This window comes from Streptomyces sp. CB02366 (genome assembly GCF_001905905.1).
Classification (GTDB): Bacteria; Actinomycetota; Actinomycetes; order Streptomycetales; family Streptomycetaceae; genus Streptomyces.
On record NZ_LIVT01000011.1, the window covers coordinates 114,446 to 170,876 of the forward strand.

The 56,431-nt window shown below is 73.3% G+C and carries 50 protein-coding genes, 1 tRNA gene and 1 pseudogene (1 of these 52 only partly in view); 28 read left to right on the forward strand and 24 right to left on the reverse strand.

The window, feature by feature from the left end:
- Positions 1–463: 463 nt before the first annotated feature.
- On the forward strand, positions 464–1,144 hold the full coding sequence (locus tag AMK24_RS25730; protein ID WP_384579502.1) for a DNA-binding response regulator: 681 nt from the start codon (positions 464–466) through the stop codon (positions 1,142–1,144).
- Positions 1,145–1,317: 173 nt separating this feature from the next.
- Here AMK24_RS25730 and AMK24_RS25735 read toward each other — a convergent pair whose 3' ends face one another.
- Together AMK24_RS25735 and AMK24_RS25740 are read right to left on the reverse strand one after the other, a co-directional pair.
- The gene (locus tag AMK24_RS25735) at positions 1,318–3,903 is read right to left on the reverse strand and encodes an ABC transporter permease (protein WP_073771259.1); all 2,586 of its coding nucleotides are present in this window, start codon (positions 3,901–3,903) and stop codon (positions 1,318–1,320) included.
- A complete protein-coding gene (locus AMK24_RS25740; protein WP_030115480.1) occupies positions 3,900–4,688 on the reverse strand; it encodes an ABC transporter ATP-binding protein in 789 nt (262 codons plus the stop codon). Before AMK24_RS25740 ends, AMK24_RS25735 begins: the two co-directional genes overlap by 4 nt.
- Positions 4,689–5,362: 674 nt before the next feature.
- On the opposite strand from AMK24_RS25740, the gene AMK24_RS25745 reads away from it, so the two are divergent.
- The 3 genes from AMK24_RS25745 (at position 5,363) to AMK24_RS25755 (ending at position 7,684) form a co-directional block, all read left to right on the forward strand.
- Positions 5,363–6,886, forward strand: coding sequence for an MFS transporter (locus AMK24_RS25745; protein WP_242435255.1), 1,524 nt, complete (start codon positions 5,363–5,365; stop codon positions 6,884–6,886).
- Positions 6,887–7,001: 115 nt separating this feature from the next.
- The gene (locus AMK24_RS25750; protein WP_073771260.1) at positions 7,002–7,295 is read left to right on the forward strand and encodes an ArsR/SmtB family transcription factor; all 294 of its coding nucleotides are present in this window, start codon (positions 7,002–7,004) and stop codon (positions 7,293–7,295) included.
- Positions 7,292–7,684 carry a VOC family protein gene (locus tag AMK24_RS25755; RefSeq protein ID WP_073771261.1) on the forward strand — a complete coding sequence of 131 codons (393 nt, stop codon included), beginning with the start codon at positions 7,292–7,294 and terminating at the stop codon, positions 7,682–7,684. The genes AMK24_RS25750 and AMK24_RS25755 overlap by 4 nt, the downstream gene beginning before the upstream one ends.
- Here AMK24_RS25755 and AMK24_RS25760 read toward each other — a convergent pair.
- Positions 7,665–8,387 carry a 3-keto-5-aminohexanoate cleavage protein gene (locus AMK24_RS25760; protein WP_073771262.1) on the reverse strand — a complete coding sequence of 241 codons (723 nt, stop codon included), beginning with the start codon at positions 8,385–8,387 and terminating at the stop codon, positions 7,665–7,667. The genes AMK24_RS25755 and AMK24_RS25760 overlap by 20 nt on opposite strands.
- 637 nt (positions 8,388–9,024) lie before the next feature.
- Here AMK24_RS25760 and AMK24_RS25765 point away from each other — a divergent pair.
- The 5 genes from AMK24_RS25765 (at position 9,025) to AMK24_RS25785 (ending at position 14,063) form a co-directional block, all read left to right on the forward strand.
- A complete protein-coding gene (locus AMK24_RS25765) occupies positions 9,025–11,193 on the forward strand; it encodes an ATP-binding protein (RefSeq protein WP_079190639.1) in 2,169 nt (722 codons plus the stop codon).
- Positions 11,194–11,307: 114 nt separating this feature from the next.
- Positions 11,308–11,808, forward strand: a complete 501-nt coding sequence (locus AMK24_RS25770; protein WP_073771264.1) for a roadblock/LC7 domain-containing protein — start codon at positions 11,308–11,310, stop codon at positions 11,806–11,808.
- Entirely contained in the window at positions 11,805–12,161 is a 357-nt protein-coding gene (locus AMK24_RS25775) for a DUF742 domain-containing protein (protein WP_073771265.1), read from the forward strand. Before AMK24_RS25770 ends, AMK24_RS25775 begins: the two co-directional genes overlap by 4 nt.
- Entirely contained in the window at positions 12,142–12,756 is a 615-nt protein-coding gene (locus tag AMK24_RS25780; protein ID WP_073771266.1) for a GTP-binding protein, read from the forward strand. The genes AMK24_RS25775 and AMK24_RS25780 overlap by 20 nt, the downstream gene beginning before the upstream one ends.
- The gene (locus AMK24_RS25785; RefSeq protein WP_073771267.1) at positions 12,753–14,063 is read left to right on the forward strand and encodes a cytochrome P450; all 1,311 of its coding nucleotides are present in this window, start codon (positions 12,753–12,755) and stop codon (positions 14,061–14,063) included. Before AMK24_RS25780 ends, AMK24_RS25785 begins: the two co-directional genes overlap by 4 nt.
- A gap of 107 nt (positions 14,064–14,170) precedes the next feature.
- Here AMK24_RS25785 and AMK24_RS25790 read toward each other — a convergent pair whose 3' ends face one another.
- The 4 genes from AMK24_RS25790 to AMK24_RS35235 form a co-directional block, all read right to left on the reverse strand.
- Positions 14,171–15,322 (reverse strand): cytochrome P450, encoded by a 1,152-nt coding sequence (locus tag AMK24_RS25790; RefSeq protein ID WP_242435256.1) that lies wholly within the window; start codon positions 15,320–15,322, stop codon positions 14,171–14,173.
- Between the two features lie 249 nt (positions 15,323–15,571).
- Complete coding sequence (locus AMK24_RS25795) at positions 15,572–16,477, reverse strand: cellulose-binding protein (RefSeq protein ID WP_073771269.1); 906 nt, start codon at positions 16,475–16,477, stop codon at positions 15,572–15,574.
- 298 nt (positions 16,478–16,775) lie between these two features.
- On the reverse strand, positions 16,776–19,289 hold the full coding sequence (locus AMK24_RS25800) for an SUKH-4 family immunity protein (protein ID WP_384737911.1): 2,514 nt from the start codon (positions 19,287–19,289) through the stop codon (positions 16,776–16,778).
- A gap of 5 nt (positions 19,290–19,294) precedes the next feature.
- Entirely contained in the window at positions 19,295–20,272 is a 978-nt protein-coding gene (locus AMK24_RS35235; protein WP_073771271.1) for an SMI1/KNR4 family protein, read from the reverse strand.
- Between the two features lie 236 nt (positions 20,273–20,508).
- On the opposite strand from AMK24_RS35235, the gene AMK24_RS25810 reads away from it, so the two are divergent.
- Positions 20,509–21,033 (forward strand): YwqJ-related putative deaminase, encoded by a 525-nt coding sequence (locus AMK24_RS25810; RefSeq protein ID WP_073771272.1) that lies wholly within the window; start codon positions 20,509–20,511, stop codon positions 21,031–21,033.
- A gap of 10 nt (positions 21,034–21,043) precedes the next feature.
- Positions 21,044–21,544, forward strand: coding sequence for an SUKH-3 domain-containing protein (locus AMK24_RS25815; protein WP_073771273.1), 501 nt, complete (start codon positions 21,044–21,046; stop codon positions 21,542–21,544).
- Between the two features lie 90 nt (positions 21,545–21,634).
- Here the strand turns inward: AMK24_RS25815 and AMK24_RS25820 are convergent, their stop codons facing one another.
- Positions 21,635–22,957: a sensor histidine kinase gene (locus AMK24_RS25820; RefSeq protein WP_073771274.1), complete on the reverse strand. Its 1,323-nt coding sequence runs from the start codon at positions 22,955–22,957 to the stop codon at positions 21,635–21,637.
- Positions 22,958–23,202: 245 nt separating this feature from the next.
- Here AMK24_RS25820 and AMK24_RS34910 point away from each other — a divergent pair.
- The 7 genes and pseudogenes from AMK24_RS34910 to AMK24_RS25845 all read left to right on the forward strand — a co-directional run.
- A pseudogene (locus tag AMK24_RS34910) lies at positions 23,203–23,478 on the forward strand (hypothetical protein); the annotation flags it as partial.
- Positions 23,479–23,551: transfer RNA gene (locus tag AMK24_RS34000), tRNA-Gln, on the forward strand.
- A 109-nt stretch (positions 23,552–23,660) separates the two neighbouring features.
- Positions 23,661–25,109, forward strand: a complete 1,449-nt coding sequence (gene glmU, locus AMK24_RS25825) for a bifunctional UDP-N-acetylglucosamine diphosphorylase/glucosamine-1-phosphate N-acetyltransferase GlmU (protein WP_073771275.1) — start codon at positions 23,661–23,663, stop codon at positions 25,107–25,109.
- Positions 25,110–25,228: 119 nt separating this feature from the next.
- The gene (locus AMK24_RS25830; RefSeq protein ID WP_073771276.1) at positions 25,229–26,206 is read left to right on the forward strand and encodes a ribose-phosphate diphosphokinase; all 978 of its coding nucleotides are present in this window, start codon (positions 25,229–25,231) and stop codon (positions 26,204–26,206) included.
- Between the two features lie 206 nt (positions 26,207–26,412).
- A complete protein-coding gene (locus AMK24_RS25835) occupies positions 26,413–27,003 on the forward strand; it encodes a 50S ribosomal protein L25/general stress protein Ctc (protein WP_073771277.1) in 591 nt (196 codons plus the stop codon).
- Positions 27,004–27,146: 143 nt separating this feature from the next.
- A complete protein-coding gene (pth, locus tag AMK24_RS25840; RefSeq protein ID WP_073771278.1) occupies positions 27,147–27,740 on the forward strand; it encodes an aminoacyl-tRNA hydrolase in 594 nt (197 codons plus the stop codon).
- Positions 27,741–27,865: 125 nt separating this feature from the next.
- Positions 27,866–28,336 carry a hypothetical protein gene (locus AMK24_RS25845; protein WP_073771279.1) on the forward strand — a complete coding sequence of 157 codons (471 nt, stop codon included), beginning with the start codon at positions 27,866–27,868 and terminating at the stop codon, positions 28,334–28,336.
- Positions 28,337–28,366: 30 nt separating this feature from the next.
- On the opposite strand, the gene ppc is transcribed toward AMK24_RS25845, so the two are convergent.
- A complete protein-coding gene (gene ppc, locus AMK24_RS25850; protein WP_073771280.1) occupies positions 28,367–31,096 on the reverse strand; it encodes a phosphoenolpyruvate carboxylase in 2,730 nt (909 codons plus the stop codon).
- Between the two features lie 396 nt (positions 31,097–31,492).
- Between ppc and AMK24_RS25855 the strand changes: the two genes are divergently transcribed.
- From AMK24_RS25855 to AMK24_RS25865, 3 genes are all read left to right on the forward strand, one after another.
- Positions 31,493–32,479, forward strand: a complete 987-nt coding sequence (locus tag AMK24_RS25855; RefSeq protein ID WP_073771281.1) for an acyl-CoA desaturase — start codon at positions 31,493–31,495, stop codon at positions 32,477–32,479.
- Positions 32,476–33,162, forward strand: coding sequence for a TetR/AcrR family transcriptional regulator (locus tag AMK24_RS25860; protein ID WP_073771316.1), 687 nt, complete (start codon positions 32,476–32,478; stop codon positions 33,160–33,162). The genes AMK24_RS25855 and AMK24_RS25860 overlap by 4 nt, the downstream gene beginning before the upstream one ends.
- Positions 33,163–33,274: 112 nt before the next feature.
- On the forward strand, positions 33,275–33,877 hold the full coding sequence (locus tag AMK24_RS25865; RefSeq protein WP_073771282.1) for a Uma2 family endonuclease: 603 nt from the start codon (positions 33,275–33,277) through the stop codon (positions 33,875–33,877).
- Positions 33,878–33,887: 10 nt separating this feature from the next.
- On the opposite strand, the gene AMK24_RS25870 is transcribed toward AMK24_RS25865, so the two are convergent.
- The gene (locus AMK24_RS25870) at positions 33,888–34,265 is read right to left on the reverse strand and encodes a VOC family protein (protein WP_073771283.1); all 378 of its coding nucleotides are present in this window, start codon (positions 34,263–34,265) and stop codon (positions 33,888–33,890) included.
- Positions 34,262–35,074 carry a trans-aconitate 2-methyltransferase gene (locus AMK24_RS25875; protein ID WP_073771284.1) on the reverse strand — a complete coding sequence of 271 codons (813 nt, stop codon included), beginning with the start codon at positions 35,072–35,074 and terminating at the stop codon, positions 34,262–34,264. Before AMK24_RS25875 ends, AMK24_RS25870 begins: the two co-directional genes overlap by 4 nt.
- Positions 35,075–35,162: 88 nt before the next feature.
- Here AMK24_RS25875 and AMK24_RS25880 point away from each other — a divergent pair, with 88 nt between their 5' ends.
- Positions 35,163–35,660, forward strand: coding sequence for a MarR family winged helix-turn-helix transcriptional regulator (locus tag AMK24_RS25880; protein ID WP_073771285.1), 498 nt, complete (start codon positions 35,163–35,165; stop codon positions 35,658–35,660).
- Here the strand turns inward: AMK24_RS25880 and AMK24_RS25885 are convergent.
- Positions 35,616–36,404 carry a LuxR C-terminal-related transcriptional regulator gene (locus AMK24_RS25885; protein WP_073771286.1) on the reverse strand — a complete coding sequence of 263 codons (789 nt, stop codon included), beginning with the start codon at positions 36,402–36,404 and terminating at the stop codon, positions 35,616–35,618. The two genes, AMK24_RS25880 and AMK24_RS25885, sit on opposite strands and share 45 nt — an antisense overlap.
- 245 nt (positions 36,405–36,649) lie before the next feature.
- On the opposite strand from AMK24_RS25885, the gene AMK24_RS25890 reads away from it, so the two are divergent.
- Complete coding sequence (locus AMK24_RS25890; protein WP_073771317.1) at positions 36,650–37,090, forward strand: GNAT family N-acetyltransferase; 441 nt, start codon at positions 36,650–36,652, stop codon at positions 37,088–37,090.
- A gap of 163 nt (positions 37,091–37,253) precedes the next feature.
- On the opposite strand, the gene galK is transcribed toward AMK24_RS25890, so the two are convergent.
- From galK to AMK24_RS25950, 12 genes are all read right to left on the reverse strand, one after another.
- Positions 37,254–38,477 (reverse strand): galactokinase, encoded by a 1,224-nt coding sequence (gene galK, locus AMK24_RS25895; RefSeq protein WP_079190640.1) that lies wholly within the window; start codon positions 38,475–38,477, stop codon positions 37,254–37,256.
- The gene (gene galE, locus AMK24_RS25900) at positions 38,474–39,487 is read right to left on the reverse strand and encodes a UDP-glucose 4-epimerase GalE (RefSeq protein WP_073771287.1); all 1,014 of its coding nucleotides are present in this window, start codon (positions 39,485–39,487) and stop codon (positions 38,474–38,476) included. Before galE ends, galK begins: the two co-directional genes overlap by 4 nt.
- Complete coding sequence (galT, locus tag AMK24_RS25905; RefSeq protein WP_073771288.1) at positions 39,484–40,527, reverse strand: galactose-1-phosphate uridylyltransferase; 1,044 nt, start codon at positions 40,525–40,527, stop codon at positions 39,484–39,486. The genes galE and galT overlap by 4 nt, the downstream gene beginning before the upstream one ends.
- Positions 40,528–40,997: 470 nt before the next feature.
- On the reverse strand, positions 40,998–41,726 hold the full coding sequence (locus AMK24_RS25910; RefSeq protein WP_073771289.1) for a helix-turn-helix transcriptional regulator: 729 nt from the start codon (positions 41,724–41,726) through the stop codon (positions 40,998–41,000).
- A gap of 264 nt (positions 41,727–41,990) precedes the next feature.
- Positions 41,991–43,907 (reverse strand): outer membrane protein assembly factor BamB family protein, encoded by a 1,917-nt coding sequence (locus AMK24_RS25915; RefSeq protein WP_073771290.1) that lies wholly within the window; start codon positions 43,905–43,907, stop codon positions 41,991–41,993.
- A gap of 79 nt (positions 43,908–43,986) precedes the next feature.
- On the reverse strand, positions 43,987–45,813 hold the full coding sequence (locus tag AMK24_RS25920; RefSeq protein ID WP_073771291.1) for an outer membrane protein assembly factor BamB family protein: 1,827 nt from the start codon (positions 45,811–45,813) through the stop codon (positions 43,987–43,989).
- Between the two features lie 339 nt (positions 45,814–46,152).
- Positions 46,153–47,973 (reverse strand): ABC-F family ATP-binding cassette domain-containing protein, encoded by a 1,821-nt coding sequence (locus AMK24_RS25925; RefSeq protein WP_073771292.1) that lies wholly within the window; start codon positions 47,971–47,973, stop codon positions 46,153–46,155.
- Positions 47,974–48,272: 299 nt separating this feature from the next.
- Positions 48,273–49,661 carry an acyltransferase family protein gene (locus tag AMK24_RS25930; protein ID WP_073771293.1) on the reverse strand — a complete coding sequence of 463 codons (1,389 nt, stop codon included), beginning with the start codon at positions 49,659–49,661 and terminating at the stop codon, positions 48,273–48,275.
- 83 nt (positions 49,662–49,744) lie between these two features.
- Positions 49,745–50,644, reverse strand: coding sequence for a 4-(cytidine 5'-diphospho)-2-C-methyl-D-erythritol kinase (locus AMK24_RS25935; protein WP_073771294.1), 900 nt, complete (start codon positions 50,642–50,644; stop codon positions 49,745–49,747).
- Entirely contained in the window at positions 50,641–51,513 is an 873-nt protein-coding gene (gene rsmA, locus AMK24_RS25940; RefSeq protein ID WP_073771295.1) for a 16S rRNA (adenine(1518)-N(6)/adenine(1519)-N(6))-dimethyltransferase RsmA, read from the reverse strand. The genes AMK24_RS25935 and rsmA overlap by 4 nt, the downstream gene beginning before the upstream one ends.
- A gap of 60 nt (positions 51,514–51,573) precedes the next feature.
- Complete coding sequence (locus AMK24_RS25945; protein ID WP_073771296.1) at positions 51,574–52,440, reverse strand: TatD family hydrolase; 867 nt, start codon at positions 52,438–52,440, stop codon at positions 51,574–51,576.
- Between the two features lie 132 nt (positions 52,441–52,572).
- The gene (locus AMK24_RS25950; protein WP_073771297.1) at positions 52,573–52,950 is read right to left on the reverse strand and encodes a hypothetical protein; all 378 of its coding nucleotides are present in this window, start codon (positions 52,948–52,950) and stop codon (positions 52,573–52,575) included.
- Between the two features lie 474 nt (positions 52,951–53,424).
- Between AMK24_RS25950 and AMK24_RS34325 the strand changes: the two genes are divergently transcribed.
- The 5 genes in view from AMK24_RS34325 to AMK24_RS25970 are tightly spaced (at most 10 nt apart) and all read left to right on the forward strand, a layout consistent with a single transcriptional unit that may run on beyond the window.
- The gene (locus AMK24_RS34325; protein WP_098892314.1) at positions 53,425–53,601 is read left to right on the forward strand and encodes a hypothetical protein; all 177 of its coding nucleotides are present in this window, start codon (positions 53,425–53,427) and stop codon (positions 53,599–53,601) included.
- Positions 53,602–53,611: 10 nt separating this feature from the next.
- Positions 53,612–54,319 (forward strand): hypothetical protein, encoded by a 708-nt coding sequence (locus AMK24_RS25955; RefSeq protein ID WP_073771298.1) that lies wholly within the window; start codon positions 53,612–53,614, stop codon positions 54,317–54,319.
- Complete coding sequence (locus AMK24_RS25960) at positions 54,316–55,335, forward strand: DUF6895 family protein (protein ID WP_073771299.1); 1,020 nt, start codon at positions 54,316–54,318, stop codon at positions 55,333–55,335. Before AMK24_RS25955 ends, AMK24_RS25960 begins: the two co-directional genes overlap by 4 nt.
- Positions 55,332–56,261: a DUF6895 family protein gene (locus tag AMK24_RS25965; protein WP_073771300.1), complete on the forward strand. Its 930-nt coding sequence runs from the start codon at positions 55,332–55,334 to the stop codon at positions 56,259–56,261. Before AMK24_RS25960 ends, AMK24_RS25965 begins: the two co-directional genes overlap by 4 nt.
- A protein-coding gene (locus AMK24_RS25970) for a serine hydrolase domain-containing protein (protein WP_073771301.1) crosses the window boundary here: on the forward strand, positions 56,258–56,431 show its beginning. It continues 885 nt past the right edge of the window; 174 of the gene's 1,059 nt are visible here — the first part of the coding sequence; its start codon is at positions 56,258–56,260; its stop codon lies beyond the right edge, outside the window. The genes AMK24_RS25965 and AMK24_RS25970 overlap by 4 nt, the downstream gene beginning before the upstream one ends.

Sequence of the window (56,431 nt, forward strand, 5' to 3'; positions counted from 1 at the left end):
GCAGCAGGCTGCTGCCGGCGGGCGAGCAACGCGAAGGGCCCGACACGTGAGACGGGCCGGGTGGATTCCAGGGTACGGCCAGGGGCTGACAGCCGCGTCCGCAACGGGTGGGGCGGAGCCGCCGGGCGGGGCGGGCCGGGCCCGCCGTCCGTCGTCCGTCGTCCGTCGTGCGGACCGTGCCGCTCGGCGGCCGTCGCACACCGTTCATCTCCGTATCGCACACAGTTGCGTCCGGTCCCCTCACAGAAGGGGGCTCAGCCTCTGGTCTTTGCCCGACCATCGCACGGGCACGCGCACACGGACACCGTCCGGACCCCCGGACCGGTATGTCGGCCGACGCGTCCCACCAGCGGTACCGGCACGGGCGGAACGGGCAGCGGCCGGGACGGGCGGCGCGGGGTGGTCCCCCTCGGCGCACGGCCCACGGCAGCAGGCAGCGGGGGCGTACGTGGACGAGAACGAGATGTCTGTCTTCGGGGTTCCGGAGGCCGAGGAAGAGATCTACCGGCACTTCCTGCGCAACCCCGGTACGCGCGCCGACGGCCTCCGCCTCCTGCCGCGCTCCCCGCCCGGGGAGGCCCGCGACCGGATCGCCCGGCTCCAGGAGCTGGGGCTGCTGCACGCCGAGGACGCGGAGGGGCGGATCTTCCCGGCGGAACCCGAGGCGGCCCTCGCCCGGCTGGTGGACATCCGACTCCACGCGCTCCACCAGGAGCTGCGGCGCGTCACCCGATCGTGGCACGTCATTGATGGTCTACGCGCGGAGCAGGGGGCTCGTGCCACCCGGCCGCGGGACGTCGGGCCCCGTGCGGCGCCGGCCAGGACCCGTGAACGGGTCGACCTGTTCGCGGGGGCCGGGGAGTACGCGGGCGACCCGGCCGGGACGGGCGGCGCCGGTACGGGCCGCTTTCCTGCGGGCGGCGCCGGTACGGGCGGTGGAAAGGCAGCCGGTCCCCGCCCGTCCGGGATCGAGCGCCGGGTGCTCATGTCGATGTGCACGGTGGGCAAGGACGAAGCGGGCGCCCGGAGGCTGGGGGTGTCGGTACGGACCTACCGGCGGCATGTCGCCGACCTGATGCAGACCCTGGGCGCGGCCAGCCGGGCCCGGGCCGCCCTGCTGGCCCGCGAGCGCGGCTGGATCTGAGGGCCCCCGGGCCCACGGGCCGGTCCCGGGGCGGGAACGCACGGCGCCGGGACGGGGTCGGGCCGCGGTCCGGAACGGGTTCGGCTCCGGGACGTTTGGAGGAACGTCCCGGAGCCTGCCGTCATCCTACGGTGACGCCCGAAGGGTCACCCGTGCCGGGAGGGGGCCCCGGCTCACCCGTCCGTCGCGATGGCGTTCAGGACGTTCATCCGACCCGCCCGGAAGGCCGGGACGAGGGCGGCGAACAGTCCGACGAGCGCCGAACAGGCGAACACCGTGAGGATCGTGGGCCACGGGATCTCCAGGACCTCCAGCCCCTCCAGAGCCAGCAGCTTCTGGGCGGCGGTGCCCCAGCCCATTCCGAGTCCGAGGCCGAGCAGGGCCCCGAAGAGGGCGATGACCACGGACTCCAGCCGGATCATGCGGCGCAGTTGGCGGCGGGAGAGGCCGATGGCACGCATCAGGCCGATCTCCCGGGTCCGCTCCACCACGGAGAGGGCGAGGGTGTTCACCACACCGAGGACCGCGACGATGATCGCCAGGGCGAGCAGGCCGTACACGATGTTCAGCAGCTGGCCGACCTGGTCCTTGAGCGTCTCCTTGAAGTCGGCCTGGTTCTGCACGGAGTAGACCGGGTATTCCGCGAGGGCGCTCTTGAGGGCCGCGTACGCCTCCTTCTCCTTGCCCTCCTCTGCCTTGGCGAACATGACCGCGTTCTGCGGCATCCGGTCGGCCGCGACGTAGGAGGCCGCCGTGGTGAGGTTGACGTACATCGCCCCGCGGTCGATGTTGGTGTCGTCGGAGGTGATGGCCGCCACGGTGAGCTTCGCGGTCTTCCCCTCCTTGAAGGCGACGGTCATGGTGTCGCCGACCTTCACCCCGTGCTTCTCCGCGTAGTCCTCCCCGACGGACATCGCGTCCTTGGCGTACGCCTTCGCCAGGTCGCCGGAGAGCGCCGTGCGGCGGACGTCCTGCTGGTAGGTCGGGTCGGCGGCGGTGATCCCCTCGTCCACCGTCTTCCCGTTCGGGGCGGTGATCTTCGCCTTGAGGAAGGCGTAGTCCGTCACGTGCTCCAGACCGGGCACGGCGTGCACGGCGTCGGCGGCCTGGGGCACGATCGGGCGGCCGGTGCCGCCGTCCTGGACGATGAAGTCCGCGCCGACCGACTTGTCGAGCTCCTCGGTGGCCGAGGCCACCATGGACGAGCCGACGACGGACAGGCATGCCACCAGGGCGAGCCCGATCATCAGGGCCGCGCCGGTCGCTCCCGTACGGCGGGGGTTGCGCAGAGCGTTGCGCTCGGCCAGCCGGCCGACCGGGCCGAAGAGCCGCAGGACGACGACGCTCAGGGCGCGGACCACGACACCGGCCAGGAGCGGGCCGATCACGATGAAGCCGATCAGGGTCAGCAGCACGCCGAGGGCGAGGTACATCGAGCCTTCGGTGGCCTTGTCGGCCTGGGTGGTCACCCACAGGGCCGCACCACCGGCGGCCGTCAGGACGAGGCCGATGCCGGCCCTGATCCAGCCGGACCGGCTGTCGGCGGGGGTCCCGGCGTCGCGCAGGGCGGCCATCGGGGACACCTTGCCGGCCCGGCGCGCCGGTATGTACGCGGCGAGGACGGTGACGACGACGCCGAGCAGCAGGCCGACGACCGGGGTCGTCCAGGCAACGGTGAGGTCGCCGGTGGACAGCTCCATGCCGACGGCGCTCATCATCTTCATCAGCCCGACCGCGAGGCCGACGCCGGCGGCGACGCCGAGCAGGGAGCCGACGATGCCGAGGAGGACCGCCTCCAGCAGCACGGAGCGGTTGACCTGCTTGCGGCTGGAGCCGATGGCCCGCATCAGCCCGATCTCACGGGTGCGCTGGGCGACCAGCATCGAGAAGGTGTTGACGATGAGGAAGATGCCGACGAGGAAGGCGATCCCGGCGAAGCCGAGCATCGCGTACTTCATGACGTCCAGAAAGGCGCCCATGGAGTCCTTGTTGGCGTCGGCGGACTCCTTCTGGGTCTGCAGCTTGTACGCGGCCGAGCCGTCGAGGGCGGCGGCCACGTTCTCCTTGAGCTGGGTGTCGCTGACTCCGCTCTCCGCGGTCACGAGGACCTGGGTGAAGACGTCCGGGGCGCCCAGCAGGTGCTTCTGGGCGGTGGCGGTGTCGAGGTAGACGACGGCCGCGCCCGGGTTGGTGACGGTGAAGGCCGCGATGCCGCCGATCTTCGCCCTGAGGTCGCCGGTCGCGGCGATGATCCGCAGTTCGTCGCCGATCCCGAGCTTGTGCTTCTTCGCGGTGTCGGCGTCGACCATCACCTCGGTGGGGCCGCGGGGCGCGTGCCCGGAGGTGATCTCCATCGACCGCAGGTCGTTCTTCGTCCAGTTGCTCGCGATGGTGGGGGCGCCGGTCTGCGAACCCATGTTCTCGTTCTCGCTGTTGACGACCGTGACCGCCAGGGAGAACGCGGAACCCTCGGCGCGCTCCACCCCGTCGGCCTTCGCGACCCGCTGGACCAGGGAGGCGGGCAGGGAGGCGGGCTTCCCGTTGTCGGGCTGCTCCTCGGCGCCCTCGGCGTCCTTCGGGCTGACGGTGACGTCGGGTGAGGAGACGGTGAAGAGCTTGTCGAAGGTGGTGTTCATCGTGTCGGTGAACACGAGGGTGCCGCAGACGAACGCGACGGAGAGCAGCACCGCCACGGCGGAGAGGGCCATCCGTCCCTTGTGCGCGAGGAAATTGCGCACGGAGGTCTTCCAGACGGTCATGACGTCCGCCCGCGGGCGTCGAAGTTCTTCATGCGGTCGAGGACCTGCTCGGCGGTCGGGTGGTGCATCTCGTCGACGATGGAGCCGTCGGCGAGATACAGCACCCGGTCCGCGTAGGAGGCGGCGACGGGGTCGTGGGTGACCATGACGATGGTCTGGCCCAGCTCGTCGACCGACTTGCGGAGGAAGGAGAGGACTTCGGCCCCGGCGCGGGAGTCCAGGTTCCCGGTGGGCTCGTCGCCGAAGATGATCTCCGGCCGGGCGGCGAGCGCCCGGGCGACGGCGACGCGCTGCTGCTGGCCGCCGGAGAGCTGGGTGGGCCGGTGCTTGAGGCGCTCGGCGAGCCCGACCGTCTCCACGACCTGCTGGAGCCAGCCGGCGTCCGGCTTGCGGCCCGCGATGTCCATGGGCAGCGTGATGTTCTCGATGGCGTTGAGCGTCGGGAGCAGGTTGAACGCCTGGAAGATGAACCCGATCCGGTCACGCCGGAGTTGGGTGAGCTTCTTGTCCTTGAGCTTGGTGATCTCGGTCTCGTCGAGGAAGATCTCGCCCGACGTCACCGTGTCCAGCCCGGCCAGGCAGTGCATCAGGGTCGACTTGCCGGAGCCGGACGGGCCCATGATCGCCGTGAACTGGCCGCGGGCTATGTCCACATCGACGTGGTCGAGCGCGACGACCCGGGTCTCGCCGGTGCCGTATGCCTTCACGACCTGCCGCGCTCGTGCCGCGACGGCCGTACGCCCTCCAGTGCCCCCGTGCCTGGGAATGGTCACAGCCGTTGTCACGGTTTTACTCCTATGTCGGTCGATGATGTGACGTCCTTGGGTACGGTCCGATTCTGACGGCGTGACCGTGCCCGGCGCGATGGTGCTCAGCGCAGTCTTCGGGTGGGGTTTTCCCCACCCGCCCCCCTGCGACGAGCCATAGCGGCGACGTAAGAAGAGGCTAAGGAAACGGCCCCCGTCCCCACGTCCTCCGCCGGGAGGAACGGGCCCTGGCCGCTGTACGGGTGCGCCCCCTAGGGGAATCAGCCTTCGGGCGGACACGGGGTCAGGGGCACGCTTCGGCGACGCGCCCGGCGGCGTCACCGCCCGCCGCGGACATTCCCCGCCCTTCTCGGCCCCTCCCCTCCCGCGCGCGTGGGTGAGACAGTGCCTCCGAGAGATAGGTGCATAGGGAAGGAAACTTGGTGGACGGCACGGACGGCACGGACAGCAGGAGCGGGGCCGAGGCGGGCGGCACGGGGGCGGGCACGGACGCCGCCGGGGCCGCCCCGGACCTGAGCACGGGTCCGGACGCAGCCGTGGAGACGGCATCGGGCACGGAGACGGGCCCCGGTCCGCACACCGCCCCTCGCCCCGCCTCGGAGGCCGTCCCGGAGCGTGCCGCGTCCGCCGTTCCGCCCGCCGTCCGCGCCACCACCACGCCCCGGGGCCGCCGCCCCGTCGTGGCGGCGCTCATGCTCGGCATGGCGCTGGCGGCCATCGACGGCACCATCGTCTCCACCGCCGTCCCCCAGATCGTCGGCGACCTCGGCGGCTTCACCGTCTTCTCCTGGCTCTTCTCCGGCTACCTGCTCGCCGTCACCGTCACCCTCCCCCTGTACGGGAAGCTCTCCGACACCTTCGGCCGCAAACCGGTCCTGATCGCCGGGATCATCCTCTTCCTGGTCGGCTCCCTCCTCTGCGCCGCCGCCTGGAACATGGCCGCGCTCATCGCCTTCCGCATCGTCCAGGGCCTGGGCGGCGGCGCGCTCCAGGGCACGATCCAGACCATCGCGGCCGACCTCTATCCGCTCAAGGAACGGCCGCGCATCCAGGCGAAGTTGTCCACGGTGTGGGCGACGTCCTCGGTCGCGGGCCCGGTGGCCGGCGGGCTGCTCGCCGGATACGCCGACTGGCGGTGGATCTTCCTGATCAACCTCCCGGTCGGAGCGGTCGCCCTCTGGCTGGTCGTCCGCCACCTCCAGGAGCCCGCGCGCCCGCACCCCGCCACGCGGCCCCGGGTGGACTGGGCGGGCGCGCTCGCCGTCTTCGCGACCGGGGCCCTGCTGCTCACGGCGCTCGTCCAGGGCGGCGTCGCCTGGCCGTGGTTCTCGGCGCCCTCGCTCGGCCTGCTGGGGGCGAGCGCGGCGCTGGCCGTGCTCACGGTCGTCATCGAGCGGCGGGCGGCGGAGCCGATCATCCCGGGCTGGGTGTGGCGGCGGCGGACCATCGCCTCGGTCAACCTGGCGCTCGGCGCGATGGGGCTGCTGATGGTCGCGCCGACCGTCTTCCTGCCGACGTACGCCCAGTCGGTGCTCGGTCTCGGGCCGATAGCCGCCGGGTTCGTGCTCTCCGTGATGACGTTGAGCTGGCCCGTCTCGGCCGCCTTCTCCGACCGGGTCTACAACCGGATCGGCTTCCGCCGGACCGCGATCGTCGGCATGGGCGCGGCCCTGCTGATCCTGCTGGCCTTCCCGCTCCTCCCCTACCCCGGTGAGGCCTGGCACCCCGCGCTGCTGATGCTCCTGCTCGGCGCGGCCCTCGGCCTCTTCCAGCTCCCGCTGATCGTGGGCGTCCAGTCGACGGTCGGCTGGGCGGAACGCGGTACGACGACGGCGTCGGTCCTCTTCTGCCGCCAGGTCGGCCAGAGCATCGGCGCGGCGCTCTTCGGGGCCATCGCCAACGGCGTCCTGGCCGCCCGCCTCCTCGACGCCCCGGTGGACGGACTGCCGGGCGACCTGGACGCGGTGGCCCGCGCGCTGGAGGACCCGGACACCGTCTCGTCGTCGGCGGCGGCGGAGTACCTGCGCCGGGCGGTGGACGCGGCGGTGGACCACGTCTACGTCGGGGCCGCCGGAGCCGCGGCCCTGGCGCTGCTCGCTCTGATCACCCTCGCCCCGCGCCGCTTCCCGGTCATCACGGAGCCGGCCGAGGCGCCCGCGACGACGACCGCCCCCGAACCGTCGGGAGCGACCGGCCGACAGGACACCTCCTCCTGAGGGCTGTCCCGCCAGGGATCGCGGGACGGCCCTCAGCCGCCCCGCGGAAGCGGCATCACCCCCTCGGCGGCGCCCCGCCTTGATAGGCAAGTCACCACTTGCCTATGGTGGAGCCATGGCGGACGATGTCTTCAAGGCCCTGGCCGACCCCACGCGACGCCGCATCCTCGACGGTCTGGCGGAGCGGAACGGCCAGATCCTGTTCGAGATATGCACGCGACTGGCGTCCGGGCACGGCCCGGGCCTGTCCCGGCAGGCGGTGAGCCAGCACCTGGCCGTCCTGGAAGCGGCGGGCCTGGTCATCACGCGTCGCGAGGGCCGCTACAAGTTCCACGACCTGAACACCGAACCCCTTGAGCACATCGCCGGCCGATGGCTCGGGCCGAAGGCACCGGAGAGCACTCCATGAGAATCAACCTGACCAGCGTCTTCGTCGACGACCAGGAGAAGGCCCTGCGCTTCTACACGGACGTCCTCGGCTTCCGGAAGAAGCACGACGTCGCGATCGGCGGCGAGGACCGCTGGCTGACCGTGGTCTCGCCCGAGGACCCCGAGGGCGTCGAACTCCTCCTGGAACCGGACAAGCACCCCGCGGTGAAGCCGTACACGACGGCCCTGGTGGAGGACGGCATTCCGGCCACCGCCTTCGCCGTGGACGACGTACGGGCGGAGTTCGAACGGCTGAGCGAGCTCGGCGTGCGGTTCACCCAGGAGCCGCTGGAGGCGGGTCCCGTCACCGTCGCGGTCCTCGACGACACCTGCGGCAACCTGATCCAGATCATGCAGACCGCCCCCTGACGATCGCGCGGGCCGCGCCGACCAGAGCGGCGTTGTCCGGGGCGGGGGAGCCGTCGGGCAGGCGGAGGACGTCCTCCAGGCCGATCCGGGTGTCCAGCCCGCGGGAGGCCGCGAGGCGGAGTACGGGCCAGGCGGCGGCCTCCTCCCCGTGCAGGAGGACCGGCGCGGCGGCCGGCGCGAGGGCGTCCAGCAGGCGGGCGGCCGCGCGCACCGCTTCCCGCGGGTCGGCCTCCGTGGTCTCGGCCAGGACGCGCAGGACCCGGCCGGCCCCGGGCCAGTCCAGGAAGCGCCGCGCGGCGGGCGTACCGGAGTAGACGCCGGCCTCGACGCCGACCCCCCGGCCCAGGAGGGCCTCGGCCACCTCCGGGGCGCCGTCCTCGTGCCAGTTGACGGAGGCGTGGTCCGGGAGCACCGTCCAGGCCCGCACCCGCTGGGCGCGGTCCCGGGGGTCCGCCGCGGCCCACGCCCCAGTGGTGACCCCGACCGGGACGCCCGGCACCGCCGCCCGGACCGCCTCCACGGCGGCGGCGACGGCCTCGGGCTCCAGTGTGTCCCGGCCGTCGCGGTCCTTGGGGTGCAGATGGACGTCCTCGGCGCCGGCATCGACGGCATCACGGGCCGCCGACGCCAATTGACGGGGCGTCACCGGCAGGTGGGCGCACTCGGCACGGCTTCGGGCGCCGTTGAGACAGACCTGGAGCATGACACCATCCTCACAGGCCACCCCCGGGACCACGCCGCGGGCCCGGGGCCACGCCGCAGGGCCCGCCCCCGCACCGACCGCCACCCTCGTGGCCGCCCCCAGCCCGGGCGCCGTCGTCCGCCGACGCGTTTCCGGCGCTCCCCCCGCAGCGGGGGCCCGTTCCGTTTACCGGTGCCATCGTGCACGTACCGGTGCCATTGCGGAGGTACCGGGCCACGGTGCTGACCGATATGATCCGGCAAGGCTTTTCAGATTGGCCGAAAAATAATCCTTGGCGCGGGCCGTTCACGCGTCACCGCTTCCGCGCCGAGGCCGCTCGGCCGACTATCGCCCATGCCCCGGCCATTTCCCCGGGGCCTATTCCCGTCCGGGGCCCGCCACCGCCGCGCACCGTCTCGCGAATACCACAACAGCCGCACCCTGCTGACCACTTCCCGTCAAAATCACTCTGCCTACGGACTATGCCGTCGACCGGATCATCCGTCGCATGAGCATGTCTACGATGTGGTCAACCCCTGACAGGAAAGATTGCTTCCGCTTGCTCCGATTCCGCTGCACTCAGGCGATCTGCGCCTTTTCGGGGCGGCCGCACATCTTTCGCATACCTTCCGCTCGGTAGATCTGAGGGACCGCATCCATGCCGAAACCCGTACCAGCCAGTCAGCGGCGGCGGCCGATGAACGCGCCGAAGGCGACGCCGGCGCCCCTGGTGGCCACGCTGTCCGTGACCGCCGTCGCCGGAGCCGTGGCCGCGGTCCTGGCCCCGCCCGGGGCGCGCGGCTGGGTGGGAGCGGTGGCGCTCACCGCCTGGGTGGTCCTGGCGGTCGCGCTCACCACCGCCCACACCGGCGCCCGCCGCGCCCAGCGCGCCGCCTCCGCCCGCGCCGAGGAGGCCGAACAGCTCAAGGCCGCGCTGTCCGCGCTCGAAACGGACACCGCGCACACGGCCGACGTGGCGCTGCCCGCCCTGATCCAGCTGGTGCGCGGCGGGACGGAGGCCGCCGACGCGCTCGGCCAGATCCCGCTGCCGCGCAGCCCCCGCCAGCGCAAGCTGTTGCACCTCCTCGCGACCACCGTCGAGGGACAGGAGCGGCAGACGGCCGCGCTGCGCGCCGAGAGCACGCGGGTCCACGACGAGATGGGCGCGGAGAACGCGCGGCTCCGCGAGGAACTGCACGCCCTGACCTCCGAGGTGGAACGCTTCACCCGCGACACGCTGCCGAACGCCGTCGCCCGGCTCCGTGAGGGCGAGTCCGGCGCCACGGTGCAGGCCGAGGTGTACCTGCCCGAGCAGCGGATGCTGCGCGCCTGCGTCGAGGCCGTGCTCCGGGAACTCGCGCTCGGCGAACGCCGTGCTCTCGCCGCGCAGACCGCTTCGGCCAAGGCGCTCAGCCGCGTCCAGGCGAAGTCCGTCAGCATGCTCGCCGATCTGCGCACCATGCAGGAACGTCACGGCGAAGAGGTGTTCGGGGATCTGCTGAAGCTGGACCACAGCACCTCGCAGCTCGGTCTGATGACGGACCGGCTGGCACTGCTGATGGGCGGCCGCCCCAGTCGCGCCTGGAACCGGCCGATCGTGATGGAGAGCATCCTGCGCGGCGCGGTCGGCCGTATCGCCGCCTATCAGCGGGTGCGGCTGCACTGCTCGTCCAACGTCTCCATCGCCGGTTTCGCGGCCGAAGGCGTCATGCACCTGCTTGCCGAACTCATGGACAACGCCGCGAACTTCTCGCCGCCCATCGACGAGGTGCACGTCTACGTCGAGGAGCGCGGCACCGGAGTCGTCGTCACCATCGAGGACAGCGGCCTCAAGATGGCCGAAGCGGCGATGCGCCGCGCGGCGGACTCGGTCGCCGGACGGCTGACCGACCTGGCGACCCTCCAGGGCACGCGCCTCGGCCTCGCCGTGGTGGGCCGGCTCGCTCTCAAGCACCGCATCAGCGTCAACTACCGTCCGTCCTCGCGGGGCGGCACCGGTGTGGTCGTCCTGCTGCCGAGGCACCTGATCGCGCAGGAGGCGCGCGACGGCCACCCGGCCCCCGCAGCCGTCTCCGCGGGCGCGTCGCCCTCCCGCACGCCCCTGCCCGCGCCCGCCGCCCCCGCCGCGCCCTCGCCCGAACTCCCGCCGGCGTCCGAACCGTCGCCCGTGCCCGACGCGGCGCCCGCGGCGCCGTCCGCCGCCCCCGCGCCGCCGGAGGTCCACACCCTCCCGGCCCCCGCTCCCGCGGCGCCCGCGCCCCTGGACTCCCCCTCCGCGCCCCCGGCCTCCCCGTACGCCTCGCGAACGCCCGCCCACGGACTCGACCTGGGACCGGCCCGGGCGCCGGGCCGGGCGGTTCCCCAGCGACCGGCCCCGGAGCCGGCGCCCGCCCGGGGCCCGGCCCACGCCGCCCCGCCGCCCCCGGCGCCGGCCGACGACCGGCTCGTGTTCCGTCCGCGCGCGGCCGAGCCGCCGGCGGCCCCCCGCCCGGCGGCGGCCTCCACCCCCGGCGGACTGCCCGTCCGCACGCCCGGCCGCACCATGAGCGAGGCCGAGCGCGGACGCCACCGCGGCTCGCCCGAGCCCACCGCGTCCGCGGGCCCCCGGGGCGACACCCCGCGGGCCGTCCCTCCCCGCAGCGCGGGCCAGCAGTTCGGGGCCTTCCACCGGGGCAGGCAGCCCGGGCCCCGTGCCGCCGAGGAGCCGGGCGCCCGGACCGCCGGGACCGCCGGGTACACAGGGAACGCAGGGAACGCCGGAGACACCACGGCCGGCGGCGCCGACGGGCCGGAGGCCGGGACCGTACCGCCGCCGTCCGCGCCGTAGCCCGGAACGCCCATCCGCAGGGTGTCCGGTCCGCCGGACGCGCTCGCTCGATCATCCGAGATTGGAGGTACGGGCCGTCGGCCGCTCGCCGGCGTCGCGGTCCCGTCACTCATCATGCAGACCACAGACAACAGCCTCACCTGGCTCCTGCAGAGGCTGCTCGACCAGACCCCCGGTACGCGGCACGCCCTGGCCCTGTCCCGCGACGGGCTCAAGCTCTGCTGGAGCGAGCACCTGACGCTCGACCAGGCCGACCAACTGGCGGCCATCTGCTCGGGCATGCAGGCGCTGGCGCAGGGGGCCTCCATCGAGTTCGGCGACGGCTCCGGCGGCGTACGGCACTCGATGACCGAGTTCCACGGCGGCCTGCTCTTCATCGTCGAGGCCGGCGAGGGGGCGCATCTGGCGGTCGTCGCCACGGAAGAGGCCGACCCCAGCATCGTGGGGAACCAAATGACGCAGATGGTCGAGCAGATCGGCGAACACCTCCGCGCCGCGCCGCGCGCCGCCGCGCCCTACTCCCCCCGGCACCGCGGCACCGGCCCCGTGCCGAGGAGCGCCGTACCGGGAGGCACGTCGCCCGGGAGCGGTACGTCCCCGGGGAGGGAGTCGTGACCCGCCGGCCCGTCGACACCGGGTCTCCCGACCGGCTCTACACGGTCACCGGCGGACGCAGCCGCGCCGCGGACTCCTTCGACCTCGTGACCCTCGTGGTCAGCGAGTGCCGGCCCACCGCCGGCATGCAGTCCGAGCACGCGCGGATCCTCGACCTGTGCACGCACCCGACCGCCGTCGTCGAGATCGCCGCCGAACTCTCCCTGCCGGTCACCGTGGTGCGCATCCTCCTCGACGACCTCCACGTCATGGGCCGGATCACCGCCCGCCACCCCCGCGCGGCCACCTCGGCCGCCGCGCTGCCCGACTCCGAACTGCTGATGGAGGTGCTCCATGGTCTCCGGAAGCTGTGAACTGCCGGCCCAGCGCACACCGCTGGCCGACGCGGCCGAGACCGGTCTGAAGATAGTCGTCGTCGGAGGGTTCGGCGTCGGCAAGACCACGCTCGTCCGCTCGGTGAGCGAGATCCGGCCGCTGAACACCGAAGAGGTCATGACCCAGGCGGGCGTCGGCGTCGACGAGACGAGCGGAGTCGACGGCAAGACGACCACCACGGTCGCCTTCGACTTCGGCCGCATCAGCCTCAACGAGCGGATCGTGCTGTACCTGTTCGGCGCGCCGGGCCAGGAACGGTTCTGGTTCCTGTGGGACCGCCTGTTCTCCGGCACGCTCGGCGCGGTCGTCCTGGTGGACACCCGCCGGATGGACGACTCCTGGTACGCGATCGACCGGCTGGAGCACCACGGCACCCCGTTCGTGGTGGCGGTCAACCGCTTCGACGACGACGTCGCCCACTCCCTCGACGAGATCCGTCAGGCCCTGGCGCTGCCCGAGCACGTCCCGATGGTCGACTGCGACGCCCGGGTCCGGAAGTCCAGCAAGAACGTACTGATCACGCTCGTCGACCATCTGCGCACGATGGCCATCGCCCGGGAGACGACACCATGACCACCTCCGACCCCTCCTACGACTTCGCCCTCGGCTCGTCCTTCGACCCGGCCCCCGAACCCGCCCGCCCCCCCGCCTCCGCCTCCGGCTGCCCGGTCGGCTCCGGTGCGGTGCGCCTCGCCGGCGCCTCGTACCAGCAGACGCCCACCGAGCTCTACCGGTCGCTGCGGCGGGAGCACGGACCGGTGGCGCCGGTCCTGCTGGACGGGGACGTTCCGGCCTGGCTGGTGCTCGGCTACTCCGAGCTGTCCTACGTGACCACGCACGACGAGCTGTTCGCGCGGGACTCGCGCCGCTGGAACCAGTGGGACGTCATCCCGCCGGACTGGCCGCTGCTGCCGTTCGTCGGATACCAGCCGTCGGTCCTGTTCACCGAGGGCGACGAGCACCGGCGCAGGGCCGGGGTCATCACCGAAGCCCTGGAGGGCGTGGACCAGTTCGAGCTGGCGCGGGACTGCCGGCGGATCGCGGACCGGCTGATCGCCGGCTTCTCCGGCAGCGGCCGGACGGAGTTGATGCACAGCTACGTCCACGCCCTGCCGATGCGGGCGGTGGTGCAGATGTGCGGTATGCCGGTGTCGGGCGACGACACCCAGCGGCTGGTGGACGATCTGCGGATCTCGCTGGACGCCGGCGAGGGGGACGACCCGGTGGCCGCGTACGGGCGTGTCGGGGACCGGCTGCGCCAACTGGTCACGGACAAGCGGGCGGCCCCCGGGCCCGATGTCACCTCCCGCATGGTGACGCACGAGGCGGGCCTCACGGACGAGGAGATCGTCCAGGACCTCATCTCGGTGATCGCGGCCGCCCAGCAGCCCACGGCCAACTGGATCTGCAACACGCTGCGGCTCCTGCTGACCGACGAGCGCTTCGCGGTGAACGTGTCCGGCGGCCGGCTCAGCGTCGGCGAGGCGCTCAACGAGGTGCTGTGGCTGGACACCCCGACGCAGAACTTCATCGGCCGGTGGGCCGTGCGGGACACCCAGCTCGGCGGTCGGCACATCCGGGCCGGCGACTGCCTGGTCCTGGGCCTCGCGGCCGCCAACACCGACCCGGAGATCTGGCCGGAGTCGTACGTCGGGGCGGAGAACTCCGCGCACCTGTCGTTCAGCAGCGGCGAGCACCGCTGCCCCTACCCCGCCCCGCTGCTGGCCGACGTGATGGCCCGTACGGCGGTGGAGACGCTGCTGGAGCACCTGCCGGACCTGATGCTGGCGGTCGAACCCGAGGAGCTGGCCTGGCGGCCGTCGATCTGGATGCGCGGGCTCTCGGAACTGCCGGTGCAGTTCAGCCCGGTGGCGCAGTAGGGCGCGCACCCCTTCGCCGGGGGCGGCGGCGGACCGTGCCCCAGCGCCCGGGGGCGGCGGACCGTGCCCCTTCGCCCGCGGGCGAAGGGGCACGGTGAGGGGGCCGGTCAGCCGGAGACCGGCGTGAACCGGACCGGCAGGCTCTGCGGCCCCCGGGTGAAGACGCCGTGCTCGACCGGGACGAAGCCGTCCGCCGCCCGCAGGTCCGGCATGGCGTCCAGCAACTGGCCGACCCCGATCTCCACCTCGGACCTGGCCAGCAGGGCGCCCACGCAGAAGTGCCGGCCGAGGGCGAAGGCGAGGTGGTCGGCCGCCGCCGAGAAGGCGTTCGTGGCGGACAGGTCCTCGCGGAAGATGTCGAAGGTGTCGGGGTCGCGGTAGCGCTCCTCGTCCCGGTTGGCGGAACCGATCAGGCAGGTCACCGTGGAGCCCGCCGGTACGGTGCCGCCGCTCAGCTCCACGTCCGTCGCCGACTGCCGCATGATCATGTGCACCGGGGGCGTGTAGCGCAGGGTCTCGGCGAAGGCACGGGCTATCAGGCTCCGGTCGGCGCGGACCGCCTCCAGCTGCTCGGGGTGGGCCAGCAGGTTGGCGAAGATCCCGGCGATGGCCTTGTCGGTGGTCTCCCCGCCGGCCGCCAGCAGCAGGCTGCAGAACGCCTTGACGTCCTCGTCGCTCATCCGGACCCCGTCGACCTCCGCGGTGCACAGCGTCGACAGAAGGTCGTCCCCCGGCTCCTCGCGCCGCTTGCGGATGATCGGCAGCATGTAGGCGGCGAACTCGACGCGGGTGCGTTCGCCCGCCCGGGCCACTTCCTGATCGCCGGAGAGGTTTCCGAGAAAGGCGATGACGGCCGTATACCACCCGTGAAAACGTTCGTAGTCGGACTTGTCCAGTCCCAGCATGTCCGCAATGACGTTCACCGGAAAGCGGGTGGCGTAGTCGGCGACCAGATCCACGGAACCGGAGTGCCGGAACCCGTCGATCAATTCGCGCGAATTGCGCTCGATGACCGGCAAGAACTTGTCCCGCAGGTCGCTCCCCCGGAAGGCGGGCGCGACCAGGGCCCGGCGCACGGCGTGTTCGCGCCCGCTGAGCTGGAGAATCGTCCGCCCGTGCACGGGTTCGATCTGCCAGTCGTAGTTCTCGGTGGTGAATTCACCGGCTTTGTCCTTGAAGACGCGCTCGACGTCCTCGTAACGGGAGACGATGTAACTCCTGGTGGCCTCGTGCCACAGGAGCGGCGCATTCTGCCGCATGCTGCGATATGCCCGGTACGGGTCGCTCTCGAACTCGGGCGACAGAATGTCCGGCACGGTGACCGACATGAACCCTCCCTGCTGAACGGGGAAATGGATACGTGTGAACTGAACGCTTCCATCTGTTCCCCGGAACACGGGTTCGTCAAGGGTTGCCGCCCGTTGCGACCGGCCCGGCTCCGGCGTCGGAGCCCCCGGTGCGGAGGGGCGGCCGCCCCTCCGGGGGCGCGCCGCCGCGGCCCGAGCCGCTCAGTCCTCCGGCCCCTCGCCCGACGACGTCACCCGCCCCGTCAGCGCCGCCAGCGAGCTGCGCACATGCGCCATGTGGGCCTGGACCTCCTCGCGGCCCTCCTCGTGCTCCCGCAGGATCCGCTCCGTCTCCCGGACCACCCGCTCCTCCCGGACCCGGGCCTCGGCCAGCAGCTCCGCCGCCCGCGCCTCCGCGTCCTCCTGGCCGTGCCGGGCGGCCTCCTGCGCGGCGGCGAGCTTCCGGCCCGCCTCCGCCAGCAGCGCCTCCGCCCGCCCGGTCAGCTCCGCGTGCCGGGCCTCCAGCGCCGCCTCCTCGGCCGCCAGCTCCGCCTCGACCGCCTTGCGGCGCTCGGCGTGCTCCTGCTCCTGGTGGGCCAGCACGCTCGCCGTGCGCTCGCGGGTCTCCGCCATCGCCGCGGCCGCCGCCGACCGCACCTCCTCGGCGTCCTGGCGGGCCGACGCCAGCAGGTCCTCCGCCTCCCGGACCGCCGCCGCCACCCGCTCCTCGGCCGCCAGCTCGGCCGCCGCGCGCACCTCGGCCGCCGCCGCGCGCGCCGCCTCCCCGGCCGCCCGGCCCGCCGCCTCTGCCTCGTCCCGCAACGCCTGGCCGGCCTCCGCCGCCCCGGCCTCCAGTGCCCGCGCCTCCTCCTCGGCCAGGGCCAGAATCCGCCGCGCCCGCTCCCCCAGCTCCGCGTAGTCCTGCACGGGCAGCGTCGCGACGGCCTCCGCCAGCCGGGCCGCCTCCGCCCCCAGCTCCTCCACCCGGTCCGCCAGGCGGGCGACCTCGGCGAGCGCCCGGTCCCGTTCGGCCGTCAGCTCGGCCGTCGCCCGGTCCACCTGGTCCGGACGGTAACCACGCCCCCGCAACCCGACGACGTCGTACGCGGACACCGGTCCAGCACTCATCCCTGAAGCCTCTCTCCGAGCAACCGACTCACCGACCCGCACCTCCACGGACCCACGGACGCGTTCCGCCGGATCACGATCACGACACTCCGCGATACGTCAAGGATGCGGCAATTCGTGTCGGAAGTCGGAATCGATCAGCGCCATTCAGGCCGGAAGCGATCGGCATCACAGATCCGGGCGAACCGGCATCACCCGTGCACCGGGCCCGCCCACAGCGAGGCGCCCGCCCCCTCCCGGGACCGGGCGCCTCCCCCAGACCGACGGAATCGAGCCGCCGGAACAGACCGCCGGACCGTCAGATCAGGCCATCCCACATCTGCTCCAGCAGCACCGACCACCAGCTCTCCGGCGACGCCAGCGCCGCCGGGTCCAACGCCACCAGCTGTGCCTGGAAATCGACGGTCCAGCGCCCCGCCTGCTCCGGGTTCAACCCGAACCGCAGCCGCCACATCCGGCCCAGCAGCGCCATCGACCGCACGAACTCCGGCAGGCCGGTGTTCACGAACTGCGGCGGCGCCGACTGCCCGCCCGGCCCCGCCTCCACCGGCACGGCCACGATGTTCGCCGTCCCGTACTGCACGCAGATCGCCTTGCCGAAGTCCGTCCCCATCACCAGGTACGACCCCGCGTCCGGCGCGGCCTGCACCTGCCGCTGCGCCGCCAGCTCGGCCAGGGTGGGCACCACCGGCTGACCCGGCTGCGCCCAGAAGAACGGCCCGAAATCGGCGGGCAGCCCCGCCCACACCAGGGTCAGCGCGACGACCTCCGGCACCCCCTGGCGGGACACCGCCCGCTGGTCGAACCGCAGGACGCCCTGCGGCCCGAACGCCTGCGCCAGCTCCTCGGCCACCGCCTCCGGCGGCAGCGCGGGCGCGGGCGGCATCTGCGGCAGCGGCGCCCGTACCGGGGCGGGCCGGGCCGGGCCGTCCGCGACCTGGTGCAGCTCGCCCTGGTGCGTCAGCAGGTGCTGCATCCCCTGCTGCCGGCTGGCGTGGTCCGTGCCGTACGGGGCGACGCTGGTGATCCGCACCTGCGGCCAGGTCTCCCTGATCATCCGCGCGCAGTAACCCCCCGGCAGCTCACAGGACTCCAGCTCCGTGTGCAGCTCGATGACCTGCTGCGGCGGCACGTTCATCGCCCGCAGCTCGTGCAGCATCTGCCACTCGGGGTGCGGGGTCCCCGGCGCCGAGCGGCGGATGAGCTGCTGCTCGCTGCCGTCCGGCGCCCGGAACCGCAGCACGGCCTGGTAGCCGGGGCCCACGGTCGGCCGACCGGTGGGCTGCTGCGGATAGCCGTACGCCGGGGGCGGCGGGGTGTGCGCACCGGGCGGCGGCAGGGGCCCGCCCGGCGGCGGACCGGGCGGACCCGGCGGCTGCGGTACGGACCCGGGGGCCCCGCCCGGCGGACCGACCTGTCCCGGGGCCGCGAACATCGTCTCCGCCTGGTGCACCCCGCCGGCCGGAGGAGGCGTGGCGCCCGGCGGCGGACCGGGCGGGCCCGGCGGCCCGGGCGGCTGAGGCGCACCCGGAGCCCCGGGCGGGCCGGGCGGCTGCGGCGCCCCCGGGGCGCCCGGCGGCCGGGGCGGGCCCGGCACGCCCGCGCCGATGCTGCTCCCGTCCGCGAGCATCGTCGCGGCATGGTGCACCCCGCCGCCCGGAGGAGGCGTGGCGCCCGGCGGCGGACCGGGCGGAGCCGGCGGACCGGGAGGCGGCGTGGCGCCCGGCGGACCGGGCGGAGCCGGAGGGGCGGCCCCGGGCGGGCCGAGCCGGGAGACCAGCTGCGTCGGTACGTACCCGCCCGCCGGAGCGCCGGGCGCACCCGGGCCCGAGGGCGGCGGCGTCGCACCCGGCGGCATGCCGGGGACTCCCGGCGCACCGGGCGGCGGCGGGGTGGACGGGCCGCCCCCGCGCGCCCCGCGCGGCGGCACCGCGGCCTTGCTCGTGGCCGCGTCGGCGATGCCGTCCGCCGCCGGGGCCCCCTCCTCCGGCCGGAGCGCCGGAGCGACCTGCGTACGCGGCAGCCCGCTGCCCCCCGCCATCAGCGCGGTGGGCGCCTCCGCCGGGACCACCGGCGGCGGGGCCTCCTCGTCGTCCGTCCCCGACAGCGGCGGCGCGAACACCGTCGCGGGCAGCGGGACCGCCCCGTCGTCGGAGTCGGAATTGGTGTCCGTACCCGCCCAGGGGGTCGCCCCGGCGGGCACCCCGTCCGAGGCCGTGGGCTCGTGGCCCCCGGCCCCGCCGGCGGCGGGCCACGACGCCGCGGAGCCACCGGCGGAGGGGGCCGCGAAAGCGGGGGGAGGCGTTCCCCCCGCGGCGGGCGCCCCGCCCGGCGCCGCCGAGGACGAGGGCCCGGACGAAGCCGCGGGCGGGGACGGCTCCGCGGAGTCCGCGGACTCCGCGTCCGCCGCCCCGCGCCGCTCCGCCCGGTGATCCGGAATCCCCAGCTTGTCCGCCGCCTCCTGGAGCCACTCCGGCGGCGTCAACAAGAACGACGTCTGGTTCAGATCCACCCGCTGCGGCGGCTCCGGCGCAGCCTCCGGCGCACCGGCCGCGATCCCGTACTCCTCCTCGTACCGCCGGATCACCTCGCCCACCGGCAGCCCCGGCCACAACGTCGCCTCACCGCTGTCCCGGGCGATCACCAGCCGCTGACGGCCCCCGTCCGAGACGGGGCCCTCCGGCCGGTCCTCGGCCCACACCACGAAACCCAGTTCGAACTCGCGGACCCGCACCTCACGGTGCTGGTACGCGGGCACGTCCCCGTTGACCCACTCGTCCGCCCGCTCCTGCGCCTGCGCGAAAGTCACCACCGCGCTCACCCCTCCACCGGGACGACGCGCGCGAAGCCGCCGTCCACCATCAGGTTCGCCACGGTCTCCAGCTCCGGCGGATTGCCCGCCAGCCGCTGCAGGAACGCGTCGAAGTCCTCACCGCAGGGCAGCAGCAGCCGCTCCACACGCTCCTGGACACTCCAGCCGTCCCGGTCCCGGGCATCGTCGTACGGGCAGAACCACACCGAACCCGGACGCTGACCGCGCACCTTCACCGCCAGGATCCCGCCCTGGACGAACGCCACGCCCAGGTAGTCCTTGGTGAAGTGGTCCCGCAGGCACTTGTTCACGTACACCAGATCGTTCATCGCGGCCTCGTCACGCACCGTGAAGAACGGCTGGTCCACCAGCAGCCCCAGCTCGGCGTCCAACGCCGCGCCCACCGGCGCCGAACCGCCCGCCGCCTTCAGGAACGAGCGGTACGCGCCGGGCAGCCGGTACCCGAGGTCCTCCTCGACCCCCTGCACCTGCTGCTCGCTCACCGCGACCGCGCCCTTCGGCAGCCGGAAGTGCGCCGGACGGGTCTCCTGCAACGGGCGCGTACCGCGCCGGTCCTGGTCCACGTCCGTACCCGCCAGCCCGCCGTGATGACGCAGCAGCGCCTTCACCTCCACCGGCACCAGCTCCATCCGCCGGCCGCCCGGCACGTGGTGCCACGTCCAGCCGTGCGGGGTCGCCACCGCGGGAATCGTGTCCCACAACTCGTGCCCCGCCGCCGCCATCGCCGCGTTCGCCGACACGTAATCGGTCAGGCGCAGCTCATCGACACCGAAGCCCGGGGGCGGATCGGCGATCTCCGCCGCGGCGCGCGCGTACGGCGAGAACACCGGGCGGCCGCCCCCGTCCATCCGCACCCCTCCGGGGTGGCGGGAGGCCCGGACCGGGTCCGGGAAGTTCACGACCTGCCCGGCGTAGGCGGCGTTCGGTGGCGCGGCTTGCTGCCCGAGCCGACCTGTCGTCATGGCTGTTGCCCCCTGCTGCGTCCGGTGTTGCGCACAGCCTAAGCGGTGGGGCGTCAGGGCCCCCCGGGTCCGCCGGTACCGTCACCAACGGTCACATCCACGTGACGGTGAGGCGACGGCCGGGCCCCTTCGGACGACACGCGGGCACGTTTCCCCGCCCCCGCTTCCCCACCACCCGGCACATTTGGCAGGCTGTCCCCGCAACTCGGGGGATTGCAGGGAGGGACGTCAGCACGATGCAAACCGCACAAACCGTCACATCAGGGGATCCGCGCCTCAGCTGGAGCAGCACCGAGGCCAGCCGCACCCCCCGCCTGATCCACCGCCGCGACGGGATCCTCCCCGCCGTGGCCGCCGCGCTGTCCGTCCGCGGGGAGACGCTGACCTGCACCGCCGGCAAGGGCGACCAGCCACCGGTGCTGCACCCGCTCGTCCAGGACTTCCTCGACACCCTCACCAGCGGCCAGCGCGAACGCTTCACCGGCCGCTGCCCCGAAGCCATACTGCTCTCCCGCCGGCTCACCGCCGCCGAGAGCGGACGCTCCAAACGCGCCCAGCGCAAACCCCTCACCAACGGGGAGGCGCGGCGCGCCCTCAAACACTCACGGATCACCGCCCGCCGCATCCGCGAGGACGGCGACCCGCTCCACGGCAGCTACGCACCGCCCTGCCGGTCCTGCTCCGCGCTCCTGTCCCACTTCGGCGTACGCCCCGTCGACCTCACCACCACCGGCGCCGCGACCACCGCCGAGAAGGGCTGACCGCCCACCGATGCACGACCGCCAGCAGCACACCTCCACCACCCGCTTCTCCGTCGCCGTCGACGCCGCCCTGCGCGGCGCCGGCTGGCAGCCCGGCCGCTGGGACATCCGCCAGGCGGAGGAGTGGGCCGACACCCTGCGCTCCCACGCCTCCCCCGCCGGCCACCGGCACGCCGTCTTCCCGGCGGCGGTCGAGGCGTGGGCGGAGTTCGGCGGCCTCCACATCACCGCCTCCGCCGCCGGCCGCCACATCGCGCCCGCCACCGTCCACATCGACCCCCTGAACGGCCTCCACCTGGCCCGCACGCTCGGCGACCTCGGCCGCGCCCTGGAGACCGAGGTCAGTCCGCTCGGGTCGGAAGGCGGGGAACAGGCGGTGCTGGCGATCGACGCCGAAGGCCGGGTCTACAGCATCGACCACACCGGCGACTGGTTCCTGGGCCAGGACATCGACGAGGCCCTGGCCACCCTCGTCACCGGCGTCCAACCGTCCCGCCTGACCTCGGCGTAAGCGCGGCGGGCCCGCCCGGCGCCCGCGCGGGGGCCTGCCGCCCGGGCCCCCGCGCGGGTGCGGACGGGCCGACACCCACCGGTCCGGCCGTCAGGCGTCCGCACCGCAGGGGAGCACCGCCGACACCCGGAAGCCCCCCGCCTCGGTCGGGCCGGACACGAAGACGCCCCCCAGCCCGAGCACCCGCTCCCGCATCCCCACCAGTCCGTTGCCCCCGCTCGGCAGCCCCGCGTCCGCCACCGCGACGTCCGAGGGGCCGTTCTCCACCTGCATCGCGACCTCCGCACCCCGATGCGCGAGCCGCACCCACGTCTTCGCGCCCGCCGCGTGCTTGTGCACGTTCGTCAGCGCCTCCTGCACCACCCGGAACGCCGTCTGCTCGACCTCCGGCGGATACGGCCGCGCCTCCCCGTCCACCGACAGCTCGACCACCATTCCCGCCTGCCGCGACTGCGCCACCAGCTCCTCCAGCTCCCGCAGCCGGGGCCCCTCCTCCGACGCGACGCTCGCGGCAGCCGCGGCGGCGGCCTTCCGCACCGACGCCAGCGGAACCCCGCCCGCCGCCGCGGGCGCCGTCAGCGCCTCCCCCGTACGCAGCACCCCGAGCATCTCGCGCAGCTCCGTCAACGCCTGGCGGCCCATGTCCCCCACCAGCGCCGCGTTGCGCACCGCCTTCGCCGGGTCCTTCGGCGCGACGGCCTGCAGGGCGGCGGCGTGCACCACCATCAGGCTCACCCGGTGGGCGACCACGTCGTGCATCTCCCGGGCGATCCGGGTCCGCTCCTCCGTACGCGCCCACTCGGCCCGCTCCTCGGCCCGGTCCGCGAGCAGCGACAACTCCCGCTCCAGCGAATCGGCCCGCTCCCGCAAGCTCTCCATCAGCCGGCGCCGGGCCCCTATGTAGAGGCCGAACAGCACCGAGGGAGCCGTCAGCCCCACCGCCATGAAGACCGACATCAGCGGGACGTACCAGTCCCCGGGGCCGAAGTCCGCCTGCTCCGCCACGCTCTGCCGCAGCCGCACGTACGTGACGATGAACGTCCCCGTCAGCGCCATCCCCGCCAGCACGACGGTGATCCGGCGCGGCACCTCCGACGCGGCCAGCGTGTACAGGCCCACGAGGGTCATCAGGAAACCCATCTCGGCGGGCGTCATCGCGATCGTCACGAGCACCACGGCGATCGGCCACCGCCGGCGCACCAGCAGCACCGAACCCGCCAGCAGTCCGATCACCACGCCCACCGGCGCCGGCATCCCGGCGTTCCCGGCGAACTCCACCCCCTCCAGGCCACACTCCAGCGCCGAGACCAGCGCCAGTCCCACGTCCAGGGCGACACTCCGCCGCCGCTCCCACCACCAGTAGCCGCGGGTGGTCGATCCCGCCGCCTCCCGGTCTGCCCCCGTTGCGGTCATGGCATCCAGCCTAAGGGCGGACGCACCTCGATTCCGGGGGACCGGCAACAGCACGCGCCGCACTCGAACAAGCACGAAACACCTGCCGATCGCCCGAAATGGCGAATCGCCCATGCTTTCGACCCGGACGTTCGCATTCCGGACGACGATCCCCGTATGACGGAAACCACAAGTACGTACGCCGACTTCGAGGGCTTGCGCGCCCGGGCGGCGGCGCTGCCCCGGGAGGGGTTGAGCGTCCGGCACGCATCGGCATCCACGAAACGGCAGACGCGGCGGAGGCCGAGCGCTTCCGGTCGGAGCTCACCGGGGCGCCCCGCTCCGACTTCATGAAGACGACACTCGAGAAGCACAACCCGAAGACCGACCGCAAGAACACTCGCGAGGCATATCGCGGCCGTCTCGTCGTCCACGTGACCAAGAGCGCCGAGCTCTGTCGTCGCGTAGAAGGCGCTTGGTACGGCATAGTGTTGGGTGCCGATCCGACAGGCCGACACAATGTCCGGTTCAGTCGGAATTGATCCCCCATGGTGTAATCAGGCAGCACTGCGGTTTTTGGTACCGTCTGTTCAGGTTCAAATCCTGATGGGGGAGCTCCTGCACGCGGGCCCCGACCACACCGGTCGGGGCCCGCCCCCGTTTCCGGCGGAAACACCCCCGGTATCCTGCGGATGACCACCACCCGAAGCCGAAGGGCACATCCGTGAGCGCAACCAGCCCGGCAGCCGTCGTCGTCCTCGCAGCGGGTGAGGGCACCCGCATGAAGTCGAAGACCCCCAAGGTCCTGCACGAGATCTCCGGGCGCTCGCTCGTCGGACATGTCGTCGCCGCCGCCCGTGAGCTGGACCCCCAGCACCTCGTCGTGGTCGTCGGCCACGCCAGCGAGCAGGTCACCGCGCACCTGAACGCCGGCGACGCCCCCGTCCGCACAGCCTTCCAGGCCGAGCAGAACGGCACCGGGCACGCCGTCCGCACGGGGCTGGAGGAGCTCGGCGGGGTCGTCGACGGCACCGTGATCGTGGTCTGCGGCGACACGCCGCTGCTGTCCGGCGAGACGCTCGGCGCGCTCGCCGCCACCCACGCCGCCGACGCCAACGCGGTCACCGTCCTGAGCGCCGAGGTCCCCGACTCCACCGGTTACGGGCGCATCGTGCGCGACCCGGCCTCGGGCGCGGTCACCGAGATCGTCGAGCACAAGGACGCCACCGACGAGCAGCGGGCGATCCGGGAGATCAACTCCGGGGTGTTCGCGTTCGACGGGCGGCTGCTGGCCGACGCGCTGGGCAAGGTGCGCACCGACAACAGCCAGGGCGAGGAGTACCTCACCGACGTGCTCTCGATCCTGCGCGAGGCCGGGCACCGGGTCGGGGCGTGCGTGGCGGGCGACCACCGCGAGATCCTCGGCATCAACAACCGGCTCCAGCTCTCCGAGGCGCGCCGGCTGCTGAACGAGCGGTTGCTGGAGCGGGCGATGCTGGCGGGCGTGACCGTGGTGGACCCGGCGTCCACGCTGATCGACGCGACGGTGACGTACGAGCGGGACGCGGTCGTGCACCCGGGGACGCAGCTGCTGGGGACCACCCACCTCGCGGAGGACGCCGAGGTGGGGCCCAACACGCGGCTGAAGGACACCGCCGTCGGGGCCGGGGCGCGGGTGGACAACTCCGTGACGGACTCGGCCGAGATCGGTCCGGGGGCGTCGGTGGGCCCGTACGCGTACCTGCGGCCGGGAACCCGGCTGGGGACGAAGGCCAAGGCCGGGACGTACGTGGAGATGAAGAACGCGACCGTCGGCGAGGGGACGAAGGTCCCCCACCTCAGCTATGTGGGGGACGCGACGATCGGCGACCACACCAACATCGGTGCGGCGAGCGTCTTCGTGAACTACGACGGGGTGGCCAAGCACCACACGACGATCGGTTCCCACTGCCGTACCGGTTCGGACAATATGTTTGTGGCACCCGTCACGGTCGGGGACGGGGTCTACACCGCCGCGGGGTCGGTCATCACCAAGGACGTGCCCGCGGGCTCGCTGGCCGTGGCGCGGGGCCAGCAGCGGAATATCGAGGGTTGGGTGGCCCGGAAGCGGCCGGGCAGCGCCGCCGCGCAGGCCGCTCAGGCGTCGGTGCGGGAGACCGACGGGGAAAGCTGACCGGAAACAGGTGCGCCGGTGACGGCGTACCGTGATAGATGCTCACCCCATTTCGGCTGGCTCGTTGCACATCGGGACCATGCGTGCGGCGCCAGATACATGTCTGAGGAGACTGTGCTGTGACCGGGATCAAGACGACCGGCGAGAAGAAACTGATGCTCTTCTCCGGCCGCGCCCACCCCGAGCTTGCCGAGGAGGTCGCCCATCAGCTGGGAGTCGGTCTCGTGCCGACGAAGGCGTTTGATTTCGCCAATGGTGAGATCTATGTGCGGTTCCAGGAGTCGGCACGTGGCGCGGACTGCTTCCTGATCCAGAGCCACACGGCTCCGATCAACAAGTGGATCATGGAGCAGCTGATCATGCTGGACGCGCTGAAGCGCGCGTCGGCCCGCTCGATCACGGTGATCGTGCCGTTCTACGGGTACGCCCGTCAGGACAAGAAGCACCGGGGCCGCGAGCCGATCTCGGCCCGTCTGGTGGCGGACCTGATGAAGACGGCGGGTGCGGACCGGATCCTCACCGTCGATCTGCACACGGACCAGATCCAGGGCTTCTTCGACGGCCCGGTGGACCACCTGTTCGCGCTGCCGATCCTGGCGGACTACGTGGGCGCGAAGGTGGACCGTTCCAAGCTGACGATCGTCTCGCCGGACGCGGGCCGGGTGCGGGTCGCCGACCGCTGGTGCGACCGGCTGGACGCGCCGCTGGCGATCGTGCACAAGCGCCGCGACAAGGACGTGCCGAACCAGGTCTCCGTCCACGAGGTCGTCGGCAACGTCGAGGGCCGGGTCTGTGTGCTGGTCGACGACATGATCGACACCGGTGGCACGATCTGCGCCGCGGCGGACGCCCTGTTCGCGCACGGGGCGGCGGACGTCATCGTGACGGCGACGCACGGCGTGCTGTCGGGTCCGGCGGCGGACCGGCTGAAGAACTCGAAGGTGAGCGAGTTCGTCTTCACGGACACCCTGCCGACCCCGGGTGAGCTGGAGCTGGACAAGATCACGGTGCTCTCGATCGCGCCGACGATCGCGCGTGCGGTGCGCGAGGTGTTCGAGGACGGTTCGGTGACGAGCCTCTTCGAGGAGCAGGGCTGACCGAGGTGCTGATCGCCCTCCGGTGATCCACTTTGGGCTGCGGCCTCCCCGCCGGGTAGACTCTGCGAGTTGCTCGGCGAGGGAGGCCGTACCTGTGTACGGCGGTCCGTTATCGACGCGCTCTTCGTAGCAGGCCTGTCGTGGGCCGGGTGACCGTTCGTGTTCCGTCTTCCGACGGCCCACCCCATCTGACGAGGAGTGCAACCATGGCTGAGATCAAGCTCGCCAGCGAGGTCCGTACCGAGTTCGGCAAGGGCGCCGCCCGCCGCGTCCGCCGTGCCGACCGGGTTCCCGGTGTCGTCTACGGCCACGGCGCCGAGCCGGTCCACGTCACGCTGCCGGGCCACGAGCTGCTGCTCGCGCTGCGTACGGCCAACGTGCTGATCGGTCTGGAGATCGACGGCAAGGACGCGCTGGTCATCCCGAAGGCCGTGCAGCGCCACCCCCTCAAGGGCACCATCGAGCACGTCGACCTGCTGACCGTGAAGCGCGGCGAGAAGGTCGAGGTCGAGATCGCGGTGCACGCCGAGGGCGACCTGGCGCCGGGCGCCAACCTGCTGGAGTTCGTCCAGAACACGCTGCTGGTCGAGGCCGAGGCCACCCACATCCCCGAGTCCGTCACGGTCTCCGTCGCGGGCCTGGACGCCGGTGACTCGATCCTCGCCAAGGACATCGCGCTGCCCAAGGGTTCCGTGCTGGCCGGCGACGAGGACGCCATCGTGATCCAGGTCGTCGCCGCGCAGGCCGAGGAGCCGGCCGCGGGCGAGGCCGCCGAGGGCGAGAGCACCGAGGCCTGAGCCTCGTCCCCCTCCGTCGCGCCGGCTCCGGCCGCGTGACGTGTTCCACCTGCTTGACTGACGGGGTGGTGGTTCCCTGCGGGGAGCCGCCGCCCCGTTCGCCTGCCGTCCCGCTTGTACGCGTATGAGGAGACCGAGCGCTGATGTCCGACGCCACCGACCCCTGGCTCATCGTGGGGCTGGGCAATCCCGGCCCCGATTACGCGGCGAACCGGCACAACGTCGGGTTCATGGCCGTCGATCTGCTGGCCGAGCGGATCGGCGGGAAGTTCAAGCGGGCGCAGAAGGCGCAGGCGCAGGTGGTGGAGGGGCGGATCGGTCCGCCGGGTCCGGCGAGCCGGCGGGTGGTGCTGGTGAAGCCGATGTCGTACATGAACCTGTCCGGCGGGCCGGTGGCGGCGTTGCGGGACTTCTACAAGGTGCCGTTGGACCATGTGGTGGCGGTCCACGACGAGTTGGACGTGGAGTACGGGTCGCTGCGGTTGAAGCTGGGCGGCGGGGACAACGGGCACAACGGGCTGAAGTCGATGACGAAGGCGATGGGCCCGGACTACCACCGGGTGCGGTTCGGGATCGGGCGGCCGCCGGGGCGGATGCAGGTGGCGGACTTCGTGTTGAAGGACTTCTCGTCGGCGGAGCGCAAGGAGTTGGCGTTCCTGGTGGACCGGTCGGCGGACGCGGTGGAGTGCCTGCTGGCGGAGGGGCTGGAGCGGGCGCAGAGCGCGTACAACTCCTGAGGTCCCGCTCCCGGTACGGCGCCGGGGCGGGCGTCGGGCACAACTCCTGACATTCCTGGTGCTGGTGGGGCGTTTTCCGGTCGTGGGTTGACCGGGGGTGCGGGTCTGGCCAAGGATCGGCCCCCATGAAACGGAGCTCTTCCCGCCGTGCGGCGGTCGCGGGGCGGCGGGTGGCCATGGGGGCGGTCGTCCTGGTGCTGCTGGTGGCGGGTGCGTGGTCGTCGTGGAACACCGCGCACCACATCGTTCTGGCCCAGGGCCGGGAGCACGGGATCGTGACGGTGACGGGGTGCGGCGAGGACGCGTGCACCGGTTCGTTCGAGCCGGACGCGGCGTCGCGGGAGCGGGCACGGGTGTCCGTGGACCGTTCGGTGGCGGCGCGGGTGGGGGACCGTTTCCCGGTGGTGGTGAAGCCCGGTTCCGATGCGGTGGTCCGCACGGGGGCGCCGGGCTTTCTGCATGCCTGGGTGCCGTTGGGCGGGGCGATGCTGCTGGCGGCGTGCGTGATCGGCGGGGGGTTGCGGATGGCGCGTACGGCGTGGGGTGTGGGACTGGCGGGGGCGGCCCTGCTGGTGGCGACGTTCGTCGCGCTGTAGCGGGGCCGCCCCTGGGACCGGCGCCGGTGGTCAGCCGGTGTTGCGGAGTCCTGCCGCGACGCCGTTGACGGTGAGCAGCAGGGCGCGGGCGAGCAGCGGGTCGGGCTCCTCGCCGCGCTCGGCGGCCTGGCGCTGGCGGGCGAGCAGGGAGACCTGGAGGTAGGAGATCGGGTCCAGGTAGGCGTCGCGGATGGAGAAGGTCTGCTGGAGCACCGGGTTGGTGTCGAGCAGCTTCTCGCCGCCGGTGATGCGCAGGATTTCGCTCACGGTGAGGGCGTGTTCGACCTCGATGGCGTCGAAGACGTGCTTGAGCTCGTCGGGGACGAGGGTGTCGACGTAGTGGCGGGCGATGCGCAGGTCGGTCTTGGCGAGGGTCATCTCGACGTTGGAGATGAAGTTGCGGAAGAAGTGCCAGTGCTCGTGCATCTCGTCGAGGACGGTGTCGAGTCCGGCTTCGCGCAGGGCCTTGAGGCCGGAGCCGACGCCGTACCAGCCGGGGACGATCTGGCGGGACTGGGTCCAGCCGAAGACCCACGGGATGGCGCGGAGGCCGTCGAGGGAGACGCCCGAGCCGGGGCGGCGGGAGGGCCGCGAACCGAGGTGCAGGTCGGCGAGCTGGTCCACCGGGGTGGAGGCGAGGAAGTAGGCGGGCAGGTCGGGGTCCTCGACGAGCTTGCGGTAGGCGCCGTGGGCGGCGTCGGAGACGGTGTCCATGGCCGCGTCCCAGCGGGCGAGGGCTTCGTCGGACTGGCGGGGCGCGGTGTGCAGGGCGGATGCCTGGAGGGTGGCCGCGACGGTCAGTTCCAGGTTCTCGCGGGCGAGGGCGGGGATGAGGTACTTGTCGGAGATGACCTCGCCCTGTTCGGTCACCTTGATCTCGCCCTCCAGGGTGCCCCAGGGCTGGGCGAGGATCGCGTCGTGGGAGGGGCCGCCGCCGCGGCCGACGGTGCCGCCGCGGCCGTGGAAGAGGCGCAGGCGCACGCCGTAGCGGTGGGCGACGTCGCGGAGGCGTCGCTGGGCGCGGTGGATCTCCCACTGCGAGGTGGTGATGCCGCCGAACTTGGAGGAGTCGCTGTAGCCGAGCATGACCTCCTGGACGTCGCCGCGCAGGGAGACGAGGCGGCGGTAGGAGGGGTCGGCGAGCATCTCGTCGAGGATGACGTCGGCGGCCTTGAGCTCGTCGGTGGTCTCCAGGAGCGGGACGATGCCGATCTCGGCCCAGCCGGCGTGGAGGTCGAGGAGCCCGGCCTCGCGGGCGAGGACGGCGGCGGCGAAGACGTCGTCGGCGCCCTGGCACATGGAGATGATGTAGGACTCGATGACTTCGGGGCCGAAGCGCTCGAAGGCTTCCTTGATGGTGTGGAAGACGCCGAGGGTCTTCTGGCCGGCCGCGTCGAGGGGGGCGGGGGTGGGGGCGAGGGGCCGGCGGGAGCGGAGTTCCTTGGCGAGGAGCTTCTGCCGGTACTCGCGGGGCATGTCGGCGTAGCGCCAGGACTCCTCGCCGAGCCGGTCGAAGAGCTGGCCGAGGGCGTGGTGGTGGGCGTCGGCGTGTTCGCGTACGTCCATGGTGGCGAGCTGGAGGCCGAAGGCGGCGAGGGTGCGGATGGTGCGGTCCATCCGGCCGTCGGCGAAGAGGCCGCCGCGGTGCTCGCGCAGGGAGGTCTGGATGAGTTCGAGGTCGGCGATGAGTTCGGCGGTGCCGAGGTAGTCGCAGCCGGGGCGGTGGGGGGTGCCCTCGGCGAGGCGTTCGCGGGTGTTGACGAGCTTCTGCCGGATGCAGGTGGCCTTGAGGCGGTAGGGCTCCTCGGCGTTGAGCCGCTTGTAGCGGGGGCTGATGCCGGGGAGGCGTTCCAGGTCGGCCTGGAGGGAGGCGAGGAGTTCCTCGGTGGCTCCGGCGTAGCGGATGGAGTTGGAGAGGAGGCCGCGGAGGTGGTCGATCATCTCCAGGGCGTCGGTGATGCCGTGTTCGTGCTGGAGGATCAGGATGTCCCAGGTGACGGCGGGGGTGACGTTGGGGTTGCCGTCGCGGTCGCCGCCGATCCAGGTGCCGAAGGTGAGGGGGCGGGTGCCGGCGGGGAGTTCGACGCCGACGCGCTCCAGTTCGGCGGCGAGGTCCTCCAGGACGTCTCCGACGGCGCCCGCGTGGAGTTCGTCGAGGTAGTAGATGGCGTTGCGGGCCTCGTCGGCGGGCTCCGGGCGGACGACGCGGAGTTCGTCGGTCTGCCAGATGAGGTCGATGTTCTCGGCGAGGCGGAGGTCGAGGCGGCGGCGGTCGGCCTCGATGACCGGGGTGTCCAGCAGTTCGGCGATGCGGCGCAGCTTGTTGAGGACGGAGCGGCGGGCGGCCTCGGTGGGGTGGGCGGTGAAGACGGGCCGGACGTTGAGGTTCTTGACCGTCGCGCGCAGGTGCTCGGGGTCGGCGTCCTTGAGGCGGTCGGCGGTGCGGGCCAGGAGGCCGCCCTCGGCGGAGCGGCGGTCGCGCATCTCGTGGGCGCGGTGGACCTGCTCGGTGACGTTGGCGAGGTGGAAGTAGGTGGAGAAGGCGCGCACGAGCTGTGCGGCGGTCTCCAGGTCGGTGTCGCCGAGGAGTTCGGCGGCGGCTTCGCCGTCGGTGCGGGTCAGGGCGCGGACCCGTTCGACGAGGTCGAGGAGTTCCTGTCCCTCCTGGCGTACGAGGGTTTCGCCGAGGAGGTCGCCGAGGCGGCGGATGTCGGCGCGCAGCGCGGGGCTGGCGGCAGGGGTCTGGTCGGCACTGCTCACAGTGTGCGGCTCCTTGCAGTGAATGAGGAGGTGCGTTCGCTTCGCCGTCCCCCGGAAAGCGGCCGTGGGGCGGGTGGCGGGGTCCGGGGCCCTGCGGCTGGCAGCGGTGCTGTCGCCACGCCCCGACGAGCGGGTGCGGACCGCGCTGTCCGACCCTCCCAAGGATAGGTGTCGTCGCAGACGGCGTGTCCGGTGCCCCGAGGGGTCGCGGCGGCCGCCGGGGACGAACCCGGGCGGGTGTCCCCTACCCCGGTGGCGGGTGGACTACCGCGGGTGACGGGTGGGACCGGCCTCTCGTGTCGTGGTGCCCGTCACTGCCATACTTACCAAGCCGTAGGTTACGGAACCGTAGCCACGGCCGTCCGTGCCTTTCCCCTCACCCCCCGAGGTATCCCTGTGCCGAGTACTCCCCATGCGATCGACGTGGCCGAGCCGTCCGAGGCGGTGGCCGCCCCGCTGCCCCCCGCCACGCTGGGCGGCGACAAGAAGCGGTCGATCGAGCAGTTCGCGCTGCTGGCGTTCATCGTGGTGCCGTTCGTGGCGCTGGTCGCGGCGGTGCCGCTGGCGTGGGGATGGGGGGTGAGCTGGCTGGACGTGGGTCTGCTGGTGGCGATGTACTTCATCGGCTGCCACGGGATCACGATCGGTTTCCACCGGTACTTCACGCACGGCTCGTTCAAGGCGAAGCGGCCGTTGCGGATCGCGTTGGCCGTGATGGGGTCGCTGGCGGTGGAGGGGCCGGTGGTGCGGTGGGTGGCCGATCACCGCAAGCACCACCGGTTCTCGGACGCGGAGGGCGACCCGCATTCGCCGTGGCGGTTCGGGGAGAGCCTGCCGGCGCTGATGAAGGGCCTGTGGTGGGCGCACATCGGATGGATGTTCGACGAGGAGCAGACGTCGCAGCAGAAGTACGCCCCCGACCTGATCAAGGACCCGGCGATCCGGGCGGTCTCGCGCCACTTCATGACGTTCACGATCGTGTCGCTGGCGATCCCGCCGCTGGTGGGCGGTCTGGTGACGATGTCGTGGTGGGGTGCGGCGACCGCGTTCTTCTGGGGTTCGCTGGTGCGGGTCGCGCTGCTGCACCACGTGACGTGGTCGATCAACTCGATCTGCCACGCGGTGGGCAAGCGGCCCTTCAAGTCGCGTGACCGGTCGGGGAACGTGTGGTGGCTGGCGGTCCTGTCGTGCGGCGAGTCGTGGCACAACCTGCACCACGCGGATCCCACGAGCGCCCGCCACGGGGTGATGCGGGGCCAGATCGACTCCAGCGCGCGGCTGATCCGGTGGTTCGAGATGCTGGGCTGGGCCCATGACGTGCGGTGGCCGGACGCCGCGCGTATCGACTCCCGGCGCACGCGCGTACCGGCCGACGCGGCATGATTGACGACGTGGCGACCGACTCCAGTACGAACAGCGGGCAGAGCAGGACCTCCCCCTCTCGGCGGGCCCGTCGGGTCCGGATGACGGGGAAGGAGCGCCGCGAGCAGTTGCTGGACATCGGGCGGACCCTGTTCGCCGACAAGGGCTTCGAGGGCACGTCGGTGGAGGAGATCGCGGCGCGCGCCGGGGTGTCCAAGCCGGTGGTGTACGAGCACTTCGGCGGCAAGGAGGGCCTGTACGCGGTGGTGGTCGACCGGGAGATGCGCCGGTTGCTGGACATGGTGACCGGGGCGCTCACGGCGGGTCATCCGCGGGAGCTGCTGGAGCAGGCGGCGTTCGCGCTGCTGGACTACATCGAGTCGTACACGGACGGTTTCCGGATCTTGGTGCGGGATTCGCCGGTGGCGCAGTCGACGGGCACGTTCGCGTCGCTGATCAGCGACATCGCCACGCAGGTGGAGGACATCCTGGGCCTGGAGTTCAAGGCGCGGGGTTTCGATCCGAAGCTGGCCCCGCTGTACGCCCAGGCGCTGGTGGGGATGGTGGCGCTGACCGGCCAGTGGTGGCTGGACGTGCGCAAGCCGAAGAAGGCCGAGGTCGCCGCCCATCTGGTGAATCTGTGCTGGCACGGGCTGGAGAACCTGGAGGCGAAGCCGCGGCTGATAGGGCACCGGAAAAGCTGATCGCGGCTGATCGCGCAACCGTTCCGCACGTCGTCACCCGTGGTGATGACGGGGGCGGATTCCCCGCCGTAGTGTGGTCGGGAGGGCAGAGGATTCGTCCATGGGAGGAACCATGACCGCCGAGCCGACCACCGCGCACAGTTCCCGCTGGCCGGTGCCCCCGCAGGACGGATACACCGTGGACGACCTGTTCACGCTGCCCGATCTCCCGCCGCACACCGAGCTGATCGACGGGAGCCTGGTTTTCGTGAGTCCGCAGCGAGACTTTCACAGCACGATGATCGACCTGCTGGTGATGGGGCTGCGCACTACGGCGCCGCCGGAGGTGAAGGTCCGCCGGGAGATGACCGTGGTGCTGGACCGGCGCAACGGGCCGGAGCCCGATGTCTCCGTCATCCGCAGCGAGGCGGTCACCGGGCCGGACGTGACCCGGTACCAGGCCGCCGACGTCCTCCTCGCCGTCGAGGTCGTCTCCCCCGACTCCGAGGCCCGCGACCGTGAGGCCAAGCCGCACAAGTACGCGACCGCCGGCATCCCGCACTTCTGGCTGGTGGAGATGACCGGCACCGACCAGCACCCCGTGGTGCGGGTCTACGAGCTGGACCCGGTGACGAAGGCGTACGCGCTGACCGGGATCCATCACGACCGGCTGAAGACGGGGGTGCCGTTCCCGGTGGACATCGACGTGTCGGCGGAGGCGCTGAAGGAGCTGTAGGGCGGGGCGGTCACGCGTCCGGCTCCAGGAACTCCAGGCGGTTGCCGACCGGGTCGTGGGTGTGGAAGCGGCGGTGGCCGGGGAGGCTGCCGTCCCAGGCGACCTCGGCCCCGTGGGACTCCAGGCGGGCGGCGTACGCCTCGATGCCGGTGACGCGCAGGCCCGGGTGGGCCTTCTTCGCGGGGCGGAAGTCCTGTTCGACGCCGAGGTGGAGCTGGACCGGGCCGGCGGCGAACCAGCAGCCGCCGCGGGCGGCGAGCACCGGGGGCTTGGGGATCTCGGTCATGCCGAGGGCGCCGGTGTAGAAGGCGCGCAGCACGTCCTCGGAGCCGGGCGGGGCGGCGAGCTGGACGTGGTCGACGGCGACGAGGCCGGCGGGGGCGGTCATGGCTGGTCCTTCCGGGCGACGGCGAAGATGCGGCGGAACGGGAAGACCGTGCCGTGCGGGCCGGGCGGATACGCCTCGCGCAGCAGGTCGCGGTAGGCGGCGACGAACGCCTCGCGCGCTTCGGGGTCGTCGGCGAGGGCGGTGAGGACGGGGCGCAGGGCGGTTCCCTTGACCCAGTCGAGGACCGCGTCGTCGCCGTGCAGGGTCTGGAGGTAGGTGGTCTCCCAGACGTCGGCCGCGCACCCGAGATCCTGCAGGCGGGTGAGGTAGTCGGCGGGTTCCAGGACGGCGGCGGTGCGGTCGCCGACGCCGTGGAGCAGGGGGCGCCAGCGGTCGGACGTACGGAGGCCGGCCAGGAGGGTGTGGCTGGGGGCGGTGAAGTTGCCGGGCACCTGGAAGGCGAGGACGCCGCCGGGGGCGAGGGCGTCGATCCAGCGGGGGAAGCGGCCGGCGTGGCCGGGGATCCACTGGAGTGCGGCGGTGGAGACGATCAGGTCGTACGTCTCGGCGGGCTCCCAGGTCGCGACGTCGGCCTCGGCGAAGTCGAGGAGCGGGGGCCGGGCGTGGGCGGCGGCCTCGGCGAGCATCTCGCGCGAGGTGTCGTAGCCGGTGATCCGGGCCCGGGGCCAGCGGTCGGCGAGGAGGGCGGTGACGTTGCCCGCGCCGCAGCCGAGGTCGGCGATGCGCGGCGCCGGGCGGCCGGGGAGGTCCCCGACGCGGGCGAGGAGGTCGTGGAAGGGGCGGGTGCGGTGGTCCGCGTGGCGCAGGTACTGCTGCGGGTCCCAGGCGGGCCGGTCGGATGCGGTCATGGGAGGAGGATCCCGCCGACTATCTCTTGATGTCAAGACACTTGACTTCAAGAGACTTCATGTCGAGGGACCAACTACACTGATCGTCATGGAGGACGAGGTCGACCGACTGGTCGCTGCATGGCGCCGCGAGCGCCCCGACCTCGACGTGGAACCGCTCGAGGTGCTCAGCCGCGTCTCCCGCCTGGCACGCCACCTCGACCGGGCCCGCCGCATCGCCTTCGCCGAGCACAACCTGGAGCCGTGGGAGTTCGACGTGCTGACGTCGCTGCGCCGGGCCGGCGCCCCCTACCAGCTCTCCCCCGGGCAGCTCCTCACCCAGACGCTGGTCACCTCGGGCACGATGACCAACCGCATCGACCGGCTGACCAAGAAGAACCTCGTCGAGCGGCTGCCCGACCCCAGCGACCGGCGCGGCGTCCTCGTCCGCCTCACCGCCGAGGGGCGCGACAAGGCCGACCAGTCACTGGCCGGTCTCCTCGCCCAGGAGCGCGCCATCCTCAGTGAGCTGTCCCGCGCCCAGCGCGGCGAACTGGCTGGGCTACTGCGCCAGTTGACCGCCCCGTTCGACAACATTCCCACCTAGCGGGCCGGTCGCCTCCTCGACGGGCCCGACGCCCGCCCGGCGGGCCAGGGCCACCGCGGCCAGCGTCGAGTGCACCCCGAGCTTGCCCAGCACGTTCTGCATGTGGGTGCGCACCGTGTGCGGGGACAGGAACAGCCGCTCCGCGACGGCCTTGCGGCCGAGCCCCGCCACCATGCAGCGCAGCACCTCCCGCTCCCGGGGCGTCAGCGACGCCACCAGCCGCTCGCTCTCGGTGCGGTGCTTGCGGGCGGCGGTCAGCTCCCGCAGGACGCCGGTGAGCAGGGCGGGCGGCAGATGCGTCTCGTCCCGCAGCACTCCTCGGATCACCGCCAGCAGCCGTTGCAGCGAGCAGTCCTTGGCCACCCAGCCCGAGGCCCCCGCCTGGAGCGCCCGCGCGGCGGTGCGCGGATCGTCCTTCTCCGCGAGCACCACCGATCGCACGCCGGGCCGGCCGGCGCGGACCCCGGCGACCAGCGCGATGCCGTCGGCGGCCGCCGCCTCCTCCTCCCGCCGGGGCCCGGGCACGGGCGGTGCGCCGTCGGCGGTCCGGGCGCCCAGCTCGGCGTCGACCAGCAGCACGTCGTAGCCGCGCCCCTCGGCGGACGCGCGCTCCAGGGCGCGCAGCGCGGCCGGGCCGCTGCCCGCCGCGGAGACGTCGACGTCCGGCTCGGCCGCGAGGGCCGCCGCGAGCGACTCGGCGAAGATGCGGTGGTCGTCGACCACCAGAACCCGGATACGCGCCACAGGACCCCCATCGGAGGGGGAGGACGACCGCGGGTACGGCGTCCGGGGCCTCACTGCGGCCTGCCGCGCCGACGGCCGCCGCCGCCGAACCGCCTGCCACCCTGCCCCGGACGCCGCACCCGGCTCTCTCGCTCCCCTGAATCGGCACCGGCCCCCACCGGTGCTGAGGATCAGCGTACGGGCGGGGGCCATGGGGGGAAGGAGATTCGACGAACTGGTTACCTCAGGTGTTTAGGGTGTGTTTCATGTTCCGTTTTGTGACAGAAATAGACAAAGAACGTCGCATTCTGCTGAGCGGGCGTCTGCACAAGGACAACGTCGCGGCTTCGGCCGGTCTGCGTGCGCTGTTGTCCACCTCCGCCGAGCACGAAGTGCCGCTGGAGGTGTGGGCGTTGGACGGGTACGGGGCTCTGGTCGGCGGACTGTCCGGGCGGACCTGGGCGTACTGGCTGCACGTCGATCTGCTCTGGGTGGACGCCCCTCACCGGGGCTCGGGCCTCGGCGGACGGCTGCTCGGCGAGGCCGAACGCACCGCCCGCACCGAGCGCGGCTGCACCCGGTCGCGACTGGAGACCTGGGACTTCCAGGCCCCCGGCTTCTACCGCAAGCAGGGGTACGAGGAGATCGGCCGGGTCGCCGACTACCCGCCGGGCGTCACCGAGTTCATCCTGGCCAAGGAGTTGTGAGGGCGGTGCCGGGCCCTTCGGGGGCTCCGGCCCTTCGGCGGCGCCGGGCCCTCGCGGCAGGCAGGAGAGGCGGGGGCAGGAGAGCGGAGGGCCGCGAGGGCGCGGTCCGTCCGGCACGCACGCTCCCGGCCCCGCGCCCGCCGCGCCCGGGCCGCCCCGCGTCTCAGCGCAGCCGCCGCGCCCCCGCCGACGGAACGGCGTCGAAGATCCCCGGGGCGGCGTGGCCGGCCGCCGCGAACGCCTCGACGACGGCCCCGGCCACCGCGTCGGCGACCGCCTCCTCCACCAGGACGACCGCCGAGCCGCCGAAGCCGCCGCCGGTCATCCGCGCGCCCAGCGCCCCGGCCTCGTTCGCCGCCTCGACCACCAGGTCCAGTTCGGGGCAGGAGACCCGCAGGTCGTCGCGGAGCGAGAGATGGCCCTCGTTCAGGAGGGGGCCCGCAGCGCGGACGTCGCCCGCGTCGAGCAGGGCGATGACCTGCTCGACACGGCGGTTGTCGCCGACGACATGGCGTACGTAGCGGATCACGGACTCGTCCGCCCCGGCGTCGGCCAGCGTGGTGAGCGCCGTGGCGAGGTCCTCGTAGGGCAGGTCGCGCAGCATCGGCAGGCCGAGCAGCCGGGCGCCCTCCTCGCAGCCGGCCCGGCGCTCCGCGTACGCCCCGTCGCCCAGCGCGTGTTTGACGCGGGTGTCCACGACCAGCAGCGTCAGCCCCTGCGCGGCCGGGTCGAAGGGGACCTGGCGCAGCGAGAGATCGCGGGTGTCCAAGTGGAGGGCGTGGCCCTCGGTGCAGCACGCCGAGGCCATCTGGTCCATGATCCCGCAGGGCACGCCGACGAAGTCGTTCTCGGCGCGGCGGCCGGTGACGGCGATCTGGGCCGGGCTCAGGCCCAGCTCGAAGAGGTCGTTCAGGGCCAGCGCGGTGACGGTCTCCAGGGCGGCGGACGAGGAGAGCCCGGCGCCCGTGGGAACGGTGGAGGTCAGCGCGATGTCCGCCCCGGTGACGGGATGCCCGGCCTCGCGCAGTGCCCAGAGCACCCCGGCGGGGTAGGCGGCCCAGCCGTGGCCGGAGTGCGGGGCCAGCTCGTCCACCCGGAGGGAGACGACGCCGCCGGGGACGTCGGAGGAGTACAGCCGCAGGACGCCGTCGTCGCGGCGGGAGACGGCGGCGCGGGCGGTGTGCGGGAGAGCGAACGGCATGACGAAGCCGTCGTTGAAGTCGGTGTACTCCCCGATGAGGTTCACCCGTCCGGGGGCGGCCCAGATGCCGTCGGGCTCGCGCCCGTACAGCTCGGCGAAGGTGGCCGCGGGGTCGGTCCCGGACGGTTCCCCGGCGGCGTCGGACGGCGCCGCGGCGGTCGCGGTCGGCTCGGCGGTCGCGGTCATGGGGCGGTGGTGTCCTCTCGGCGGGCGAACTGCCAGGCGTCGGCGACGATTCCGGCCAGGTCGGCGCGGGAGGGCCGCCAGCCGAGGCGCTCGGCGGCGGTGGCGGCGGAGGCGACGAGGACGGCCGGGTCGCCGCCGCGGCGGGGGGCGGGGGTCTCGGGCACGGGGTGGCCGGTGACCTTGCGGACGGTCTCGATGACCTCGCGGACCGAGAAGCCGTTGCCGTTGCCGAGGTTGCAGATCAGGTGCTCGCCGGGGGCCGCGGCGGCGAGGGCCAGGAGGTGGGCTTCGGCGAGGTCGGCGACGTGGATGTAGTCGCGGACGCAGGTGCCGTCCGGGGTCGGGTAGTCGTCGCCGTAGACGGAGATCGACTCACGCTGCCCCAGGGCGACTTGGAGGACCAGCGGGATGAGGTGGGACTCGGGGGCGTGGCGTTCGCCGCAACTGCCGTAGGCCCCGGCCACGTTGAAGTAGCGCAGAGAGACGGCGGCCAGTCCGTGGGCGGTGGCCTCGCCGCCGATCATGTGGTCGACGGCGAGCTTGGACGCGCCGTAGGGGCTGGTGGGGGCGGTGGGGGCGGTCTCGGTGATGGGGCTGGAGACCGGTTCGCCGTAGGTGGCGGCGGTGGAGGAGAAGACGAGGGTGCGTACGCCGTGTTCGCGCATGGCGGCGAGGAGGGCGGTGGTGCCCCCGACGTTGTTGACCCAGTACTTCTCCGGGGCGGCGACGGACTCGCCCACCTGGGAGAAGGCGGCGAAGTGCAGGACGCCGTCGTAGGAGGGGTCCAGGTGGCGGGCGGCGTCCTGGATGCGGCCCTCGACGAACGCGGCTCCGGCCGGGACGCCCTCGCGGAACCCGGTGGAGAGGTCGTCGAGGACGGTCACCTCGTGGCCCGCCTCCAGCAGGTGCTGGGCGACGACGCTGCCCACGTATCCGGCGCCGCCGGTGACCAGGTACTTCTTGGGGTCACCGGCGCCCTGGGCGTCGCGGACGTTCCGGGGGTTGCTCACTGGCTCGCTACCTCTCGCAGTCGCTCGGCCGCGGCCTCCGGCGGCACGTCGTTGATGAACACGCTCATGCCGGACTCGGACCCCGCGAGGAACTTCAGCTTGCCCGAGGTGCGGCGAATGGTGAAAAGCTCCAGGTGCAGGGCGAAACCGTCCCGGCCGGGAGCCCCGAACGGCGCCTGGTGCCAGGCGGAGATGTAGGGGGTCGGCGGCTCGCCGGGCCCGAAGATCCGGTCGAAGCGCCTCAGGAGCTCCAGGTAGACCCGGGGGAACTCCGTCCGCGCGCCCTCGTCCAGCTCCCGCAGGTCGGGGACGCGGCGGCGGGGGTGGAGGTGGACCTCGTAGGGCCAGTGCGCCGCGTAGGGGACGAAGGCGATCCAGTGGCCGGTGGCGAGGACGACGCGTGATCCGTCCTTCTCCTCGCGGGCGACCAGGTCGTCGAAGAGGTTGCCGCCGGTCTCCTCGTGGTGGCGGGCGGCGTTGCGGAGCATCAGCTCGGTGCGCGGCGTGACGAAGGGGTAGCCGTAGATCTGGCCGTGCGGGTGGCCGAGGGTGACGCCGATCTCGGCGCCCCGGTTCTCGAAGCAGAAGACCTGGGCGACCTGGTCGAGGGCGGCGAGGGCGGCCGTGCGGTCGGTCCAGGCGGCGAGGACGAGCGCGGCCTGCTCCTCGGTGAGGTCCGCGAAGGACGCCTCGTGGTCGGAGGTGAAGCAGACGACCTCGCAGCGGCCGGAGTCGCCGGCGAGGGAGGGGAAACGGTTCTCGAAGACCGCGACGTCGTAGTGGTCGTCGGGGATCTCGCTGTGCCTCCCGTCCCGGGTGGGGCAGAGCGGGCAGGCGTCGGCCGGCGGGTGGTAGGTGCGGGCCTGGCGGTGCGAGGCGATGGCGACGGCGTCACCGAGCAGCGGGTCGCGGCGGATCTCGGACGAGGTCGAGACGGCGTCCAGGGGGCGCTGGTCCACGGCCTCGCGGACGGCGTCGTCCGCGGCGTCGTAGTAGATCAGCTCACGGCCGTCCGCGAGGGTCGTCACCGTCTTCTTCACCAGAGTCCTCCACCGGCTCCTCCCAACACAACCGAACACAACAAACCATAAACGCACACCTCCGTCAACGGGTCGGTGATCACGCACGCTCGACGGCCGAGCGGACGTGATCGACGGGGGGCGCGAGGGCCGACCGCTTCCGGGGCTACCGGGGCGGGATCACCGGCATCCGGGCCGGAGCCCGGGGCGCCGGCTCTCTCCCGGCGCTCGTCGGGCCCGTCGCCGGAACGAACTCCGGACTCCGGCCCGGACCGGCCCGGACCGCACCGGAACGGACCCCACGCCCCGGCGCGGACCGTCCCGTCCTGGAGCGGACCCGGCGCGGACCGTCCCGTCCCGGCGCGGACCCGGCGCGAACCGTCCCGTCCCGGCGCGGACCCGACGCCCCGGGCCCGCTCCGGCCCCTCCCGGCGCGGACCCGACGCGGACCGTCCCATCCCGGCGCACCGCCGCTCATCCGGGGGCGGGCGTCACCCGTCGTGTCGGGGGGCGTACGGCCCCGGCCGCGCGCCGCCGGCCGCCGCCGCTTCCGCGTGCGCCGCGGCGCGCTCCAGCAGCCCCGTACGGGCGGCGAGGGCGGCCGCCTCCAACCGGGAGCCGACCCCGAGCTTCATCAGGACCCGCTGGACATGGGTGCGGGCGGTGCTCGGGGCGATGTCCATGCCGGCCGCGATCAGCCGGGTGCCCTCGCCCTCGGCGACCCGCACCAGGACCTCCGCCTCGCGCGGGGTGAGCATCCTCAGCAGCCGCCGCCCCTCGTCGTCGGGCTGGGCCGACGGGTTGAGCAGCTCGGCGAAGGCCCCCCGCAGCAGCTGCGGGGCGATGGCGCTCTCCCCCGCCCGCGCCTTGAGCATGGCCCGCTCGACGCCCTCGATCCGCTCGTCGTGCCGGACGTATCCCACGGCCCCGGCCGCGAACGCGGCGGCGATCCCGCGCGGGCTGGGCACCGGTCCGAGGACCACCACCGCCACCTGCGGGCGCTCCCGGCCGATGCGGGCGATCGGGTCGAAGACCCCGGGATCGGCGGGCGAAGCCGTACCGAACAGGCAGACCTCCGGGGCCCGGCCGACCACGAGCTCCGCCGCTTTGGACGTCGGCGCGGCCGCGGCGAGCACCCGGTGCCCGCGCAGTTTCAGCGCCGAGGCGAGTGCCTCGGCGAGCAGACGGTGATCGTCGACCACCATGAGCCGCACGCCCATCGGTTCTCTCCCCCACAGCCCCTGTACGCCCGGCCCCCGGACTCCTGACCCGGCAAGGTACACGCTTGTTCGACGGTGCGCGGCCCCAACGGGACAGAAGCCTCCGGAAGTGCCGGATTCTGCGCGGTCCGGGGCTGACCGGCCGACTGCCGGTGACCGGTTCGATGGCGGAAACGATCGGCCCCGCCGGTCGGACGAACGGCCGGCGGGGCCTGGGTACTGCTCGGTCCGGCGCTCAGCAAGGGCGCCCGGCGCGTGCGGTGGTCACTCGGCGCGGTAGGCGACGACGAGGTAGACCTTCTCGTCGGGGTTGACGGTGCTGGGCTTGTGGACCGACTTGGCCGCCATGTAGAACCGGCCGTCCGAGTAGATGAGTTCGGCCGAGTCGAGGGAGAACCGCTTCTCCGCCGTCCGGACGGCCTCGTCGCTCGGGTTCTCCATCAGCTGGGTCTGCTTGAAGGTCTCGCCGTCGATGGAGACGACCTGGCCGCCCTTGTCGTACGGGCTCTCCTTGTAGGCGATGACGCTGGTTCCGTCCTTCCGGAGCGGAGTCAGGGTGTGGCGGTCGCCCGCGTCCGCCCGGCCGCCGAGGAGCTTGCCGGTGGCCAGGTCGAAGGCGACGATCTCGTTGGTGTCGCCGTACTCGCTGGTGCCGTCGTGGCGCTCGGTCGGCAGGTAGAGCCGGTTGTTGGTGACGACCATGTGCCGGCACCGCTCGACCTCGGTGGAGGCGCAGCGTGCCGCGTACTTCTCCGCGTCGGCGGGGATGCGGACGATCAGCTTCCCGGTCGCCGCGTCGATCGAGAAGAAGTCGGAGATGCCGCTGCCGTCGCCGGCGGTGTCGCCGACGTCGGCCGCGACCACCAGCGGCTTGGTGGAGACGATGGAGGCGTAGTCGACGCCCGCGGGCATCTGGAACGAGGACAGCGGGGCGCCGGTCGTCGGGTTCAGCGCCTGCACGGTGAGCTGCGGGGCGTCGCTCGTGCCGCACCTGCGGACCACGGCGAGGGCTTCACCGCCCGCGTATCCGCCGTCGTAGCAGCCGTCCGCGCCGACCTTCGGCTTCCACAGCTCGGCGCCGGTGTCCAGCTTGAAGGCGGCGCCGCCCGAGGTGCCGGCCGCGGCGACGGTGGTCCCGCTGAGGGTGACCTCGTCGAAGCGGATCTGCTCGTCGCCGCCGGTGGCGGAGGTGACGCCCTTGCTCCACAGGAGCTTGCCGGCGGCCAGGTCGATCACGCCGACCTGGTTGCAGGAGGGGTACTTGTTCTCCTTGGAGGCCTTCGCCTCCTGGAAGACGATGGCCGTCTTGTAGTCCTCGCTCATGTGCCGGGAGGCGGTGCAGACCTCACCGGCCAGCGGGAAGGACCAGAGCTTGGTGCCCTTGTCGCGGTCGTAGCCGTTGATCTCGGCGATGCCGGACTTCACGTACGCCTTGTCCGTGAGCCAGGAGCCCTCGACCGTGGTGATGTCGGTGACGACCGGCTGCGGGAACTGGAAGGCGACCTTGGACTTGGTGTTGGCGGGCGCCTTCTCGTCGCCGCCGGCCAGACCGCCGCCCTCGCCGCCCTTGCCGCCGGTGGAGCCGGACGAGGACGCCTCGCCCTTGCCGCCCTTGTCGTCGCCGCCGGTGGCGGAGTAGACGATTCCGGCACCGATGATCAGCACCACCGCGACGGCGGCGGCGACGATGATCTGCATCTGGGTGGAGAACTTCTTGCCGCCGCCGGCCGGCTGCGGCGCCCCGTACTGCGGCTGCATCGGCTGGGTCGGGTAGCCGTACCCCTGCTGGGGCGTCCCCGGTTGGCCGGGCTGTCCGGCGGGTCCCTGCGGGTAGCCGTATCCGGGCTGCGCGGCCTGCGGGTAGCCGTAGCCGTTGGGCTGCGGTGCGGGCGGGGTCGGGTAGCCGCCGGACGGCGGGGGCTGCGGGGCGCCGTAGCCTCCCGCGGGCACGGTCGGAGGCTGCGGGGGCGGCCCGGCCGGGGGCTGGGGCTGTCCGGCGGGCGGCTGCTGCGGCTGCTTGCCGAAGGGGTCGGCGGGCGGCGGGGACGGCTGGCCGAACCCTCCCGGCGGGGGGTCCTGCGGCGCGCCGAAGCCGCCGGCGGGCGGCGCCGGGGGCGTGTTCGGGGCTCCCGGGGGCGTGTTCGGCGGATCGTTGGGCGGCTGCTGCGGGGGCTGGGTCATGACGTGCGTACCTCTGGGGACGAGTGGGCGTGGGGGCGCGTGGGGCCGTGGAGCTGCGTCCGGCTGCCGTGCCGGGCGGTCACTTGGAGAACACCAGCAGCGTCGACTGCTCCAGCTCCTCCTTGTCGTTGCCCGCGCTCACCCGCGTGCTGAAGACGAAGGAGCGTTCCTCCCGGTAGACGACCTTGGAGGAGAAGAACCCGTTCTCGATCCGGCCGGCCGACTCGGGGTGCTGGAGCAGCGTCTTGGGGGCGCCGCCGCTCGGCGGGAGCGTCACGATGCCGCCGGCCTTGTCGTAGGTGGGCCGCATGTAGAGCACCAGGTCGCCGCCTTCCATACCCAGCGGCTTCAGGACGCGCTCGGCGGGGGCGGGCGCGTCCCATTTGGGCTTCCCGGTGTCCAGGTCGAAGGCGATGACCTTGTTCGTCCGCGCGGTGCCGCTGGTGTCGTCCTTGGTCGCCATGTAGAAGGTGTCGGCGTCGGCGGCGACGCCGCTGCACCCTTCGAGCTTCTCACCGAAGATCGCGAAGCTGCTCCCGCAGTCGGCGGTGAGCGTGTCGCCCTTGGCGGGCGCGAGCTGGGAGCGGAGCTTGCCCCCGTCGGTGAGCGCGGCGATGGCCCACTGCTTCTTCTCCTCGTGGTCGAGCCGGACCACGAGCGGGGTGACCGAGTAGACCTTGCTGACCTCCCAGCCGCGCGGCGGCTGGTAGGTCCACTTGGGCTTGCCCGTGGCCGGGTCCAGTTCCTGGACCTGGTGCTGCGGGTTGTCGACGTCGTCCGTGCGGCAACTGGCCGCGGCGATCAGCTTCGGTCCGCCGGCGAAGGCGAAGGGCTTGCAGTTGCCCGACGGGTTGCCGAACAGCTCCTTGCCGTCGCTGACCCGGTAGGCGTTGGAGTTGCTGGTGCGTCCCACGGTGACGGTGTCGCCGCTGATGGCCAGGCCGATGTCCGACAGGAAGTCCCAGGTGCCGTTCTTCTTGACCGACTTCTTCCAGCCGGGCTTGCCGGTGTTGAGGTCGATCATCTGGAGGACGGAGCAGTTGGCCTTGTCCGTGGTGCCGTCCTTCACGCCGATGACGATCTTGCCGTCGGCGGTCGGGGAGTTGGGCGCGGCGCACACGTCGGCGGGGAGCGGAACGGTCCACTTCCGCTTGCCGTCGGCGACCGAGTAGCCGGAGACCCCGCGGTACATGGCCTTGGCGACCACGTCGCCGGCGAACCAGGGGCCGTACACGGAGGCGCCGTTGCGCGGCAGGTCCACGTCGTTCTTCTGGAGCCAGGCGACCTTCGCCTCGCCGGGCTTGCGCCCGGCGTTGAGGTCGTCGTTCGCCTCGCGGCCGTCACCGCTGCCGTCGCCCTCGTCGACGGTCGGCGACGCGCTGGGGGCCTTGGGGTCGTTGCTGGTGGTGGCCACGGGCTTCTTGTCCTCGTCGCCGCCGTCGCCCACGAGGAACCAGGTGCCCGCACCGGCCGCCAGGACCACGGCGAGCGCCGCCGCGACCACGATGCCGGTCCTGCCCTTGAGGAACCCGCCGCCGGAGCCCGGCCCGCCGGGCGCGGGGGCGCCGGGGTACTGCTGCGTCGGGTAGCCGTAGCCGCCCTGGGGCTGCTGGCCGTACGGACCGGGGGCCGGCTGGCCGTACGGGCCCGGCTGCTGGCCGTAGGGCCCGGGCTGCTGGCCGTAGGGGCCGGGGGCCTGACCGTACGGGCCGGGGGCCTGGCCGGGGGGCGCCGGGGGCTGCTGCGGGTAACCGTAGGCCGGCGCACCGGACGGGGGTGTCTGCGGCGGGCCGGCCGGGGGCTGTGCGGGCGGCGGGCCCTGGGGCGGCTGAGGAGCTCCGTACGGCGGCTCCTGCGGAGCCCCGAAGCCTCCCTGCGGCGGTTGCTGGCTGGGCGGCTGGCTCATATCAGCACGTCCCCCTTCGTGCGGCCCGGTGCGCGATCCGGTCTCCCCCGCATTCCCAAGAGGGTCAATCCCTCTCGGAAAGGAGCGAATCGGGCATGGCTTCCGCGGTGTTACGACAGTCGGGCGGGGCTTCTTTCTACCACTCGCCAACCGCCGGGAGCCGGTTCGGGCCAGCCGCTGTTCCCAAGGGAGAACCGCCTCGTGATGCCCTCGTTACGCCCTGGCCGGAGGTGACGGCCGGTCACCCGGGGCGAGCGCCGTCCGGCGCCCCGTCCCGGCCGTGCCGTCGGCGCCCGTGGAGCCCGGGCGCCGGGGCGGGGCCCCGGCGGGGCGCCCCCGTCAGGCGTCCTCGGCCAGTTCCAGCCAGCGCATCTCCAGCTCGTCGCGCTCGGTGACCAGTTCACGCAGTTCGGCGTCGAGCTTGGCGACCTTCTCGAAGTCGGTGGCGTTCTCCGCGATCTGCTGGTGCAGCGTGGTCTCACGGGTGGAGAGCTTGTCGAGCTGCCGCTCGACCTTCTGCAGCTCCTTCTTCGCGGCGCGGGACGCCTGGGCCGAGACCGCGGGGGCGGCGGAGGAGGGGGCCGAGGGCGTACGGGGTGCGGCGGCGGAGGGGGTGGTCTCCTCCTCCATCCTCTGCCGGCGCTCCAGGTACTCGTCGATACCGCGCGGCAGCATCCGCAGGGAGCGGTCGCCCAGGAGCGCCATGACCCGGTCGGTGGTCCGCTCGATGAAGAACCGGTCGTGGGAGATCACGATCATCGAACCGGGCCAGCCGTCGAGGAGGTCCTCCAGCTGGGTCAGGGTCTCGATGTCGAGGTCGTTGGTGGGCTCGTCGAGGAAGAGGACGTTGGGCTCGTCCATCAGCAGCCGCAGGATCTGCAGGCGGCGGCGCTCACCGCCGGAGAGGTCGCCCACGGGCGTCCACTGCTTCTCCTTGGTGAAGCCGAACTGCTCGCAGAGCTGTCCGGCCGTCATCTCGCGGCCCTTGCCGAGATCGACCCGGTCGCGGATCTGCTGGACGGCCTCCAGAACGCGCAGGTTCGGGTTCAGCTCGTGGACCTCCTGGGAGAGGTAGGCGAGCCTGACGGTCTTGCCGACGACGATCTTCCCGGCGGCGGGCTGCTCCTCGCCCTGGGTGCGGGCGGCCTCGGCCAGGGCGCGCAGCAGCGAGGTCTTGCCCGCACCGTTGACGCCGACGAGGCCGATGCGGTCGCCGGGGCCGAGCTGCCAGGTGAGGTGGGTGAGGAGGGTCTTGGGCCCGGCCTGGACGGTCACGTCCTCCAGGTCGAAGACGGTCTTGCCGAGGCGGGCGTTGGCGAACTTCATCAGCTCGCTGGTGTCGCGCGGCGGCGGCACGTCGGCGATCAGCTCGTTGGCGGCCTCGATGCGGTAGCGCGGCTTGGAGGTGCGGGCGGGGGCGCCCCGGCGCAGCCAGGCCAGCTCCTTGCGCATGAGGTTCTGCCGCTTGGACTCCTCGGTGGCGGCGATGCGCTCGCGCTCGGCGCGGGCGAAGACGTAGTCGCTGTAGCCGCCCTCGTACTCGTGGACCGTGCCGCGCTGGACGTCCCACATGCGGGTGCAGACCTGGTCGAGGAACCAGCGGTCGTGGGTGACGCAGACGAGGGCGGAGCGGCGGGCGCGCAGGTGGCCGGCCAGCCAGGAGATGCCTTCGACGTCGAGGTGGTTGGTGGGCTCGTCCAGGACGATCAGGTCCTGCTCGTCGATGAGCAGCTTCGCCAGGGCGATCCGGCGGCGCTCGCCGCCGGAGAGGGGGGCGATGACGGTGTCGAGGCCGTGTTCGAAGCCGGGGAGGGCGAGGCCGCCGAAGAGGCCGGTGAGCACGTCGCGGATCTTGGCGCTGCCCGCCCACTCGTGGTCGGCGAGGTCGCCGATGACCTCCTGCCGGATGGTCTTCTCCGGGTCGAGGGAGTCGTGCTGGGTGAGGACGCCGAGACGCAGCCCGCCGTTGTGCGTGACGCGTCCGGTGTCCGCCTCCTCCAGCTTGGCGAGCATCCGGATGAGGGTGGTCTTGCCGTCGCCGTTGCGGCCCACGACGCCGATCCGGTCGCCCTCGGACACCCCGAGGGATACGCCGTCGAGCAGGGCACGGGTGCCGTACACCTTGCTGACCTGCTCGACATTGACCAGATTGACGGCCATTTCACTCCTGTCCCGGGGGCCCCTGCGGTAAGGGCCGCTTCGCCGTACCAGGGTAGTCGCCGCGCGGAGCGCGTCGGCGTGCCGCGATCGGCTGCGGGGAGAAGCCCCAGGTGGGGGCGGGGAAGACATCCGGGGCGGAATGGCCCCGCGCCGGCCGTCCGGCCACCCGGCGCGGGGCCCCTGGGCCGTGGGCGCCACCGCTCCCGGAGTTCCGTACGGCTCCCCGTACGTACCGGAAGTCGCCCGGGAACCGCGGGGGCGGCCGTGCGCACGACGGTCTGCCCCGAGGCCGCCGACGCCTACCGCGCGCCCCGGCCGCGCCCCGCGCGCTCCACCAGCAGCCAGCCGCCCAGGGTCATCGCGACCGCGGCCGGTGCGCTGACCGGGATCGCGATCAGCAGGGCCGTGCGACCGTCCAGCAGACCGTTGAAACCGACCATGGACAGGCCCAGCACGCCGAGCAGGCAGAGCGTCGCGCCGAGGGCGGCGAGCGGGCCGGCCCCGGGGGCCCCGGACGCGGCGAGGGGGCCGCGGCCCGTTCCCGGGGCCGAGGGGGCCGGGCGTTCGAAGGTGCGGAAGACGGCGACGAGAGCGGCGGTGAGGGCCGCCGCGCAGGCGATCCGCAGCGGGACCTGGGCCCACCAGGCGGCCGACGCGGGCTCGGGCAGCGGCACGTCGAGGGCCAGCAGCGCCCCGTACACCCCGAACATCGCCGTGAGGTGCCAGAGGAAGGCGGTCATCGCCACGCCGTTGGCCGCCACCACCGTGCGCCAGACGCGCGGGCGCTCCAGCAGGCGGGCCGCCGGGGCGCGGAGCAGCTCGACCGCGCCGACCAGCCAGAGGCCGTGGGCCAGCAGGGCGAGGGTGGGCAGGGCCATGTTGCTGACCTTCTCGCCGGGCATCCCGACCATGGACAGCGGGTACGGCCCGAACGCCACCAGCGCGCAGGCGGCGGCCAGCCCCGCCCCGGCGAGGAGCGCGGGGCGGCGGAGGCGGCCGTCGGCGCGCAGGAAGCCGAGCTGGTGGACGGCCAGCCAGACGAAGGCGAAGTTGAGGAACTCGACGTACGGGGCCCCGGCCGCGAAGCGCAGGACGTCCACCGCCGCCGCCGCACCGGCCAGCCCGGCGAAGGCGCCCCAGCCGTACCGCTCGTGCAGCCGCAGCAGGGGCGGGGTGAAGGCCACCATCGCCAGGTAGATCCCGATGAACCAGAGCGGCTGGGTCACCATGCGCAGGGTCACGCCGGTCAGGCCGCCGCCCCCGCCGAGGAGTTGGACGAGCAGCGCCGCCGCGCCCCAGACGAGGACGAAGACGGTGGTGGGGCGCAGCAGCCGCTGGAGCCTCGCGCGGAGGAAGGCGGAGTAGACCGAGCCCTCCGAGCCCTTGGAACCGTCGGGGCCGCCGGGCCCTTCGGGGCCGCCGGGGCGCTTGCGGAGCAGGGAGCGGTAGGACAGCGCGTGGGAGAAGCCGCCGACGAAGAAGAACACCGGCATGACCTGGAGCAGCCAGGTCAGCGGCTGGAGGGCGGGGACGACGGCGAGCAGGTTGCCGACCCCGTCCGGGGTGACGGCGGCCATCAGCCAGTGGCCGAGCACGACCGCGGCGAGCGAGGCGACCCGGAGGAGGTCGACGTAGCGGTCCCGGGTGGCGGGCGTCGCCCCGACCAGTTCGCGAACACGTGATCCCATGGACGTACGGTCGCGCGGGCCGGGCGGGGCCCGGCAGCGCGACCGTACTCAGATCCGGGGTGAGTACGGCCGCGCGCCGGGGGTCAGACGAGGTGGGCGCCCGGCGCGGGCGAGACGGCCACGCGGGCGTTGCGGCAGGTCCCGGACGCCGTCAGCGCTGCCGCGACCTTCTCGGCCGTCCCCTCGTCCGCGACCAGGAACGCCGTCGTCGGCCCGGAGCCAGAGACCAGGGCCGCCAGGGCGCCCGCCGCCGTGCCCGCCGCCAGGGTGTCGGCGAGGGAGGGGCGCAGGGAGAGCGCGGCGGGCTGGAGGTCGTTGCCCAGGGCCGCCGCGAGCGCCCCGGAGTCGCCGGAGCGCAGGGCGGCGAGCAGGGCGGGGGACGCGGTCGGCTCGGGGACCTCGGCGCCGGCGGTGAGGCGGTCGAACTCCCCGTAGACGGCGGGGGTGGAGAGACCGCCGTCGGCCACCGCGAAGACCCAGTGGAAGGTCCCGCCGACCTCGACCGGGGTCAGCTTCTCGCCGCGTCCGGTGCCGAGCGCGGCCCCGCCGACCAGGCTGAAGGGCACATCGCTGCCCAGTTCCGCGCAGATCGCGAGGAGTTCGTCGCGGCTCGCGCCGGTCCCCCACAGGGCGTCGCAGGCGACCAGGGCGGCGGCCCCGTCCGCGCTGCCGCCGGCCATCCCGCCCGCGACCGGGATGTCCTTGGCGATGTGCAGGTGGACGGCGGGCGCGAGGCCGTACCGCTCGGCCAGCGCGAGCGCGGCGCGGGCGGCGAGGTTGGTGGAGTCCAGCGGGACCCGGGCGGCGTCCGGGCCGGAGCAGGTGATGCGCAGTTCGTCGGCGGGGGCGGCGGTGACCTCGTCGTAGAGGCCGACGGCGAGGAAGACGTTGGCCAGGTCGTGGAAGCCGTCGGGGCGGGCGGCGCCCACGGCGAGCTGGGCGTTGACCTTGGCGGGGACGCGGACGGTGACGGCGGTGCTCATGCCGCCACCTCCGGCTTGTTCTCCGCGATCGCCGCGAACTCCTCCACCGTCAGCGATTCGCCGCGCGCCTGCGGGGAGACGCCGGCGGCGGTGAGCGCGGCCTCGGCGGCGGGGGCGGAGCCGGCCCAGCCGGCCAGGGCCGCGCGCAGCGTCTTGCGGCGCTGGGCGAAGGCGGCGTCCACCACCGCGAAGACCTCGGCGCGGGAGGCGGTGGTGGCGATGGGCTCGGTGCGCCGGACCAGGGAGACGAGACCGGAGTCGACGTTGGGGGCGGGCCAGAAGACGGTGCGGCCGATGGACCCGGCGCGCTTGACGTCCGCGTACCAGTTGGCCTTCACCGAGGGCACGCCGTACACCTTGTTGCCGGGGCGGGCGGCGAGCCGGTCGGCGACCTCGGCCTGGACCATGACGAGGGTCCGCTCGATGCTGGGGAAGCGCTCCAGCATGGTGAGCAGGACGGGCACGGCCACGTTGTACGGGAGGTTCGCGACGAGCGCGGTGGGCGCGGGGCCGGGCAGCTCCGTGACCAGCATCGCGTCGGAGTGGACCAGGGCGAAGCGGTCGGCGCGCTCCGGCATCCGGGCCCGGACGGTGGCGGGCAGCGCGGCGGCGAGCACCTCGTCGATCTCGACGGCCGTCACCCGGTCCGCCGCCTCCAGCAGCGCCAGGGTCAGCGAGCCGAGCCCGGGGCCGACCTCGACGACGGTGTCGTCCGGGCGGACCTCGGCCGTGCGCACGATGCGGCGGACGGTGTTGGCGTCGATGACGAAGTTCTGACCGCGCTGCTTGGTGGGGCGTACGCCCAGCTTCGCGGCCAGGTCGCGGATGTCTGCGGGGCCCAGGAGGGCGTCGGGCTCAGTGCTGCTCACCCGGTAAGCGTACGGCGGTGGGGCCGGGGCCCGCCCCCGCCGCCCGCCCCGGCCCGCCGGTCAGAAGTCGAAGGCCCTCGCCGTGTTGGCCTGGATCGCGCTCGCCAGCGTGTCCTCGTCCAGGCCCTTCACCGCGGCCATCGCGCGGAGCGTGACCGGGACGAGGTAGGGCGCGTTGGGGCGGCCCCGGTACGGGGCGGGGGTGAGGAAGGGGGCGTCCGTCTCGACGAGGACCAGCTCGGTGGGGGCGGCGGCGAGCGCGTCCCGCAGCGGCTGGGCGTTCTTGAAGGTCACGTTTCCCGCGAAGGACATGAAGTAGCCGGCCGCCGCGCAGATCCGGGCCATCTCGGCGTCGCCGGAGTAGCAGTGGAACACCGTCCGCTCGGGCGCGCCCGCGTCGAGCAGGACCCGCAGGACGTCCGCGTGCGCGTCGCGGTCGTGGATGACCAGGGCCTTGCCGTGCCGCTTGGCGATCTCGATGTGGGCCCGGAAGGACTCCTCCTGGGCGGCGACGCCCTCGGGCCCGGTGCGGAAGAAGTCCAGGCCCGTCTCGCCGACCCCGCGCACGTGGTCGAGGGCGGCCAGCGCGTCGATCTCCGCCAGCGCCTCGTCCAGCGCCGCCCGGCCGCCGGGCTCCCTGGCCCCCTGCCGCGCGGTGCCGTCCGGATCCCCGTGGACGATGCGCGGGGCCTCGTTGGGGTGCAGGGCGACCGAGGCGTGGACGGCGGGGTGGGCCGCGGCGGTCTCGGCGGCCCACCGGGAGCCGGCCACGTCGCACCCCACCTGGACGACGGTCGTCACGTTGACCGCGGCGGCCCGGGCGAGGGCCTCCTCGACCGTGGCGTCCTGCATGTCCAGATGGGTGTGGGAGTCGGCGACCGGAACCCTCAGGGGCTCGGGCAGCGGCGGGGGTTCGGTACGGCTCATGCCGACGATCGTACGAGGGCGGGGCTCCCGTACGGCCGTCGGCCGGGGCGCCGCTCCGGTGCGTCCCCCCGCCGCGGGCCACCCCGTGTCGCCCGCGGCGGAAGGGCCGCCCGCCCCGGTGGAGGGACGGGTTCAGCGGCGGTGGAAGGGGTGGAGCAGGTCCGACAGCTTCCAGTGGCGCTCCGGGGCGACGGCGGCCCCCGCCGCCCGGTCCTTCCCGGCGGTCCCGGCCGCGCGGGGGCGGGGCGCCCGCTGCGTGCGCAGCAGCTCCTGGACGCCCGCCACCCGCCCCGCCCGCATGATGCGCACCACGTGTCCGCCGCAGTTGGCGCAGGTGGGCGTGGAGAGCGGGGACGGCACGCGCTCACCGTCGGCCGTGTAGACGACGAACGCGTGGCCGTGGACGTCGACGTGGTGCTCTATCTCGTAGGACTGCTCCCAGCCGTGCCCGCACTTCATGCAGGCGAAGGCGTACGCCTCGTGGACGGTGGTGGCTGCGATCTCGCTCATGCCTGCTCCTCCTGGCCGCCGGTCACACACTCCGGGGGCGGGCGCCCCGCCCGAGGATTCGGGCAGGCGGCCCGTCCCTTCCAGTGGACACCCGCCCCCGGGCGGACGCACGGGTTCGGAGCCGTTGTTGATGCGTTCTTGGCCTCCTTTGGCCGCCCTTTGCCCCCGCATGGCGCGGGTGAGGACCGGGGTGGGGCAGCGCGTGACCTCCACCCGGGGAGGGCCGACCGGGCGATCCGCCGAGCGCCCCCGAATGCGCCCCGCATCAGAAGTGAATGCGCCCGCGCACCACCCCCGGCACGACCTTCCTTTTCCCTTGCGGCCACGGGCTTTTCCCCCGTCCGCACCACAGGAATTCACCATTCAATTGAATACGCGATTTCCCCGGATGTCCCGCTTCGATTTGCGGAGCCGCCCTTCCTCCTTTTCACTCGTTTACGTCCACCCCATTTCCCACAGGACGGGGAACAACTCATGTTCACCACGGACACCACTGCCACCGACGTCGAGCTCGACCTGGACGCAGCCCTCAACCCGGGCGAGGTCGAGGGCCTGTACCGCGACTCCCGTGAATGCGCGTACCTCGCGCTCCTCGCGGGCGGCGGCGCTCTCCTGCTCTCGCCCCCGACCCCCCGCCCGAAGAAGGGCTGAACGTCGGAACATGGACCAGACACATGCGTCGTCGCCCCTCGCGGGCGCCGTGCATGACCTGGCGACAGAGGTGGTCCTCGCTCTTCGGAGCGGGGACCACCTCGCCACGGTGTGCGGCGCTGCGGGAATCGACGAGGACGATCGGACCGGAATCGCGGCGGCACGGGTCATCGGGGCCGACCTGCTGCTGCCGAGCGTGCTGTACGGACGGAACCCGCACCCGGGTGACGTCGCCGTACTCGACCGGGCGGTACGGGAGTTCCCGCCGAAGCCCGACGCCCCGGCCGCCACGGCCTGGAGCCACTGGCACATGATCTCCACCCTCCAGCGGATGGCTCCCCCCGCCCCGGGGACGACGGCCCCCGCCGGGTACGCGGAGCCCGACGCCGCCTGGCTGGAGGAGGCCCCCTGGCAGGCGTTCACCCACCAGCTGTCGGTCCTCGCGCCGCTCGCCGTCCCGGCCGCCCCCTCCGCCGTACAGCGGGCCGCGGCGAACCGGACCGTCGACCTGGCGCGGGGCTTCGTCCGCGCGGTCCGGCGGCGCGACTGGCTCCAGGCGGCGGGCGCGGGCCGCTGGCTCGCGGCGACCGGCGGCGCACCCGACACCCTGGGCCTGGACGGCGGCCTGGAATTCGTCGAGCTGATGGACGGCCACGACCCCCGCGTCGCCCTCCATGTACGGGCCGCCCGCATGATGGACGGGGCGGGCGCACGGTGACGGCGACCACGACCCGGGAGCCCCGCGGGCGCCCCGGGCCGGGCACGGACTCCGGGGCCGCGCTCGCCGTCCTCCCCGGCGTCCTGCGCTCCGCCCTCGGCTGGACCGACGCGCACCGCGACCGCTTCGCCCTCCCCGACGACGTCCTGGAACCCCACACCCAGGTCAACGGCACGCTCAAACCGCTGGGGGAGCTGGCCCAGCTCGGCTCCACCATCCGCCGCACCACCGACCCCGGCACCCCGGAGCACGCGACGGCCGGGGACCTCGTCGCGTACGCCTGGGAGCAGGTGCGGGAGGGCGGGCTGCTGCTGGAACTGCTGCGCGCCGAGCCGTTCGCCGCGTACCCGTACGAGATCTACGCCGCGTTCGCCGGGTACGGGCTGCGCCACGAGGGGTTCGAGGCGCTGGCCCGCCCGCTCACCGCGACCCGCGCCTGGGCCCACACCGAGCAGCACGCCAACCGCCAGCTGGGCCTGGTCAACTCCGAGCGGCGGGTCGGCACGGTCACCCACACCGACGCGGGCGCGGTGCTGTCGAGGACCTGGCTGGGCGGTCTGTCGGAGCCGTGGATGTTCGAGGGCCCCTCCGGTTACGCGCTGACCCACACCGTCTTCCACCTCACCGACTGGGGCCGGATGCCCGACCGCGTCCCGGAGAAGACCGACGGCTACCTGCGGACCTGGCTGCCCGCCTGGACCGACGGCTGTCTGGAGAGCGGCCAGTGGGACCTGACCGGCGAACTGCTCGCGGTGGCGGCCTCCCTGCCGGGCCCCGCCCCCGCCGAGCTGCTGGACGCGGTCTGGCCGGTGCTCGCCGGGGTCCAGCACCCGACCGGCTGCGTCCCGGAGACCGGGGTACCGGCCGAGGACCCCGCGCCGGACCCGTACCCCTTCATCGACTGCTACCACTCCACGCTCGTCACGGCCTTCGCGGCGGCCCTGTCCCTGAGGTCGCTGCGGTCGCCGGAGCAGACGGACGGGCCCGCCCCCGGCCGGGAAAGGCGCACCGCATGAGCAGCGGCATCCAGCAGATCCACGACGTCGGCGCGAAGGCCCTGGGCTGGCTGTACGAGCACCGGGAGGGGTTCCGGCTGGAGGCCGACCCGTCCCCGGAGGCGGGCATGCTGGACCGGTTCAAGCCGCTGGGCGAGCTGGCGCTGATCGGCAAGGTCATCTTCCGCGAGGGCGTGGCCGGCTCGCAGCAGGCGTCCCTCGCCCGCAAGCTGCTGGACCACGCCTGGCACGAGCTGCTGGACTCCGGGGCCCGGCTGCTGGAGGGCCAGCGGCGCGAACCGCTCTCACCGGTGCCGCTGGAGGTCTACGTGCCGTTCCGGGAGCTGGGCTACCGGCAGCCGGAGCTGGAGTCCGCGATCCGGCTCAACCACCGGCTGGCGAGCTGGGCGGCGCTGGAGGTGCTGCCGGTGCGGCGGCTGGGGCTGAGCGCGATCGAGCGGCGGTTCGGGGTGGAGCCCAGCGTTCCGGAGACGGCGGCGCTGGCCCACACCTGGCTGGCGCGGCGGCCCGAGCCGTGGACGGTCGAGGGCCACATCGGCTACGACATCACGCACACCGTCTTCCACCTCACCGACTGGGGCGAGAGGCCGGACGGGCTGCCCGCCGACATCGCCGAGTACCTGGCGCAGTGGCTGCCGGTCTGGCTGGACGACTGGCTGGACCTGAAACGGTGGGACCTGCTGGGCGAGCTGCTGGTCGTGGACGCCTGCCTGCCGGAGCCGACCCTGGACCCGGCGGCCTGGCAGGGTTTCGCGCAGGCCCAGGAGCCGGACGGGGCGATGCCGGTGGTCGGCGGGATGCCGGAGGGGGACGAGGAGTCGGTGTTCGACCTGGTCTACCACCCGACGCTGGTCGCCGCGTTCGCCTCGGCGCTCGCGTTGTCCCGCGCCCTGTCCGACCTCAGCGCCGCCCCGGCCCCGGCATGACGGACACGACGGCGCTCCCGGCGTCCGCCCCGCCCGCGGACCCGGCCACCGCGCGGCTGCTGGCCGAGGCCGCCGGGCGGATCGACGCCCCGGACGTGGTGCTCGCGGTCAGCCGGAACGGGGCGCGCACCGTCCACACCGGCGGCAGCGCGGAACCGGGCCCGGTCCCC

Bases quoted from the DNA above. Each gene is read 5' to 3' on its own strand.
- AMK24_RS25730 (WP_384579502.1), top strand. From the start codon at position 464: ATGTCTGTCTTCGGGGTTCCGGAGGCCGAGGAAGAGATCTACCGGCAC.
- AMK24_RS25735 (WP_073771259.1), bottom strand. From the start codon at position 3,903: ATGACCGTCTGGAAGACCTCCGTGCGCAATTTCCTCGCGCACAAGGGA.
- AMK24_RS25745 (WP_242435255.1), top strand. From the start codon at position 5,363: ATGCTCGGCATGGCGCTGGCGGCCATCGACGGCACCATCGTCTCCACC.
- AMK24_RS25750 (WP_073771260.1), top strand. From the start codon at position 7,002: ATGGCGGACGATGTCTTCAAGGCCCTGGCCGACCCCACGCGACGCCGC.
- AMK24_RS25755 (WP_073771261.1), top strand. From the start codon at position 7,292: ATGAGAATCAACCTGACCAGCGTCTTCGTCGACGACCAGGAGAAGGCC.
- AMK24_RS25760 (WP_073771262.1), bottom strand. From the start codon at position 8,387: ATGCTCCAGGTCTGTCTCAACGGCGCCCGAAGCCGTGCCGAGTGCGCC.
- AMK24_RS25765 (WP_079190639.1), top strand. From the start codon at position 9,025: ATGCCGAAACCCGTACCAGCCAGTCAGCGGCGGCGGCCGATGAACGCG.
- AMK24_RS25770 (WP_073771264.1), top strand. From the start codon at position 11,308: ATGCAGACCACAGACAACAGCCTCACCTGGCTCCTGCAGAGGCTGCTC.
- AMK24_RS25780 (WP_073771266.1), top strand. From the start codon at position 12,142: ATGGTCTCCGGAAGCTGTGAACTGCCGGCCCAGCGCACACCGCTGGCC.
- AMK24_RS25785 (WP_073771267.1), top strand. From the start codon at position 12,753: ATGACCACCTCCGACCCCTCCTACGACTTCGCCCTCGGCTCGTCCTTC.
- AMK24_RS25790 (WP_242435256.1), bottom strand. From the start codon at position 15,322: ATGCGGCAGAATGCGCCGCTCCTGTGGCACGAGGCCACCAGGAGTTAC.
- AMK24_RS25795 (WP_073771269.1), bottom strand. From the start codon at position 16,477: ATGAGTGCTGGACCGGTGTCCGCGTACGACGTCGTCGGGTTGCGGGGG.
- AMK24_RS35235 (WP_073771271.1), bottom strand. From the start codon at position 20,272: ATGACGACAGGTCGGCTCGGGCAGCAAGCCGCGCCACCGAACGCCGCC.
- AMK24_RS25810 (WP_073771272.1), top strand. From the start codon at position 20,509: ATGCAAACCGCACAAACCGTCACATCAGGGGATCCGCGCCTCAGCTGG.
- AMK24_RS25815 (WP_073771273.1), top strand. From the start codon at position 21,044: ATGCACGACCGCCAGCAGCACACCTCCACCACCCGCTTCTCCGTCGCC.
- AMK24_RS25820 (WP_073771274.1), bottom strand. From the start codon at position 22,957: ATGACCGCAACGGGGGCAGACCGGGAGGCGGCGGGATCGACCACCCGC.
- AMK24_RS25835 (WP_073771277.1), top strand. From the start codon at position 26,413: ATGGCTGAGATCAAGCTCGCCAGCGAGGTCCGTACCGAGTTCGGCAAG.
- pth (WP_073771278.1), top strand. From the start codon at position 27,147: ATGTCCGACGCCACCGACCCCTGGCTCATCGTGGGGCTGGGCAATCCC.
- AMK24_RS25845 (WP_073771279.1), top strand. From the start codon at position 27,866: ATGAAACGGAGCTCTTCCCGCCGTGCGGCGGTCGCGGGGCGGCGGGTG.
- AMK24_RS25860 (WP_073771316.1), top strand. From the start codon at position 32,476: ATGATTGACGACGTGGCGACCGACTCCAGTACGAACAGCGGGCAGAGC.
- AMK24_RS25865 (WP_073771282.1), top strand. From the start codon at position 33,275: ATGACCGCCGAGCCGACCACCGCGCACAGTTCCCGCTGGCCGGTGCCC.
- AMK24_RS25870 (WP_073771283.1), bottom strand. From the start codon at position 34,265: ATGACCGCCCCCGCCGGCCTCGTCGCCGTCGACCACGTCCAGCTCGCC.
- AMK24_RS25875 (WP_073771284.1), bottom strand. From the start codon at position 35,074: ATGACCGCATCCGACCGGCCCGCCTGGGACCCGCAGCAGTACCTGCGC.
- AMK24_RS25880 (WP_073771285.1), top strand. From the start codon at position 35,163: ATGGAGGACGAGGTCGACCGACTGGTCGCTGCATGGCGCCGCGAGCGC.
- AMK24_RS25890 (WP_073771317.1), top strand. From the start codon at position 36,650: ATGTTCCGTTTTGTGACAGAAATAGACAAAGAACGTCGCATTCTGCTG.
- galK (WP_079190640.1), bottom strand. From the start codon at position 38,477: ATGACCGCGACCGCCGAGCCGACCGCGACCGCCGCGGCGCCGTCCGAC.
- AMK24_RS25910 (WP_073771289.1), bottom strand. From the start codon at position 41,726: ATGGGCGTGCGGCTCATGGTGGTCGACGATCACCGTCTGCTCGCCGAG.
- AMK24_RS25915 (WP_073771290.1), bottom strand. From the start codon at position 43,907: ATGACCCAGCCCCCGCAGCAGCCGCCCAACGATCCGCCGAACACGCCC.
- AMK24_RS25920 (WP_073771291.1), bottom strand. From the start codon at position 45,813: ATGAGCCAGCCGCCCAGCCAGCAACCGCCGCAGGGAGGCTTCGGGGCT.
- AMK24_RS25925 (WP_073771292.1), bottom strand. From the start codon at position 47,973: ATGGCCGTCAATCTGGTCAATGTCGAGCAGGTCAGCAAGGTGTACGGC.
- AMK24_RS25930 (WP_073771293.1), bottom strand. From the start codon at position 49,661: ATGGGATCACGTGTTCGCGAACTGGTCGGGGCGACGCCCGCCACCCGG.
- AMK24_RS25935 (WP_073771294.1), bottom strand. From the start codon at position 50,644: ATGAGCACCGCCGTCACCGTCCGCGTCCCCGCCAAGGTCAACGCCCAG.
- AMK24_RS25945 (WP_073771296.1), bottom strand. From the start codon at position 52,440: ATGAGCCGTACCGAACCCCCGCCGCTGCCCGAGCCCCTGAGGGTTCCG.
- AMK24_RS25950 (WP_073771297.1), bottom strand. From the start codon at position 52,950: ATGAGCGAGATCGCAGCCACCACCGTCCACGAGGCGTACGCCTTCGCC.
- AMK24_RS34325 (WP_098892314.1), top strand. From the start codon at position 53,425: ATGTTCACCACGGACACCACTGCCACCGACGTCGAGCTCGACCTGGAC.
- AMK24_RS25955 (WP_073771298.1), top strand. From the start codon at position 53,612: ATGGACCAGACACATGCGTCGTCGCCCCTCGCGGGCGCCGTGCATGAC.
- AMK24_RS25965 (WP_073771300.1), top strand. From the start codon at position 55,332: ATGAGCAGCGGCATCCAGCAGATCCACGACGTCGGCGCGAAGGCCCTG.